At 65.3% G+C, this 54,094-nt stretch carries 60 protein-coding genes and 1 riboswitch (2 of these 61 cut by a window edge); of the genes, 24 read left to right on the top strand and 36 right to left on the bottom strand.

Annotated elements, in window-relative coordinates:
• Positions 1–84: the 3' end of a glutamate-1-semialdehyde 2,1-aminomutase gene (gene hemL / locus ACAW63_RS08625; protein ID WP_371233034.1), read on the top strand. It extends 1,203 nt beyond the left edge of the window; the window shows 84 of its 1,287 coding nt (coding positions 1,204–1,287); its start codon lies beyond the left edge, outside the window; the stop codon is at positions 82–84.
• A gap of 215 nt (positions 85–299) precedes the next feature.
• Positions 300–845 carry a tetratricopeptide repeat protein gene (locus ACAW63_RS08620; protein ID WP_371233033.1) on the top strand — a complete coding sequence of 182 codons (546 nt, stop codon included), beginning with the start codon at positions 300–302 and terminating at the stop codon, positions 843–845.
• Between the two features lie 61 nt (positions 846–906).
• Here ACAW63_RS08620 and ACAW63_RS08615 read toward each other — a convergent pair whose 3' ends face one another.
• Complete coding sequence (locus ACAW63_RS08615; protein WP_371233032.1) at positions 907–1,239, bottom strand: DUF1820 family protein; 333 nt, start codon at positions 1,237–1,239, stop codon at positions 907–909.
• Positions 1,240–1,375: 136 nt separating this feature from the next.
• Between ACAW63_RS08615 and miaB the strand changes: the two genes are divergently transcribed.
• The 5 genes from miaB to lnt all read left to right on the top strand — a co-directional run bounded on the left by miaB (position 1,376) and on the right by lnt (position 6,945).
• On the top strand, positions 1,376–2,713 hold the full coding sequence (gene miaB / locus ACAW63_RS08610) for a tRNA (N6-isopentenyl adenosine(37)-C2)-methylthiotransferase MiaB (RefSeq protein ID WP_371233030.1): 1,338 nt from the start codon (positions 1,376–1,378) through the stop codon (positions 2,711–2,713).
• Positions 2,714–2,819: 106 nt separating this feature from the next.
• Positions 2,820–3,821 carry a PhoH family protein gene (locus tag ACAW63_RS08605; protein ID WP_371233028.1) on the top strand — a complete coding sequence of 334 codons (1,002 nt, stop codon included), beginning with the start codon at positions 2,820–2,822 and terminating at the stop codon, positions 3,819–3,821.
• Positions 3,814–4,275: an rRNA maturation RNase YbeY gene (gene ybeY / locus ACAW63_RS08600; protein ID WP_371233026.1), complete on the top strand. Its 462-nt coding sequence runs from the start codon at positions 3,814–3,816 to the stop codon at positions 4,273–4,275. The genes ACAW63_RS08605 and ybeY overlap by 8 nt, the downstream gene beginning before the upstream one ends.
• Before the next feature lie 20 nt (positions 4,276–4,295).
• On the top strand, positions 4,296–5,135 hold the full coding sequence (locus ACAW63_RS08595; protein ID WP_275610071.1) for an HlyC/CorC family transporter: 840 nt from the start codon (positions 4,296–4,298) through the stop codon (positions 5,133–5,135).
• 277 nt (positions 5,136–5,412) lie between these two features.
• Entirely contained in the window at positions 5,413–6,945 is a 1,533-nt protein-coding gene (lnt, locus tag ACAW63_RS08590; RefSeq protein WP_371233024.1) for an apolipoprotein N-acyltransferase, read from the top strand.
• 168 nt (positions 6,946–7,113) lie between these two features.
• Here the strand turns inward: lnt and ACAW63_RS08585 are convergent, their stop codons facing one another.
• Positions 7,114–7,875 (bottom strand): YdcF family protein, encoded by a 762-nt coding sequence (locus ACAW63_RS08585; protein WP_371233023.1) that lies wholly within the window; start codon positions 7,873–7,875, stop codon positions 7,114–7,116.
• A gap of 45 nt (positions 7,876–7,920) precedes the next feature.
• Entirely contained in the window at positions 7,921–8,361 is a 441-nt protein-coding gene (locus tag ACAW63_RS08580) for a hypothetical protein (RefSeq protein WP_371233021.1), read from the bottom strand.
• Between the two features lie 236 nt (positions 8,362–8,597).
• Between ACAW63_RS08580 and leuS the strand changes: the two genes are divergently transcribed.
• The 3 genes from leuS (at position 8,598) to holA (ending at position 12,987) form a co-directional block, all read left to right on the top strand.
• Positions 8,598–11,219 carry a leucine--tRNA ligase gene (gene leuS / locus ACAW63_RS08575; RefSeq protein WP_371233019.1) on the top strand — a complete coding sequence of 874 codons (2,622 nt, stop codon included), beginning with the start codon at positions 8,598–8,600 and terminating at the stop codon, positions 11,217–11,219.
• Positions 11,220–11,299: 80 nt separating this feature from the next.
• Positions 11,300–11,914 carry an LPS assembly lipoprotein LptE gene (gene lptE, locus ACAW63_RS08570; RefSeq protein ID WP_371233017.1) on the top strand — a complete coding sequence of 205 codons (615 nt, stop codon included), beginning with the start codon at positions 11,300–11,302 and terminating at the stop codon, positions 11,912–11,914.
• Between the two features lie 35 nt (positions 11,915–11,949).
• Positions 11,950–12,987 (top strand): DNA polymerase III subunit delta, encoded by a 1,038-nt coding sequence (gene holA / locus ACAW63_RS08565; RefSeq protein WP_371233015.1) that lies wholly within the window; start codon positions 11,950–11,952, stop codon positions 12,985–12,987.
• 211 nt (positions 12,988–13,198) lie between these two features.
• On the opposite strand, the gene ACAW63_RS08560 is transcribed toward holA, so the two are convergent.
• A complete protein-coding gene (locus ACAW63_RS08560; RefSeq protein WP_371233014.1) occupies positions 13,199–13,549 on the bottom strand; it encodes a YciI family protein in 351 nt (116 codons plus the stop codon).
• A 189-nt stretch (positions 13,550–13,738) separates the two neighbouring features.
• Here ACAW63_RS08560 and arfA point away from each other — a divergent pair, with 189 nt between their 5' ends.
• The 3 genes from arfA to ACAW63_RS08545 all read left to right on the top strand — a co-directional run bounded on the left by arfA (position 13,739) and on the right by ACAW63_RS08545 (position 15,692).
• On the top strand, positions 13,739–13,891 hold the full coding sequence (arfA, locus tag ACAW63_RS08555) for an alternative ribosome rescue factor ArfA (protein WP_045215115.1): 153 nt from the start codon (positions 13,739–13,741) through the stop codon (positions 13,889–13,891).
• A gap of 73 nt (positions 13,892–13,964) precedes the next feature.
• Positions 13,965–14,264, top strand: coding sequence for a hypothetical protein (locus ACAW63_RS08550; protein WP_371233012.1), 300 nt, complete (start codon positions 13,965–13,967; stop codon positions 14,262–14,264).
• A 162-nt stretch (positions 14,265–14,426) separates the two neighbouring features.
• Positions 14,427–15,692, top strand: coding sequence for a lytic murein transglycosylase (locus ACAW63_RS08545; RefSeq protein WP_371233010.1), 1,266 nt, complete (start codon positions 14,427–14,429; stop codon positions 15,690–15,692).
• Between the two features lie 259 nt (positions 15,693–15,951).
• Here the strand turns inward: ACAW63_RS08545 and ACAW63_RS08540 are convergent, their stop codons facing one another.
• The 16 genes from ACAW63_RS08540 to ACAW63_RS08465 form a co-directional block, all read right to left on the bottom strand.
• The gene (locus ACAW63_RS08540; RefSeq protein WP_371233008.1) at positions 15,952–16,965 is read right to left on the bottom strand and encodes a fimbrial protein; all 1,014 of its coding nucleotides are present in this window, start codon (positions 16,963–16,965) and stop codon (positions 15,952–15,954) included.
• A 59-nt stretch (positions 16,966–17,024) separates the two neighbouring features.
• On the bottom strand, positions 17,025–19,697 hold the full coding sequence (locus ACAW63_RS08535; protein ID WP_371233006.1) for a fimbria/pilus outer membrane usher protein: 2,673 nt from the start codon (positions 19,695–19,697) through the stop codon (positions 17,025–17,027).
• Positions 19,698–19,827: 130 nt separating this feature from the next.
• Positions 19,828–20,577: a molecular chaperone gene (locus tag ACAW63_RS08530; protein WP_371233004.1), complete on the bottom strand. Its 750-nt coding sequence runs from the start codon at positions 20,575–20,577 to the stop codon at positions 19,828–19,830.
• Between the two features lie 88 nt (positions 20,578–20,665).
• Positions 20,666–21,172: a fimbrial protein gene (locus ACAW63_RS08525; protein WP_371233002.1), complete on the bottom strand. Its 507-nt coding sequence runs from the start codon at positions 21,170–21,172 to the stop codon at positions 20,666–20,668.
• A 385-nt stretch (positions 21,173–21,557) separates the two neighbouring features.
• Positions 21,558–22,553, bottom strand: a complete 996-nt coding sequence (gene lipA, locus ACAW63_RS08520; RefSeq protein ID WP_371233001.1) for a lipoyl synthase — start codon at positions 22,551–22,553, stop codon at positions 21,558–21,560.
• A gap of 5 nt (positions 22,554–22,558) precedes the next feature.
• A complete protein-coding gene (gene lipB / locus ACAW63_RS08515) occupies positions 22,559–23,212 on the bottom strand; it encodes a lipoyl(octanoyl) transferase LipB (protein WP_371234615.1) in 654 nt (217 codons plus the stop codon).
• Between the two features lie 11 nt (positions 23,213–23,223).
• Positions 23,224–23,523 (bottom strand): DUF493 domain-containing protein, encoded by a 300-nt coding sequence (locus ACAW63_RS08510; RefSeq protein ID WP_371232999.1) that lies wholly within the window; start codon positions 23,521–23,523, stop codon positions 23,224–23,226.
• A gap of 190 nt (positions 23,524–23,713) precedes the next feature.
• Positions 23,714–24,871 carry a D-alanyl-D-alanine carboxypeptidase family protein gene (locus ACAW63_RS08505; protein WP_275610051.1) on the bottom strand — a complete coding sequence of 386 codons (1,158 nt, stop codon included), beginning with the start codon at positions 24,869–24,871 and terminating at the stop codon, positions 23,714–23,716.
• Positions 24,872–24,971: 100 nt separating this feature from the next.
• A complete protein-coding gene (locus ACAW63_RS08500; protein WP_371232998.1) occupies positions 24,972–26,000 on the bottom strand; it encodes a septal ring lytic transglycosylase RlpA family protein in 1,029 nt (342 codons plus the stop codon).
• Positions 25,997–27,019 carry a lytic murein transglycosylase B gene (mltB, locus tag ACAW63_RS08495; protein ID WP_371234612.1) on the bottom strand — a complete coding sequence of 341 codons (1,023 nt, stop codon included), beginning with the start codon at positions 27,017–27,019 and terminating at the stop codon, positions 25,997–25,999. The genes ACAW63_RS08500 and mltB overlap by 4 nt, the downstream gene beginning before the upstream one ends.
• An 8-nt stretch (positions 27,020–27,027) precedes the next feature.
• Positions 27,028–28,131 carry a rod shape-determining protein RodA gene (gene rodA, locus ACAW63_RS08490; protein WP_371234610.1) on the bottom strand — a complete coding sequence of 368 codons (1,104 nt, stop codon included), beginning with the start codon at positions 28,129–28,131 and terminating at the stop codon, positions 27,028–27,030.
• 44 nt (positions 28,132–28,175) lie between these two features.
• Positions 28,176–30,065 carry a penicillin-binding protein 2 gene (mrdA, locus tag ACAW63_RS08485; RefSeq protein ID WP_331319811.1) on the bottom strand — a complete coding sequence of 630 codons (1,890 nt, stop codon included), beginning with the start codon at positions 30,063–30,065 and terminating at the stop codon, positions 28,176–28,178.
• A 15-nt stretch (positions 30,066–30,080) separates the two neighbouring features.
• A complete protein-coding gene (gene rlmH / locus ACAW63_RS08480) occupies positions 30,081–30,548 on the bottom strand; it encodes a 23S rRNA (pseudouridine(1915)-N(3))-methyltransferase RlmH (RefSeq protein ID WP_371232996.1) in 468 nt (155 codons plus the stop codon).
• A gap of 7 nt (positions 30,549–30,555) precedes the next feature.
• On the bottom strand, positions 30,556–30,909 hold the full coding sequence (gene rsfS / locus ACAW63_RS08475; protein WP_275610048.1) for a ribosome silencing factor: 354 nt from the start codon (positions 30,907–30,909) through the stop codon (positions 30,556–30,558).
• Between the two features lie 20 nt (positions 30,910–30,929).
• Positions 30,930–31,586 (bottom strand): nicotinate-nucleotide adenylyltransferase, encoded by a 657-nt coding sequence (nadD, locus tag ACAW63_RS08470; protein ID WP_371232993.1) that lies wholly within the window; start codon positions 31,584–31,586, stop codon positions 30,930–30,932.
• The gene (locus tag ACAW63_RS08465; RefSeq protein WP_371232992.1) at positions 31,586–32,851 is read right to left on the bottom strand and encodes a glutamate-5-semialdehyde dehydrogenase; all 1,266 of its coding nucleotides are present in this window, start codon (positions 32,849–32,851) and stop codon (positions 31,586–31,588) included. Before ACAW63_RS08465 ends, nadD begins: the two co-directional genes overlap by 1 nt.
• Before the next feature lie 360 nt (positions 32,852–33,211).
• Here ACAW63_RS08465 and ACAW63_RS08460 point away from each other — a divergent pair, with 360 nt between their 5' ends.
• Positions 33,212–34,438 (top strand): alpha/beta fold hydrolase, encoded by a 1,227-nt coding sequence (locus ACAW63_RS08460; protein ID WP_371232991.1) that lies wholly within the window; start codon positions 33,212–33,214, stop codon positions 34,436–34,438.
• A 208-nt stretch (positions 34,439–34,646) separates the two neighbouring features.
• Here the strand turns inward: ACAW63_RS08460 and ACAW63_RS08455 are convergent, their stop codons facing one another.
• Complete coding sequence (locus ACAW63_RS08455; RefSeq protein WP_371232990.1) at positions 34,647–35,501, bottom strand: class I SAM-dependent methyltransferase; 855 nt, start codon at positions 35,499–35,501, stop codon at positions 34,647–34,649.
• A 63-nt stretch (positions 35,502–35,564) separates the two neighbouring features.
• On the opposite strand from ACAW63_RS08455, the gene ACAW63_RS08450 reads away from it, so the two are divergent.
• Together ACAW63_RS08450 and ACAW63_RS08445 are read left to right on the top strand one after the other, a co-directional pair.
• Positions 35,565–36,284, top strand: coding sequence for a DNA-3-methyladenine glycosylase (locus ACAW63_RS08450; protein ID WP_371232988.1), 720 nt, complete (start codon positions 35,565–35,567; stop codon positions 36,282–36,284).
• Positions 36,281–37,597 carry a bifunctional DedA family/phosphatase PAP2 family protein gene (locus ACAW63_RS08445; protein WP_371232986.1) on the top strand — a complete coding sequence of 439 codons (1,317 nt, stop codon included), beginning with the start codon at positions 36,281–36,283 and terminating at the stop codon, positions 37,595–37,597. The genes ACAW63_RS08450 and ACAW63_RS08445 overlap by 4 nt, the downstream gene beginning before the upstream one ends.
• 3 nt (positions 37,598–37,600) lie before the next feature.
• Here the strand turns inward: ACAW63_RS08445 and ACAW63_RS08440 are convergent, their stop codons facing one another.
• Positions 37,601–38,515, bottom strand: a complete 915-nt coding sequence (locus ACAW63_RS08440) for a LysR family transcriptional regulator (protein ID WP_371232985.1) — start codon at positions 38,513–38,515, stop codon at positions 37,601–37,603.
• A 102-nt stretch (positions 38,516–38,617) separates the two neighbouring features.
• On the opposite strand from ACAW63_RS08440, the gene ACAW63_RS08435 reads away from it, so the two are divergent.
• Both ACAW63_RS08435 and ACAW63_RS08430 read left to right on the top strand, forming a co-directional pair.
• Positions 38,618–38,905 carry a putative quinol monooxygenase gene (locus tag ACAW63_RS08435; RefSeq protein ID WP_371232984.1) on the top strand — a complete coding sequence of 96 codons (288 nt, stop codon included), beginning with the start codon at positions 38,618–38,620 and terminating at the stop codon, positions 38,903–38,905.
• 11 nt (positions 38,906–38,916) lie between these two features.
• The gene (locus ACAW63_RS08430; protein ID WP_371232982.1) at positions 38,917–39,930 is read left to right on the top strand and encodes a zinc-binding alcohol dehydrogenase family protein; all 1,014 of its coding nucleotides are present in this window, start codon (positions 38,917–38,919) and stop codon (positions 39,928–39,930) included.
• Positions 39,931–40,039: 109 nt separating this feature from the next.
• On the opposite strand, the gene ACAW63_RS08425 is transcribed toward ACAW63_RS08430, so the two are convergent.
• From ACAW63_RS08425 to nrdR, 13 genes are all read right to left on the bottom strand, one after another.
• Entirely contained in the window at positions 40,040–40,846 is an 807-nt protein-coding gene (locus tag ACAW63_RS08425) for a cobalamin-binding protein (RefSeq protein WP_371232980.1), read from the bottom strand.
• Positions 40,846–41,262 (bottom strand): MFS transporter, encoded by a 417-nt coding sequence (locus ACAW63_RS08420; protein ID WP_371232979.1) that lies wholly within the window; start codon positions 41,260–41,262, stop codon positions 40,846–40,848. Before ACAW63_RS08420 ends, ACAW63_RS08425 begins: the two co-directional genes overlap by 1 nt.
• Positions 41,259–41,888, bottom strand: coding sequence for a GTP cyclohydrolase II (gene ribA / locus ACAW63_RS08415; RefSeq protein WP_275610036.1), 630 nt, complete (start codon positions 41,886–41,888; stop codon positions 41,259–41,261). Before ribA ends, ACAW63_RS08420 begins: the two co-directional genes overlap by 4 nt.
• Positions 41,889–42,029: 141 nt before the next feature.
• Positions 42,030–42,677: a TIGR02281 family clan AA aspartic protease gene (locus ACAW63_RS08410; protein ID WP_371232978.1), complete on the bottom strand. Its 648-nt coding sequence runs from the start codon at positions 42,675–42,677 to the stop codon at positions 42,030–42,032.
• Positions 42,678–42,682: 5 nt separating this feature from the next.
• Positions 42,683–43,426: a substrate-binding periplasmic protein gene (locus ACAW63_RS08405; RefSeq protein WP_370600635.1), complete on the bottom strand. Its 744-nt coding sequence runs from the start codon at positions 43,424–43,426 to the stop codon at positions 42,683–42,685.
• A 17-nt stretch (positions 43,427–43,443) separates the two neighbouring features.
• Positions 43,444–43,959, bottom strand: a complete 516-nt coding sequence (locus ACAW63_RS08400; RefSeq protein ID WP_371232977.1) for a phosphatidylglycerophosphatase A — start codon at positions 43,957–43,959, stop codon at positions 43,444–43,446.
• A 2-nt stretch (positions 43,960–43,961) separates the two neighbouring features.
• Positions 43,962–44,921 (bottom strand): thiamine-phosphate kinase, encoded by a 960-nt coding sequence (thiL, locus tag ACAW63_RS08395; protein WP_371232976.1) that lies wholly within the window; start codon positions 44,919–44,921, stop codon positions 43,962–43,964.
• Positions 44,922–44,924: 3 nt separating this feature from the next.
• Positions 44,925–45,347: a transcription antitermination factor NusB gene (gene nusB, locus ACAW63_RS08390; RefSeq protein WP_275611876.1), complete on the bottom strand. Its 423-nt coding sequence runs from the start codon at positions 45,345–45,347 to the stop codon at positions 44,925–44,927.
• Between the two features lie 50 nt (positions 45,348–45,397).
• Entirely contained in the window at positions 45,398–45,874 is a 477-nt protein-coding gene (ribE, locus tag ACAW63_RS08385) for a 6,7-dimethyl-8-ribityllumazine synthase (RefSeq protein ID WP_081517125.1), read from the bottom strand.
• Positions 45,875–45,971: 97 nt separating this feature from the next.
• On the bottom strand, positions 45,972–47,069 hold the full coding sequence (ribBA, locus tag ACAW63_RS08380) for a bifunctional 3,4-dihydroxy-2-butanone-4-phosphate synthase/GTP cyclohydrolase II (protein ID WP_275610031.1): 1,098 nt from the start codon (positions 47,067–47,069) through the stop codon (positions 45,972–45,974).
• Positions 47,070–47,085: 16 nt separating this feature from the next.
• Entirely contained in the window at positions 47,086–47,754 is a 669-nt protein-coding gene (locus tag ACAW63_RS08375) for a riboflavin synthase (RefSeq protein WP_371232973.1), read from the bottom strand.
• A gap of 156 nt (positions 47,755–47,910) precedes the next feature.
• Positions 47,911–48,073, bottom strand: a riboswitch (FMN riboswitch).
• Positions 48,074–48,185: 112 nt separating this feature from the next.
• Positions 48,186–49,286, bottom strand: coding sequence for a bifunctional diaminohydroxyphosphoribosylaminopyrimidine deaminase/5-amino-6-(5-phosphoribosylamino)uracil reductase RibD (gene ribD / locus ACAW63_RS08370; RefSeq protein ID WP_371234608.1), 1,101 nt, complete (start codon positions 49,284–49,286; stop codon positions 48,186–48,188).
• 14 nt (positions 49,287–49,300) lie between these two features.
• Entirely contained in the window at positions 49,301–49,765 is a 465-nt protein-coding gene (gene nrdR, locus ACAW63_RS08365) for a transcriptional regulator NrdR (protein WP_207884752.1), read from the bottom strand.
• Between the two features lie 139 nt (positions 49,766–49,904).
• On the opposite strand from nrdR, the gene ACAW63_RS08360 reads away from it, so the two are divergent.
• From ACAW63_RS08360 to trxA, 3 genes are all read left to right on the top strand, one after another.
• A complete protein-coding gene (locus tag ACAW63_RS08360; protein WP_371232971.1) occupies positions 49,905–50,360 on the top strand; it encodes a YbaY family lipoprotein in 456 nt (151 codons plus the stop codon).
• Positions 50,357–51,013: a methyltransferase gene (locus tag ACAW63_RS08355; RefSeq protein ID WP_371232969.1), complete on the top strand. Its 657-nt coding sequence runs from the start codon at positions 50,357–50,359 to the stop codon at positions 51,011–51,013. Before ACAW63_RS08360 ends, ACAW63_RS08355 begins: the two co-directional genes overlap by 4 nt.
• A gap of 205 nt (positions 51,014–51,218) precedes the next feature.
• A complete protein-coding gene (gene trxA, locus ACAW63_RS08350; protein WP_371232967.1) occupies positions 51,219–52,088 on the top strand; it encodes a thioredoxin in 870 nt (289 codons plus the stop codon).
• A gap of 113 nt (positions 52,089–52,201) precedes the next feature.
• Here the strand turns inward: trxA and ACAW63_RS08345 are convergent, their stop codons facing one another.
• Positions 52,202–52,546, bottom strand: coding sequence for a hypothetical protein (locus tag ACAW63_RS08345; protein WP_371232965.1), 345 nt, complete (start codon positions 52,544–52,546; stop codon positions 52,202–52,204).
• A gap of 128 nt (positions 52,547–52,674) precedes the next feature.
• On the opposite strand from ACAW63_RS08345, the gene ACAW63_RS08340 reads away from it, so the two are divergent.
• The 3 genes in view from ACAW63_RS08340 to ACAW63_RS08330 are tightly spaced (at most 9 nt apart) and all read left to right on the top strand, a layout consistent with a single transcriptional unit that may run on beyond the window.
• Positions 52,675–53,229, top strand: a complete 555-nt coding sequence (locus tag ACAW63_RS08340) for a DUF2796 domain-containing protein (RefSeq protein ID WP_371232963.1) — start codon at positions 52,675–52,677, stop codon at positions 53,227–53,229.
• Positions 53,230–53,238: 9 nt separating this feature from the next.
• Positions 53,239–53,946 (top strand): ABC transporter ATP-binding protein, encoded by a 708-nt coding sequence (locus ACAW63_RS08335; protein ID WP_371232961.1) that lies wholly within the window; start codon positions 53,239–53,241, stop codon positions 53,944–53,946.
• Between the two features lie 2 nt (positions 53,947–53,948).
• On the top strand, positions 53,949–54,094 hold the 5' portion of the coding sequence (locus ACAW63_RS08330) for an ABC transporter permease (RefSeq protein WP_371232959.1). It continues 1,120 nt past the right edge of the window; the window shows 146 of its 1,266 coding nt (coding positions 1–146); its start codon is at positions 53,949–53,951; its stop codon lies beyond the right edge, outside the window.

Raw genomic sequence — 54,094 nt, 5'->3', positions numbered from 1 at the left:
GGCTTCACCTCCATTGCCCACGGCGAAACCGAGCTGAAGCTGACTCTGGACGCCGCCGAGCGCGCCTTCGCCGCGCTCAAGTAAGTCCCTGCGAAGGCGCCCGAACGGGCGCCTTCCGCTCTACCCCGCCTTTATTCCCGCGTTACGCCTTCCTCCCGCGCCTTCACCGCTTCTGCAGAAAAAACAGAAAAGAAGGTAAAGACTTTGTAAGGAAGCGCCCGCTTATTTCATAATGTGAAAGCTGGCGCATTTCGCCGGCCGGGCTTTGCCCGCCCCGATTCTGGAGGCCGCTGTTCCCCATGTACCGCACCGGTCGTACCCTGCTGCTGGGTTGCCTGTTGCTTGCCTTCCCCCTGTTGACCCAGGCGGGCGGTAACTCGCTGCTGATTCCGGCGACCGGCCGCTGCGTCCTCAACACCGTCCCCGAGCAGTTGCAACAGGCCCTGGCCAGCTGCCAGCAGGCAGCCAATGGCGGCGATGCGCAGGCGCAGTACGAACTGGGCGAGTTCTACTACAGCGGCGACCTCGCCCCGCGCGACTTCCAGGCCGCGCTGCACTGGTTCGAGAAGGCCTCGCTGCAAGGCCACGCCAATGCCCAGCTGCGCCTGGGCACCATGTTCTTCCGCGGTGAAGGGGTGAAGGCCAACAACGTGCAGGCCTACATCGTGCTGAAGATGGCGGCGGTGAACGGCGCCGAAGACGCCATGGACAGCGCCGACCTGGTCGCCGAACAGATGAACAAGGACGAGCTGGACATCGCCACCAAGGTGCTCGGACAGATCTTCCGCAACTACCTGATCGAACTGCAGACCGCCGGCAACTCGCCGTTCTCGCCGCTGCCGTAGCGGCCGAAGGCCGCAGCCTCAAGCAAGCGTGCTCCTGCTTAGCGCTTGAGGCTTATAGCTTTCAGCTGTTCTTATCCGGCATCGGCATGGGGAACGGCATCACGTTGCCAGTGATCTTGGCGTCGCTGATCTTCGCGGTACCGAGGCGCTCCACTTCGTCGATGCGGATGATCGAATGCAGCGGCACGAAGCTGCGGATGACGCCGTCGAACTGCGCCTTCAGCTTTTCCTCGCTGGGGTCCACCACCACCTGGGTACGCTCGCCGAAAACGAATTCCTCGATCTCCAGGAAGCCCCACAGATCGCTCTGGTAGATCTGCTTGGCATACATCTCGTACACCTGGCCCTGGTTGAGGAAGACCACCTTGTAGATCGGGTTCTCGCGCTTGCTCATGAACGAAGGATGACAGCTTTGCAAAATGGGCACGCAGGATAGCACAGCCGCGCCCTTCCCACTCAGGAGCGGTGGCAGACACCCGCGTCGAGGCATATAATGCGCGGTCATTTTTTAACCAGCTCAGAAAGATTCCATGGCCAAGAAGCTTTTCATCCAGACCCACGGTTGCCAGATGAACGAGTACGACAGCTCGCGCATGGCTGATCTGCTGGGTGAACACCAGGCCCTGGAAATCACCGAGAAGGCCGAAGAAGCCGACGTCATCCTGCTCAACACCTGCTCGATCCGAGAGAAGGCCCAGGAGAAGGTATTCTCCGAGCTGGGCGCCTGGCGGGTGCTCAAGCAGCAGAACCCGAACCTGGTGATCGGCGTCGGCGGCTGCGTGGCCAGCCAGGAAGGCGCGGCGATCCGCGAGCGCGCGCCTTACGTCGACGTGGTGTTCGGCCCGCAGACCCTGCACCGCCTGCCGGAGATGATCGACGCCGCCCGCGCCACCCGCAAACCGCAGGTGGACGTGTCCTTCCCGGAGATCGAGAAGTTCGACCGCCTGCCCGAGCCCCGCGTCGACGGCCCCACCGCCTTCGTCTCGGTGATGGAAGGCTGCAGCAAGTACTGCACCTTCTGCGTGGTGCCCTACACCCGCGGCGAGGAAGTCAGCCGCCCGTTCGACGACGTGCTCGCCGAGGTGATCCACCTGGCCGAGAACGGCGTGAAGGAAGTCACCCTGCTGGGGCAGAACGTCAACGGCTACCGCGGCCAGACCCATGACGGCCGCATCGCCGATTTCGCCGAGCTGATCCGCGTGGTCGCCGAGGTCGATGGCATCGAGCGCATCCGCTACACCACCTCGCATCCGCTGGAATTCTCCGACGCACTGATCGCCGCCCACGCCGAAGTGCCGCAGCTGGTGAAGTTCGTCCACCTGCCGGTGCAGGCCGGCTCCGACCGTATCCTGGCGGCGATGAAGCGCAACCACACCGCGCTGGAATACAAGTCGCGCATCCGCAAGCTGAAGGCGGCGGTGCCGGACATCTGCATCAGCTCGGACTTCATCGTCGGCTTCCCCGGCGAGACCGAGAAGGATTTCGAGCAGACCATGAAGCTGGTGGAGGACGTCGGTTTCGACTTCTCCTTCTCCTTCATCTACAGCTCGCGCCCGGGCACTCCGGCCGCCGACCTGGTCGACGACACCCCGGAAGAGGTGAAGAAGCAGCGCCTGCTGATCCTCAACAGCCGCCTGCAACAGCAGGGTTTCGAGATCAGTCGACGGATGGTCGGCACCGTCCAGCGCATCCTCGTCACCGACTACTCCAAGCGCGACCCCGGCCAGCTCCAGGGCCGCACCGAGAACAACCGCGTGGTGAATTTCCGCAGCGACAACCCGCGCCTGATCGGCCAGTTCGTCGACGTGGAAATCTACGAGGCGCTGCCCAACTCCCTGCGCGCCACCCTCGTGGAAGCACGCCACTGATCATCGACCGCTGAATCCCCCCGATGGCGTCCGAACTTTCGTAGTCGGTCGCCCGGGGTTATTCTTCGACCATCCCCCTTTCGCAACATGGCGACTTAGAGAACCCTTGAACGCCCCTCTGGATATCCATCGTTTCATGCTCGAACCTTTCGAGGCCCGCAGCTTTGCCAACCTGTGCGGGCAGTTCGACGAGCATCTGCACCAGATCGAGAAGCGCCTCGACATCGAGATCCGCAACCGTGGCAACCAGTTCGAACTGGTCGGCGAGCCGGCGCGCACCCAGGCTGCCGAAAACCTTCTGCAACGCCTCTACCGCGAGGCGCAGAGCGGCACCGAACTGACGCCCGACATGGTTCACCTGTTCCTGCAGGAATCCGGCCTGGAAGACCTCGCCGGTCCGCACGACGCGCCGATGGTGACGCTCAAGACCCGCAAGGCACACATCCGCCCGCGCGGCGCCAACCAGCAGCGCTATGTGAAGGCCATCCTCGATCACGACATCAACTTCGGCATCGGCCCGGCCGGCACCGGCAAGACCTACCTCGCCGTGGCCTGCGCCGTGGACGCCCTGGAGCGTGAGCAGATCCGCCGCATCCTGCTGGTGCGCCCGGCGGTCGAGGCCGGCGAGAAGCTCGGCTTCCTGCCCGGCGACCTGTCGCAGAAGATCGACCCCTACCTGCGCCCGCTCTACGACGCGCTGTACGAGATGCTCGGCTTCGAGACCGTGGCCAAGCTGATCGAACGCCAGGTGATCGAGGTCGCACCGCTGGCCTACATGCGCGGCCGCACGCTGAACAACAGCTTCATCATCCTCGACGAAAGCCAGAACACCACGATGGAACAGATGAAGATGTTCCTCACCCGCATCGGCTTCGGCTCCACCGCGGTGATCACCGGCGACGTCACCCAGGTCGACCTGCCGCGCGGTACCCGTTCGGGCCTCAAGCACGTGATGGAAGTGCTGCGCGACGTGCCCGGCATCAGCTTCACCCACTTCAAGTCCAAGGACGTCGTGCGTCACCCGCTGGTGCAGCGCATCGTCGATGCCTATGACGCCTACGAGAACCGCCTGACCGGCGTCGAAAGCCAAGGCAGCAAGCATGCTTGAACTGGACCTGCAGGTCGCCTCGCAAGTATCCGGCCTGCCGAGCGAAGCCGACTTCCGCCGCTGGTGCGAACTGGCCCTGCGCCAGCGCCAGAACGACTCGGAGCTGACCATCCGCCTGGTGGATGAAAGCGAAGGCCGCGACCTGAACAAGACCTGGCGACACAAGGACTACGCCACCAACGTACTGTCCTTCCCCGCCGACGTTCCCGACGAGTTGCTGGACATCCCGCTGCTCGGCGACCTGGTGATCTGCGCCCCGGTGGTGCAGCGCGAAGCCGCCGAACAGGGCAAATCCCTCGAGGCCCACTGGGCCCATCTCGTCATCCATGGCTGCCTGCACCTGCTCGGCTACGATCACATCGAAGACGCCGAAGCCGAGGAAATGGAAGGCCTGGAACGGGAATTGCTGGCCGAACTGGGTCATCCCGACCCGTATGCGGCCGATGAAGAATAAACGCCACTGAGCAAGGAAAGATGAGCGAAGACCGATCGAGCAATGGGCACAAGTCGTGGTTGGACAAGATCACCCAGGCTTTTGCCCATGAGCCGAGAAACCGCCAGGAGCTGCTTGAGCTGCTGCGCGAAGCCCACGACAACAAGCTGCTGGACAGCGAAGCGTTGTCCATCGTCGAAGGCGCGATCCAGGTGGCGGACCTCCAGGTCCGCGACATCATGATCCCGCGTTCGCAGATGATCACCATCAAGTCGACGCAGAAGCCCGCCGACTTCCTCCCCGCCATCATCGAAGCGGCGCACTCGCGCTACCCGGTGATCGGCGAGAGCCTGGACGACATCATGGGCGTCCTGCTGGCCAAGGACCTGCTGCCGCTGATCCTTCATGACCAGAACCACGCCTTCAACATCAGGGACCTGCTGCGCCCGGCCACCTTCGTGCCCGAGTCCAAGCGCCTGAACGTGCTGCTGCGTGAGTTCCGCGCCAACCGTAACCACATGGCCATCGTCATCGACGAATACGGCGGCGTGGCGGGCCTGGTGACCATCGAGGACGTGCTGGAGCAGATCGTCGGCGACATCGAGGACGAGCACGACGTCGAGGAAGACAGCTACATCAAGCCGCTGCCCAGCGGCGACTTCATCGTCAAGGCGCTGACCCCGGTGGAAGCCTTCAACGACTTCTTCGGCGCGGAATTCTCCGACGAGGAATTCGACACCGTTGGCGGCGTGGTGATGAGCGCCTTCGGCCACCTGCCCAAGCGCAACGAGACCACCGAACTGGGTGGCTTCCGCTTCCGCGTGCTCAACGCGGACAGCCGCCGCCTGCACCTGCTGCGCCTGACCCCGCTGCAAGACTGAGCGTAGGGCGTACAACCCTTCGCGGTTGTACGCCGATGCTCGCGGATGCCAAGACCGAACCCGCTGCGCCGGGCAAACACCTGCAGGAGCGAGCTTGCTCGCGAACATGTCCCGCAGTGGGGTTGGTTCGCGAGCAAGCTCGCTCCTACAAATAACTCCGACGCTTCCTGCAACATCCCGCCGCAGCCGGCTCATGGCTTTTGGCCCTCATCCCCATAGCCTACCGTTCGTCTCTCCATTACTCTTGCGCATCGCTTAACCGCAACAAGGACTCCCGATGCGCTGGATCACCCGCCCCGGCCTGCCAGGCCATCTGCTCGCCCTGGCCGCCGGCGCGCTCACCCCGCTGGCCCTGGCTCCGTTCGGCTACTGGCCGCTGGCGCTGCTGTCCCTCGCCCTGTTCTACCTCGGCCTGCGCGGCACCACCGCCGGCTCCGCGCTGTGGCGCGGCTGGTGGTACGGCTTCGGCGCCTTCATCGCCGGCACCAGCTGGATCTACTTCAGCATCCACGACTTCGGTGGTGCCTCAGGGCCCTTGGCCGCCTTCCTGGTGATCGGCTTCAGCGCTGGCGTGGCCTTCTTCTTCGCCTTGCCCGCCTGGGCCTGGGCGCGCCTGTTCCGCCGCAACAACGCCCCGGTCAGCGACGCGCTGGCCTTTGCCGCGCTGTGGGTGGCGCTGGAGCTGTTCCGCAGCTGGTTCCTCACCGGTTTCCCCTGGCTCTACGCCGGCTACAGCCAGCTGCAAGGGCCGCTGGCGGGACTCGCGCCCATCGGCGGCGTGTGGCTGGTGTCGTTCAGCATCGCCCTCACCGGCGCGCTGATCATCAACATCCCGGCACTCACCCAGCGCCCCGCGCGCCTGGCCGCAGGGCTGATCCTGCTGATTGCGCCCTGGGCCGTCGGCATCGCCTACAAGGGCCACGCCTGGACCACCCCGGCCGGAGCCCCGCTGAAGGTCGCCGCCCTGCAGGGCAACATCGCCCAGGAAATGAAGTGGGACCCGAAGGCCGTTACCCATCAACTGGAGCTGTACCGCGACCTGACCGCCGAACAGAACGGCGCTGACCTGATCGTCTGGCCGGAAACCGCCGTCCCCGTGCTCAAGGACCAGGCCACCGGCTACCTGGCGATGATCAACGAGGTTGTCACCGCCAGGAAGGCCGCGCTCATCACCGGCGTGCCAGTGCGCCAGAAGACGGCCGAGGGCGTACGCTACTACAACGGCATCACCGTGGTTGGCGATGGCAGCGGCGACTACCTCAAGCAGAAGCTGGTGCCCTTCGGCGAATACGTGCCCCTGCAGGACCTGCTGCGCGGACTGATCGCCTTCTTCGACCTGCCGATGTCCGATTTCGCCCGCGGGCCGGCCGACCAGCCGCTGCTCAAGGCCAAGGGTTACAGCATCGCGCCGTACATCTGCTACGAAGTGGTCTACCCGGAGTTCGCCGCTGAACTGGCGGCACAGAGCCAACTGCTGCTGACCATCAGCAACGATGCCTGGTTCGGCACCTCCATCGGTCCGCTGCAACACCTGCAGATGGCGCAGATGCGCGCCCTGGAAGCCGGCCGCTGGATGGTACGCGGCACCAACAACGGCGTGACCGCGCTGATCGACCCGTTCGGCAAGCTGGCGGTGCAGATCCCGCAGTTCCAGCAAGGCGTGCTGCACGGCGAAGTGGTGCCGATGCAGGGCCTGACGCCCTATCTCAAGTGGCGCGTCTGGCCGCTGGTGATCCTGGGCGCAGTGCTGCTGGTATGGGCGCTGGTGCGGCGGAAGACGCACCCGGAAGAGCGCCGCCTGTTCCGCTGATCGCACAAAGAAAGGGCCTCATGAGAGGCCCTTTTCGTCAGTGAACTCAGGAGCTCAAGCCAACACAGGGCGCACAACCGTTCGCAGCTGTACGCCGATACACCGCGCCCTCGACCGGCTCCATGGTCAAGCCCGGAGCGATCTAAAACCAGGGCCAATCGGCGTGCCCTACCGATAAAACACCCGGTACCCCACCAACCCGATCGCCTCGTTGAGCAACTGCTCGCTCTGCCAGACGGCGCGCCCTTCCGGCAGCCAGCCACCCAGCGGCCGGGCATTGTCCACACCGATATAGCCAACCGGTGCCGGCACCACCTCGAAACCCGCCTTCTCGAAGCTCCACATTGCGCGCGGCATGTGCACCGCCTGGGTCACCAGGACCACGCGCCGGATTCCGGCCTCACGCAGGATAGGCGCGCTGAGCAGGGCATTCTCCCAGGTCGTGCGGCTCGCACCCTCCTGCCAGCGCACCTCGACGCCATAGTCGTCGCTCAGGCTGCGGGCCATGATGTAGGCCTCCGTGGGCGGCGTACCGTAGTGAAGACCGCCGGAAGTCAGCACCGGCAAGCCGCTGGCCTTGGCCAGGCGAGCGGCGTAGCGCAGCCGTTCGCGGGCCATCAGGCCGGGCTGGTCCTCGTCCCAGGCGCGGTCGCCGCGTACCCGGCCGGCCCCCAGCACCACAATGGCGTCGGCGCGCTGCGCCAGCCCAGCCCAGTCCGCCTGTTTCAGCGGCGCCTGCTGCTCCAGCTGGCGCGCGCCCCACTCCACCATCACCGGCAGGCTCATCGCCAGCAGACCGAGAAATCCGCTGAAAAAGCACAGGATCGAGAAACGGGGAAAACGTCGGCGCAGGACGAACGCCAGGAGCAGCAGCAGAAGCAGCAGTCCTGGCGGCATGAGAATCTGTTTGAGGATGTAGCGAAGCGGCATTGGCGACTCCTTGTCGAGCGCCAAGCCTAACGGATCACAGCGCGATCAGCGCGCCTTTGCGTTGCGGAACAACTGGGAACCGCAGGACGTGCAAGGCAGCACGCCCTGGCTGCGACTCCAAGCCACCGGCGTGCCGCACAAGGCGCATTGCAAATGCTGCGGATGCGGGCGCCCGATCAGCCGTGGACGGCTGCTGGGCGGCGTAACGTGGCGCGGCGGACGGGATGCCCGTGCCGGACCCTGCTCCAGCAACGCCAATTCCTCTGCGGCGGCATGCCAGCCGCGCAACCAGTTCACATCCTGATCGAGATAGGCGCGGATCAGCTGCATTTCCGCACTGCTCAGGCCGCGCAGTTCCAGCTCGACCGGACATTCGTCTCGTAGACGCTCAGCGGTATCGGCCTCATCCAGAGCCAGCGCCAGTCGTTGCAACAACCGTTCATACAGACCGGAACCCGAAGCACTTGCGCGATGCAACTCAGCCATCAGTCACCTCAAGACAGGCGGAAACCTCCCGCCCTCAGGCAAAGCTTAGCGGCCCACCCCGCGCCACACCGAGCGTGCGACAAACGGCGCGGGCTACCGGCTCGGGTGGGGGTCATGTATGCTACGAGGCTTTCTGTAGCCGCCCGCCCCATGTCTTCTCAGGGGTCGGTGAGCGGAGGGCCACTCGACCTCCCCCCGGCCGCACACTTCTTTTCCGTACAGGTTCAAATCGCGCCATGCACGAGCAATATCAGCCTCTCGAGATCGAATCCCAGGCACAGAAGTTCTGGAACGAACACAACTCCTTCCGCGTCGACGAAGTCGCCGGCAAGGAGAAGTTCTACTGCCTGTCGATGTTCCCGTATCCGAGCGGCAAGCTGCACATGGGGCACGTGCGCAACTACACCATCGGTGACGTGATCAGCCGCTACCACCGCATGCAGGGCAAGAACGTCCTGCAGCCGATGGGCTGGGACGCCTTCGGCATGCCGGCGGAAAACGCCGCAATGAAGAACAACGTCGCGCCGGCAGCCTGGACCTACGACAACATCGCCTACATGAAGTCCCAGCTCAACAGCCTGGGCCTGGCAATCGACTGGTCCCGCGAAGTCACTACCTGCAAGCCGGACTACTACCGCTGGGAACAGTGGCTGTTCACCCGCCTGTTCGAGAAGGGCGTGATCTACCGCAAGAACGGCACCGTGAACTGGGACCCGGTGGACCAGACCGTACTGGCCAACGAGCAGGTCATCGACGGCCGTGGCTGGCGTTCGGGCGCGCTGATCGAGAAGCGCGAAATCCCGATGTACTACTTCAAGATCACCGCCTACGCCGAAGAGCTGCTGGAAAGCCTCGACCACCTGCCGGGCTGGCCGGAACAGGTCAAGACCATGCAGCGCAACTGGATCGGCAAGTCCCGCGGCATGGAGATCGCCTTCCCCTATGACCAGGCTTCCATCGGCGAAGCCGGCCAGATGAAGGTCTTCACCACCCGTCCGGACACCCTGATGGGCGCCACCTACGTCGCCGTGGCCGCCGAGCACCACCTGGCCACCCTCGCCGCCCAGCGCGATCCGTCGCTGCGGGCGTTCATCGACGAGTGCAAGCGCGGCGGCGTCGCCGAAGCCGACATCGCCACCCAGGAGAAGAAAGGCGTCGCCACTTCCCTGTTCGTCGAGCATCCGCTGACCGGCGAGAAACTGCCGGTATGGATCGCCAACTACGTCCTGATGACCTACGGCGAAGGCGCCGTGATGGCTGTTCCGGGCCACGACGAGCGCGACTTCGAATTCGCCAACAAGTACGCCCTGCCAATCAAGCAGGTGATCGCCCAGGTCGGCGCCGACAATGATTTCGAGCCGACCGTCTGGAAAGAGTGGTACGGCCTGAAGGACGACAGCGTCATCACCGTCAACTCCGGCAAGTACGACGGCCTCGGCTACCAGGCCGCGTTCGACGCCATCGGCGCCGACCTCGCCGCCAAGGGCCTGGGCCAGGCGCGCACCCAGTTCCGCCTGCGCGACTGGGGCATCAGCCGCCAGCGCTACTGGGGCTGCCCGATCCCGATCATCCACTGCGACGCCTGCGGCGACGTGCCGGTCCCGGCCGACCAGTTGCCGGTCGTCCTGCCCGAAGACGTGGTGCCGGACGGCGCCGGTTCGCCCCTGGCCAAGATGCCCGAGTTCTACGCCTGCAGCTGCCCGAAATGCGGCCAGCCGGCCAAGCGCGAAACCGACACCATGGACACCTTCGTCGAGTCCTCCTGGTACTTCGCCCGCTACGCCTGCCCGCAGTTCGAAGACGGCATGCTGGACAAGAAGGCCGCCAACTACTGGCTGCCGGTCGACCAGTACATCGGCGGCATCGAGCACGCCATCCTCCACCTGCTCTACGCGCGCTTCTTCCACAAGCTGATGCGCGACGAAGGCCTGATCGACTCCGACGAGCCGTTCAAGAACCTGCTGACCCAGGGCATGGTGGTCGCCGAGACCTACTACCGCACCAATCCGAACGGCAGCAAGGACTGGTTCAACCCGGCCGACGTGGAAGTCGAGCGTGACGCCAAGGCCAAGGTCATCGGCGCGCGCCTGAAGACCGACGGCCAGCCGGTGGAAATCGGCGGCACCGAGAAGATGTCCAAGTCCAAGAACAACGGCGTGGACCCGCAGGCGATGATCGATGCCTACGGCGCCGATACCTGCCGCCTGTTCATGATGTTCGCCTCGCCGCCGGACATGAGCCTGGAGTGGTCCGACTCCGGCGTCGAAGGCGCGAGCCGCTTCCTGCGCCGCGTCTGGCGCCTGGCCCAGGCCCACGTCAACGCAGGCCCCGCCGGCGCCGTAGACAAATCCGTCCTGGACGACGCGCAGAAGGCTATCCATCGCGCCATCCACCTGGCCATCCGCCAGGCCAGCCAGGACGTGGGCCAGAACCACAAGTTCAACACCGCCATCGCCGCCGTGATGACCCTGATGAACGTGCTGGAAAAGGCCCCGACCGCTACCGACGCCGACCGCGCCCTGCTGCAGGAAGGCCTGGAAAGCGTCACCCTGCTGCTCGCCCCGATCACCCCGCACATCTGCCACGTGATCTGGCAGGAACTGGGCAAGGACGGCGCGGTGATCGACGCCAGCTGGCCGCAGGTCGACGAAGCCGCCCTGGTGCAGGACAGCCTGCAACTGGTGGTACAGGTCAACGGCAAGCTGCGCGGCCACATCGAAGTACCGGCCAGCGCCAGCCGCGAAGAGGTGGAAGCCTCGGCGCGTGCCAACGAGAACGTACTGCGCTTCACCGACGGCCTGACCATCCGCAAGGTGATCGTGGTTCCGGGTAAGCTGGTCAACATTGTGGCCAACTGACACCGACGCTGGAAAAGACCTATTCGCCCGTGGCACCTTGGCCACGGGCACCCCGGATCAACAGGAGTGAGGGAAGCTTGATGAAACGTATCCTGACCAGCCTCGCGCTGATCGGCCTGGCCAGCGTGCTGACCGCCTGCGGTTTCCACCTGCGCGGCATGGGCGATACGAACTTTGCGCTCAAGGAAGTCGACCTGACCGCCCGCAACGCCTATGGCGAAACGGTCAAGCAGCTCCAGCAGGTGCTCGAAGGCAGCGGCGTGAAAGTCGTCTCGCGCGCGCCTTACCACGTCATCCTCGCTCGCGAGGACGTGACCAACCGTACCGTCAGCTACACCAGCTCGGCACGTAGCGCGGAAAACCAGCTGACCAACACCCTGGACTACGAAATCCGTGGCACCAACGACCTACTGCTGATGAATGGCCAGGTGCAGGTGCGCAAGGTCTACGTACAGGACGAGAACAACCTGGTCGGTTCCGATCAGGAAGCCGCGCAGATCCGCGAAGAAATGCGCCGCGACCTGGTCCAGCAGATGGCCATGCGCCTGCAGATGATCACCCCGGCCCAGCTGGATGAGCTGCAACGCAAGGCCGATGCCAAGGCCAAGGCCGAAGCGGACGCGCAGAAAGCCGCGGAGGACGCCGCCAAGGCGCAGCCGCAGCAGTCGCCGATCGAATTCCCGAAAGCCGAGTGACAGACAGGGGCCGGACAACCGGCCCCTTTTTCATCATGAAGCTCAATCCCGGACAACTCGCCAAGCACCTGCAAGGCAACCTCGCCCCCGTCTACGTGGTCAGCGGCGACGAACCGCTGCTCTGCCAGGAAGCCTGCGACGCCATTCGCGCGGCCTGCCGCCAGCGCGATTTCGGCGAGCGCCAGGTATTCAACGCCGAAGCCAACTTCGACTGGGGCCAGCTGCTCGAAGCCGGCGCCAGCCTCTCGCTGTTCGCTGAAAAGCGCCTGATCGAGCTGCGCCTGCCCTCCGGCAAGCCCGGCGACAAGGGCGCGGCGATCCTGCTGGAATACCTGCAACGCCCGCCGGAGGACACCGTCCTGCTGGTCAGCCTGCCCAAGCTCGACGGCAGCACGCAGAAGACCAAGTGGGCCAAGGCACTGATCGATGGCGACGGCGCCCAGTTCATTCAGATCTGGCCGATCGACGTGCACCAGCTGCCGCAGTGGATTCGCCAGCGCCTGTCCCAGGCGGGACTGGCCGCCAGCCAGGAAGCGGTGGACCTGATCGCCGCCCGGGTGGAAGGCAACCTGCTGGCCGCCGCCCAGGAAATCGAAAAGCTCAAGCTGCTGGCCGATGGTCAGCAGATCGACGCCGCCACCGTCCAGGCGGCGGTAGCCGATAGCGCGCGCTTCGACGTCTTCGGCCTGATCGACGCAGCCCTCGGCGGCGAAGCGGCACATTGCCTGCGCATGCTCGAAGGCCTGCGCGGCGAGGGCGTGGAGCCTCCGGTGATTCTCTGGGCCCTGGCCCGGGAAATCCGCGTGCTGGCATCCCTGGCGCAACAATTCAGCCAGGGCGTGCCGCTGGACAAGGCCTTCAGCCAGGCCCGCCCCCCCATCTGGGACAAGCGCCGCCCACTGATGACCCGCGCCCTGCAGCGTCACACCGGCAGCCGCTGGAACCAGATGTTGCAGGATGCCCAACTGATCGATGCGCAGATCAAGGGGCAAGCGCCAGGCGATCCCTGGAGCGGCCTCGCCCGCCTCGCCCTGCTGGTCGCCGGACAGCGCATCAGCCTGCCATCGGCCTGACGCCAGGACTCTTGCGACGTCTGCCGACCCGAAAACCAAAAGCCGGCATGCCAACCTGTAGGAGCGAGCTTGCTCGCGAACAGTGCTTAACGCAGGGCGTTAAGCGCCCTGCAGTTACGCCCTCCATCAACAGGCGCCCCATGAGACATCGGCGCAGGATCATTCGCGAGCAAGCTCGCTCCTACGAAAAGCCGAGGGCCGAACATCGGCTCTACTCCCACTCGCGGACTTGCCGCACTTCCACGCAGCCGAGGCGTCCCGGCGGAATCTTCGCAGCGATGCGCTGGGCCTCCTCCATATCGGTAGCCTCGATCAGGTAGAAGCCGCCGAGCTGCTCCTTGGTCTCGGCGAAGGGGCCGTCAGTGATCGCCAGCCGCTCCCCATGACCGCGCAAGGTACGGCCGGTGGTCGTGGGCAACAGCGCATTGGCGGCGATGTAGTTGCCGCTGCGCCGCAATTGCTCGCTGTAGGTCATGCATTCGTCGACGATGCCGCGCAGCTCGGCCTCCGGCAGTTCAGCCGCCTTGCGCTCATCGAAGTAGATCATGCAGAGAAACTTCATCACCCTTTCCTCGTTGTTGCCCGTTGTGTCAGAAATATCCGCCGTCCCAGCGTAGCCCTTAACGGCGAGCGCCAGCCTTGGCCCGCCCGCCGGTTGACCAGCGGCATGGACAAGCGTGCCAGATAGGCGGAAGATGCGCGCGCCGGCGCAGAGCCGGCCCCATGAAGCAAGCCAGACGAGGAAATACAGATGGCGAAGAAATCCAAGCGGCCGAACAAGGCCAAATCCCTGGTCGCGCAACCGCTGTTCCGCAGCCGCCAGGAACAACCACTCAAAGGCAAAGGCAGCTACCGCCGCGAAGCCTCCCGAAATTGGGAGGCTTCTTCGCTTCTGGCGGCCTGAAAACGTCAGAAAACCTGAACCATCCCCGCTCCTTCGCTTTCAACCGGACAGCCAAAACCAAGGAGCTCCGCACATGAAAGCGCCTCTGATCGTCGCCATCCTCGCCCTCCCCTTCAGCCTCTCCGCCCATGCGTTCTGCTCCGACCAGGAAGCCGAAGCCAAGGGCAGGCAAGTCGCCGCCAAGGTCACCGAAATCACCCGCAGCGATCCCCTGCGCGCCCAGAAGCTCAACCAGAGGCTCGCGGAAATGAAGAAATCCCGCTCCAGCGAGCAACGCCCGGACGACTGCGCCGCCTATGACGACATGCTCAAGGAACTGAGCCAGAGCGCGCCCAGGATCGACCAGGAAAACGGGACTAAGCCCAAGCAGTAGCGTCTTGGCCCCCTTTGCCGCCCGGCGGGCGCTGCGATGCTTCGGGAATTTTCCTTTGCCGTTGCCATCGAACCCTGCACACCCATTGTTTCTGCCCAGCGCAGACGCGTCATAGTGGCCATGCTAAGGTGGTCGCTCCCCTGCCAGTCCCCGAGGAGAGCAATGCGCAAGCCTGTTTCATCTGTTGTCGGCCCACGTTGCCTGCTCGCCGTCGCGCTGTCCCTGGCCTCTTTAGGCGTGTTGACCTCCTGCACGGAGCCTCCATCCAAGGACTCCGTCACTGCCTCACAGGCACAGTCGACACAGAGCTTCGCCCAATGGCGCGAGGGTTTCCGGACCCAGGCGCTGACCGCCGGCATCCGTGCGGACACCTTTGACGCCGCCTTCGCCGGCATTGAGCCCGACGAATCGGTGGTCACAGCTGACCGCAGCCAACCCGAGTTCACCCGCCCGGTCTGGCAGTACCTGGAAAGCGCCGTCTCTCCGGCGCGGGTGCGTAATGGCCAGGACCGCCTGCTGCAGAACGCCCAGGCGTTACAACGCATCGACACCACCTACGGGGTCGAGCGCGAAGCCGTGGTGGCCATCTGGGGCATGGAGAGCAACTTCGGCCAGCAGATGGGTAGCAAGAACGTGATCCGTTCGCTGGCCACCCTGGCCTACGAAGGCCGCCGCCCGGACTTCGGCCGCGGTCAACTGATCGCCGCCCTGCAGATCCTCCAGCATGGCGACGTACCCGTGAGCAACATGATCGGCTCCTGGGCCGGTGCCATGGGCCAGACCCAGTTCATCCCCACCACCTACAACCGCTACGCAGTGGACTTCGACGGCGATGGCCGGCGCGACATCTGGGGCTCGCCCGACGACGCCCTGGCTTCCACGGCGAATTACCTGAGCAGCTCCGGTTGGCAGAGAGGCCTGAGCTGGGGCTTCGAAGTTCGGCTACCGCAGGGCTTCGACTATGCCCTGGCCGACATGGATATCCGCAAGCCCATGAGCGAATGGCAACACCTCGGCATCCAGGCAGTGGCAGGCGCTCTGTCGGATAACACCCAGACCCATGCATCACTGCTGCTGCCGGCTGGCTACCGCGGCCCCGCCTTCCTGGTAACGGACAACTTCCGCGCCATCCTCAAGTACAACAACTCGACGTCCTATGCTCTAGCCGTAGGTTTGCTCGCCGACAGTCTCAAGGGAGGCGGCCAACTCGCGGGGCAGTGGCCAGTGGGCGATGTGCCCCTGAGTCGTAACGAGCGCCTGGAGCTACAGAATTTATTGCTCTCTCGCGGCTACCAGCCCGGCACGGCGGACGGAATCATTGGCGGCAATACGCGCAGAGCCATCCGCACCTACCAGCAGTCCATCGGCCAACCGGCAGACGGTTATCCGACCCTGGATTTGCTCAAAGACCTGCGTGCCGCTCAATAACTCCAGACGAAAGCGGCTCCGAGAGGCGCCACCGGGTAAAGACCAAGACATGAAGGCAGGAATCTGGTCGTTCCATACTCACTTCGGATAAGCCGTACCGTGCGACGAACCGCATCGGACTTCTCCGTGATCGCAGCGTCATTTTTGCCACGCTCTTGAGTTCCCTCTTCAACGAAGACCTTTCGGCATCAATTAATAAAAACATGCCATCCGACCACACCAAACCAACTATAAAGTCCTTTACTCCCTCCAGCGGCCCCTATTGATAATCCATCGTAACCACCAGAGCACCCGAAACCTTGCCTGCCGAGATTGGCGAAGACACCCTTATATATCGAACAAAGAAGCCATAATTCGTTGTAGCATTGGCTACAACACTCCCCATACCGACTCGAGATTGAAATGGCATGACAGCCCCGTCGCCACGGAGAATTTGCAAACCGAACCCTCTTGCTTGCCCATTCAACTGCGAAGTGCTGATAACCCCACTCATCGCATCCAAGACGCCATAACCGGGCGCAGCATCCATCGTCATACCCACCAATGCATTATCATTGCATTGAAGCCCTATATTGAATTGAGTTTCGCCACCAAAGTCCCCGATGCTTGGGAAGGAGCCTATCCCCACTTTTCTCATCGACACCGTACCAGGCGCAGTTATTGTGCAAGTCAATGGACGAAATACAACGGATCCCGACAAAGAAATACTGCTGCTCCCCGAATAGATATTCCCATTATCGCTATTTAAAACTATGTTGGTATTATAGACACCAAACGCCCACTCAGTTGCAGACTTGACCAGGGTCGATCCGGGGACAATCGCGCCGGAGGTCCTTACCAACTCCAGGGTTCCGGAGAAATTATAAGAACCTCCCGAGCCGATGGTTGAAATCTGTGAAGCACATTCTTGAGATGTCGCATTGGTAATTGGATTACCTGCGCCGTCCCGAACTCTCATGCCTATCCCTGCAATCCCGGTGGAATAGATACCACTTGAAATCTCAGTCGACCCACCATTCATGGTACACATAACAATTCTACTGCCGACCTGAATAGTCGCCGGGGTCCCTTTTCCAATTGCACACACGCCTGAAATAAAGAACGTTCGCTGCGTGCCCGGTATCGTATCTCCATAATTCAGATTCGATGCGACAGCCACCGTACCTGGGTACATCAATACGCTCGGCAATCCAGAGCTTGCGACACAGAGACTAACGGCATGTGCCTGCACCGAAACAAGACAAACAAACAAAAGAACAAACAACCTTTTCATATCAACCTCGGCTCATAACGACCTGATGCGCCTCTGTATTCACCCGTGCTTAGCTCACATCATCTTTGAGCGATTTGAGATTTATCCAATATCGTTCGACAAATGCCATCCACCTTAGTGAAAGGTGCGTCCTTACTGGTATTAGCTGGCAGTTGATAAGCAATCCGGCAGCTTTTCCCAGATCCTTCCCCCCACTTGAGCAGCAACTCTCCCTTATCCTGCAAACCGCGCAGGAAAATGCGACCACCCTGCCCAACCATCGACAAGTTGTTACCCTCGCTATCCATCACCTCTGTGCCCAACGGGATAATCTCGCCATCCTCACGTTTCACGGTCATCAAAACGGGCGTGCCGGTCAGGGTGGGGTACTTGAGCATCACGACCGATCCATAGCGCGGCGCAACTTGCTGCGAGGTAACCTGCAGTTCGACGTTATTGGAGGTTCCTTTGGGGTCCAGTTCCACGTCGTTCCGGCGGTAAGGCATCAAGCCACCCACCACGGCGTAGCCGTTGCTGGAAACCTTGGCGCCGATATTGTTGGAAACAAGAGCCCCCTCTGCGCCCTTGGCCTCGACCACTGCCATGGTTTCGCCCTGGTTCTGCGAAAAGTTGATGCCGCCGGGGTGCGCAACGACCGATCCGCGTACGCCCAATCCCACCTGCTTGTAACCGTCGCCCGTACTGAAGTTGGCGTTGTAGATGGCTTCCGGTGCGCTGTAGGAGAGGTTCGCACCACTGTTGTAGGTACGGTCGTCGTCATACTTGTTGCCTGAACCATAGATGCCATAGGACAGCTGGTTATTGTCCCCGGCTGAGCCGCTCAGGCTGGTCTGGATGCTGTTGTTCTTGCCATCGGTGAAGTTGACGTTGCTGGTCAGCGACATCGGATGACGATTACCCAACCCAATGGGGACTGTCACGCTGAGCATGTAGGTGTTGTCGTACTGACCGTCCTGATCGCTGGTGCGCGAAGCGGAAAGCGCCATCGAGCCCCAGTTGAAGCCCGTGTTGACGCCCCCCTGGAAGCTGGTATCGCTGCTGTCCTTGTTCCAGTAGTTCTGTTTCGAACCGCTGAAAAATAGGGAGCTCCGATCGGTAAGAGGCTGGTTGATGCCCAACTGATAGCGGTTGCGCTGCCGATAGAGGGTGTAGTTGTTTTCCCGTTCGGTGCCCCAGGCCTGGGCGAAGTCCTGGAAGCTCAGGTAGTTTTCGCTGTTGAAGCGATAGGCGGCGATAGTGAAGTTGGTATTGGTCGGCTCCAGCAGCTTGCTGTAGGTCAGGCGGTAACTCTGACCGCTCATGTCCTTCTTCAGGCCGTATTGGCTGTCGTTTAGGTTCTTGGCCTTGGACTGCGTCACGTCCGCCGCCAGGGCGCCCAGCGAAGTACTCAAGGCCAAGCCGCCCTGGGCCGCCGCGTAGTCCTCGGCCACAATGCCTCCGGTATAGGCGGTCAAGTAGTTGCTGACACCGTACTGATAAGTGCCCTGGGCAAAGTTGGGCTCGCGGTCCAGATTGTCATCGCGATACTTGCCCGCCGTTACGCTATACCGGGATATCCCAGGGCGGACGAGCTGGTTGATCGAGGCGAATGGCACCAGGAACGACTTCACTCGACCATCGGCCTCGGTCACTTCCACCGTCAGGTCGCCGGAATAGCCGGTGTTGTACAGGTCGTTTATCTCGAACGGACCGGGAGCGACACTGGTTTCATAGATGATGTTGTCACCCTGCTTCACCCGCACCCGCGCGTTGGTATCCGCCACGCCACGGATGGTAGGGGCGAAGCCACGCTGCGAGTCGGGCAGCATCCGGTCATCACTGGCGAGCTGTACCCCGGTGTACGGCACGGAGTCGAAGACGGCACTATCGGTGTAGTACTGACCCGCGGTGAACTGCGACTTCAGCGGCGTAACGTCACGTTGGACGTAGGTGCTGATGGAGTTGTAGTTGCTTGTGGTCTTGCTGTTATCCGCTTCGTTGCGGCTGTAACTGCCGTTATAGCGTGCACGCCATTCGCCAAGGTTCACGCCGGCGTTGATGCCCGCGTAATAATTGGTCGAGTCGGAACCATGGCTATCGCTCTTGTAGACGTTGGTGTCGTACATGAGGAAACCGGCGGTTACGCCACTGTCCCACTCCGATGGATCGACGTAACCGTGGACTTGTCGGCCCAGGTAGAGTTGCGGGATGGAGACGCTGGCGGAGAGTTCGGAGAGATCGATGTCGAGCTTGCCCGCAGGAACCACCGCGTTGAAATCAACGCAGTCGCCAGTGATCAGCTTCTGCTTTTCTGGCGGAAGCTTGCTGACATCGATGCCCAGCTCGGCGAACTGGGAGCTCTTGATGCAATAGGTCGAGGTGGCGTCCCGGCCGCTGCCTTCGGACACCGCGCGGACCGGGATTCGCCCCACCCAGGACTGGTTGACGTAGACGTCCAGACGATAGACGCCGGGTTCGACGGGCGTTCCCTTCTCGAATCGGGAGACGTCCACGCTGGGCGCGCTCCCGCCATGGTCGAAGAAGCTCGGGTTGAACTCGACAACTTCCAGCGAGCTGGAGTTCCGTTTTACGGCAGGTGCGTCATCTGCCAAGACGGAGGTCGTGCCGAAAGCGAGCAAAGCCCCGTACAGCAGACAACATCCCATGGCAACAGGTAGCCGGGGCGAACCCATGGCGACTGCGGACGCCAACGGAGTGCGCTGCTGAGTGAAGGTGCCTTGCATGATGTCCATGATCGTTTTCTCTGTTGATCCGCCTTCTTGCGGACGAGCCAATCCACCCCAGACGAAGGCTGGGTGTGCATGCATTGGGTTCGCTAGGGGGCGGCAGCCGGCACTTGCCTCGGCTGGCGGAATCAGGTGCTCAGAGCTTGGCTTCAAGCTTCTGCGGGGAACCCCAGTCGTTCACCCACTGGTAGTCGACCTGGGTCCCAGCGCCGGGTGCGGTGTTCAACCCTTGAACCGGGAAAGTCTCGCTGGCGCCAGGGGCGACCATCTTCACGTCCTCTGGCTTGACCTGATACGACTTGCCGTTGGCCTGGACGGAGATGGAGGAGAGCGAAACGTGGAAGGCGCCGCCGTTCGTGGCGCGCACGGCATAGCCACTGCCAGTCTGGACCACCGACCATTTCAGACCCTGGGCCGATTCGGCCGGGGAGCCGGGCAAGCCGTCCGGGCGATAGAAAATCTTGAGGCGCGAACGAACTGCCACCTGAAGGAAGTTGGCTTCCTTGTCCTTGGGCATCGGTGGAACATCGAGCACGTTCAGCCAGAAAACGGACTCCTGCTTCCTGGAAACAGCATCATCGCCGGTGTAGACCAGGCGCAGGGCTTGCCCTTTCTTCGCCTCGACCCGAGTAATGGGCGGAGTGATCAGGAACGGACCATCGGCCTTGTCGGGGGTGAGCTTGGCATCGCCTTTGTCGACCCAGGCTTGAACGAGCGACGGCTCTTCCGCGCTATTGGTCATCTTGACCGTCACTTCTCTGTCCTTGGCGGGATAAACAACGCGGGAACCCGTGATGACGATGCCGGCATTGGCCATGCTGGACCACAGGAAGACTGCGCTCATGCAGCCGGCAAACCACAGAGACCTGGAAGAGAGCTTGAACATCACACACCAACCTATGAGAGGAACGTCGGGAGCGAAGCGCTCCCGACGGTATTGCAGCCACCCGATGCGGCACTATGGCCGCACACCCTTAGTAGGTCAGGGTGATGTAGCCGTAGGTGTTGACCAGACCGGAAGTGGCCGGCAGCACATTGGCGTAGTACTGGCCGTAGTAGCTCACGGTCGCGCTGTTGGAAGCGTCCAGTGTCACCGCGTAACCAGTGTCGTTGTTCAGGTCGATCACCTGCTGGTTCTGGTTCAGAACCTGGACCTGAACGTTGGAGCCGCCGGCGACCAGGTTCCTCAAGTTGCCGGTGGTCAGGTCGACGTTCGGCAGCGGCTCCCAGCGCAGGGTCGGGGCGGCGGTGCACTCGGTCAGAGTCAGGTCGAACTTCTTCGCACCGGATACTCGAGAGCTGGTGGTGAAGGAGGTTGCACCGACCTTCGGCAGGGTGACAGCAACGTCGACCATCGGGACGGAACCGTTGATCTTGCAGGTCTGGTCAACGACTTCACCGTCGAAGGTGACTTTGACGTCAGCAGCGTATGCGCTGATGGAGGCAGCGGAGATCAGGGCAGCTACGAGCAGCTTGTTCATTTGAATTTCTCAGCAGTGTTCTGGGAGGCCGGGGGTTCTCCTTCCAGGGAGTCGAGCCACATCGTTGTTCCCCCGTGGCACATCTCGCTGCCCGTTGGATGAGGGCTAGCGACCCTGACGATTTTCCAGACTGCCGGGACCGGGCGCTGTCGGTGATACCCTCACGACCTATCAGAATTTTCCTGTTCAACGCAGATCGAGCTGAAGTTCAAGGTTTTCAGCACTTTCGACGTGATTAAGGATCAGCGTTGGACTCGCTTCGAATAAGGGGACGGGAGAGAGGCGCAGCGGACATTTCAGCGATGCCGACGTTGGCGTTGCGGCGGCTGAAAAAACAAAAGGCCGCGTCCCTGGCGGGAGGCGGCCTCATGTGGAGCAGGCTCGATCAGCCGATCTTGTGCCCGTGCGCCTGCTGGTCGGCGTGGTACGAGGAACGCACCAGCGGGCCGGAAGCGACGTTCTTGAAGCCCATCTTCGCGCCTTCCTCGGCGAACCAGGCGAAGGTGTCCGGGTGGACGAAGCGCTGCACCGGCAGGTGGTTGCGCGAGGGCTGCAGGTACTGGCCGAGGGTGAGCATGTCGATGTCGTGCTCGCGCATGCGCTGCATGACTTCGATGACTTCCTCGTCGGTTTCGCCCAGGCCGAGCATCAGGCCGGACTTGGTCGGTACGTGCGGCACCCTCTGCTTGAACTTCTGCAGCAGGTCCAGCGACCACTCGAAGTCCGAACCCGGACGCGAGGACTTGTACAGGCGCGGAACGGTTTCCAGGTTGTGGTTGAACACATCCGGCGGCTCCTGGGCGGTGATTTCCAGGGCGATGTCCATGCGCCCGCGGTAGTCCGGGACCAGGGTTTCCAGCTGGATGCCGGGGGACAGCTGGCGGATCTCGCGCAGGCAGTCGGCGAAGTGCTGGGCGCCACCGTCACGCAGGTCGTCGCGGTCCACCGAGGTGATCACCACGTACTTCAGGCGCAGGTCGGCGATGGCGATGGCGAGGTTCTTCGGCTCGTCCACATCCAGCGGCTTCGGCCGGCCGTGGCCGACGTCGCAGAACGGGCAACGGCGGGTGCAGATGTCGCCCATGATCATGAAGGTCGCGGTGCCGCCGGAGAAGCATTCGCCCAGGTTCGGGCAGGAGGCTTCCTCGCAGACGCTGTGCAGCTTGTGCTTGCGCAGCAGTTGCTTGATGCGGTCGACCTCGGGCGAAACGGGGATGCGCACGCGAATCCAGTCGGGCTTCTTCGGCAGTTCCTCGGTGGGGATGATCTTCACCGGAATGCGCGCGACCTTCTCTGCGCCGCGCAGCTTGACGCCGACTTCCACCTTGCCGGGCTTGGCGGCCGGGGCGGCCTGACCGGAGTTCTCCACAACAGTGCTCATCTAGGTTAGATCCCGCCCGTTAGGGTCTTCTGTGCCGCGTAGCCAAGGCGCTGGACGAGTTCGCCACGCAGGCGCTCGCGCACATCGGCCAATGCGATGGGGCCGGCCAGCTCTCGCAGCTGGGTCATGGCCATGCCTGCGTAACCGCAGGGATTGATGCGTCGAAAGGGTTCCAGGTCCATGTCCACGTTCAGCGCCAGGCCATGGAAGGAGCGGCCGTTGCGGATGCGCAGGCCGAGGGATGCGATCTTCGCGCCGTCGACATAGACGCCCGGAGCATCGGGTTTGGACACAGCGTTGACGCCGTAGCTGTCCAGCAGGCCGATGAGGCTCTGTTCGATGCGTGAGACCAGATCGCGCACGCCAATGCCGGAACGGCGCACGTCGAGCAGCAGGTAAGCCACCAACTGGCCGGGGCCGTGGTAGGTGACCTGGCCACCGCGATCGACCTGGACGACCGGAATGTCGCCGGGGAACAGGACGTGCTCGGCCTTGCCGGCCTGACCCTGGGTGAAGACGCGCTCGTGCTCGAGCAGCCAGACTTCATCGGGCGTAGCGGGCTCGCGCTCGGCGGTGAAGCGCTGCATGGCGTGCCAGGTCGGCTCATATGGGCGAACGCCCAACTCTCGAAAGCGGAGGATTCCCAGCTCACCGCCCAGCGTTTCACCCATCAGAGCACCATGTGGACGCGACCGGTGGCGCGCAGGTCTTTATGGATGTTCTGCAGCTGATCGACACCCGTGGCGGTGATCAGCACCTGCACGGACAGGAAGCGGCCGTTGCGGCTGTCACGGGTGACCAGGGTGGTGACGTCGAGGTCGGGCGCGTGGCGCTGGATGATTTCGACGACCAGATCGGAGAAGCCTTCGCCGGCGTCGCCGATGACCTTGATCGGATAGCGTTCGCAGGGGAACTCGATCTTCGGCGCGGGCTGCTCGGTTGTATCGACGGTATTGGTGGTATCAGTCATGGCTGTCGCGGGCGGGTGGCCCGCCTCCGCATGAGCGCCCTGGATGAGGTCGCTCCGGGTGGATCGGACGACGGCTGCCGGGCCACGGGGGGACCGCGCAGTCGCAGGCGGGCATTTTACCCGAGTTTGCGACTGCGCGTGAGGATCAATCCCGGCTTTGTATACAAAAGTACAAGGCCGGGACGGGCGGTCAGTTGAACAGGCCGTAGAAGAACAGACGCAGGCTGTCCCAGATGCGGCGGAAGAAGCCACCTTCTTCGACGGCGTTCAGGGCAACCAGGTCGGAGGTACGGACGACCTTGTCACCCAGCTTGACCTCGACCTTGCCGATCACCTGGCCCTGCTGGATCGGGGCCATCAGGCTCGGCTCGACGACCATGTTGGCCTGCAGCTGCTTGAGCTGGCCGCGCGGCACGGTCATGGTCAGGTCCTCGGCCAGGCCGGCTTTGACTTCGTGCTCGGAGCCCTTCCAGACCATGGCCTTGGTCAGCTCGGCGCCCTTCTTGTAGAAGGTCTGCGATTCGAAGAAGCGGAAGCCGTAGGTCAGCAGCTTCTGGGTCTCGGCGGCGCGAGCCTGTTCGCTGTTGGTGCCGAACACCACGGCGATCATGCGCTGGCCGTCACGCACGGCGGAGGCCACCAGGCAGTAGCCGGCTTCGTCGGTGTGGCCGGTCTTCAGGCCGTCGACGGTCTTGTCGCGCCACAACAGCAGGTTGCGGTTGGGCTGCTTGATGTTGTTCCAGAAGAACTCTTTCTGCGCGTAGATGGCGTAATGGGTCGGCTCGCCGTAGATGATGGCGCGGGCCAGGACGGCCATGTCCTTGGCGGACGAGTAGTGATCCGGGTTGGGCAGGCCGGTGGCGTCCATGAAGTGGGAGTTGGTCATGCCCAGCTTCTGCGCGGTGGTGTTCATCATGTCGGCGAAGGCGTCTTCGCTGCCGGCGATGTGCTCGGCCAGGGCGACGGAGGCGTCGTTGCCCGACTGGATGATGATGCCGTGCAGCAGGTCGCTCACCGAAACCTGGGAGCCGACCTTGATGAACATGCGCGAACCGCCGGTGCGCCAGGCGTGCTCGCTGACGGTAACCATGTCGGATTCGGCGATGCGGCCGCCTTCGATTTCCTTGGTGGCGATGTAGGCGGTCATCAGCTTGGTCAGGCTGGCCGGGGGCAGGCGCTCGTCGCCGGCGTTCTCGACGAGAATCTGGCCGCTGGCGCCGTCCATCAGGACCCAGGCCTTGGCAGCCAGTTGCGGTGCGGCAGGAACGACTTCAGCGGCCCAGCTGGCCACGGGGGCGCTGAGCAGCACAAGCAATGACAGGCGTTTGGCGATGTTGAAGATGTTCATCCGTTTCTCTGGGGTTCACTAATGGTCAAACAAACAATCCCCTCGAGGGGGAACTCATGCCGCGGCCTCTGCGGACCACTGCGGCTCGTGCCGTGGAGACTCAGTCCAGGTGCACGAGCTTGGGTTGGCCAAGATTGGCCACGCGGATGCTGTCCTGCATCCGGCTTGCTTCATCCTGCGTGTTGATCGGCCCCAGGCGCACTCGGTACAAGGTCTGCTGGTTGACCACGACCGAGCTGATAAAGGATTTCGCCCCCGTCAGGCTGCCGACCTTCTCCTTGAGAAGCTCCGCAGCGTCCGGGTTGGCGAAGGCACCCACCTGGAGATACAGGCCATCGGCTGGTAATGAAGCGTTTTTTTTTGAGTCGATCTGAACCGGCGCCACGGGCGCTGCGTGCTGCGTGGGCGGCGGGGTGTAGGTTTCGATCGGTTGCGCCATGGCCACGGCCTGGGGCTGCGCGGCGGCCGGCTGCTGCGGGGCCATCTTCGGCAGCGCCATGATCATCGGCTGCGATTTGCCCTGGGAGGCCCACCAGCGATCCGGGTCGATACCCTCGACCTTGACTCGCGCGGTGCCGGTTTCGGCGTAACCGAGCTTCTTCGCCGCGGCGAAGGACAGGTCGATCACCCGGTCGGAATAGAACGGACCACGGTCGTTGACCCGGACGATCACGCTCTTGCCGTTGTCCAGGTTGGTGACGCGCACGTAGCTGGGCAGCGGCAGGGTCTTGTGCGCGGCGGTCATGCCGTACAGGTCGTACTGCTCGCCATTGGCGGTGGCCTGGCCGTGGAACTTGGTGCCGTACCAGGACGCGGTACCCACGACGTTGTAGGTACGCGCGTCGTTCATCGGGTAGTAGGTCTTGCCCAGCACGGTGTAGGGGTTGTTCTTCACCGGCCCGTTATGGCGCATCGGCACGGCGTCGGGGATGCGCGAAACGTCGACGTCCCACCAGGGCGCGCCGTCGCGGTGCGGGCGGTTGTAGTCGTAGGGGCCGGAAATGCCGCCGCTGGCGACTGGCTGCTGCTGCGGCGCGCGGTTGCCCGTACAGCTGGCGAGGAACACGGTGCTCAGGCCAACGCAGGCGGCCAGCGACCAGAGGCCGGGACTTGCGATTCGCTTGCTCAATGGACACCTCGCGCCTTGGCGATCTCGCCGGCCAGCTGATGCACCGCCATGGCGTACATGGCGCTGCGGTTGTAACGGGTGATCACATAGAAGTTCGGCAGGCCAACCCAGTATTCGGGGCCCTGGTCGCCTTCCAGGCGCATGGCGGTGACCATCAGGTCGTCGCGCAGCACGTCATGGGTGCGCCAGCCCTGAGAGCGTAGCTGACCGAGGTTCAGTTGCGGCTCCAGGCCCTGGGTGATGGCGTCCTCGGCGGTGGAGGTGCCCAGCTCGGCCTGCGACACCACCGGCTCACCGGTGTGCCAGCCATGCTGCTTGAAGTAGTTGGCGACGCTGCCGATGGCATCGGTCGGGTCGCTCCAGATATTGATGTGGCCGTCGCCGTCGAAGTCCACGGCGTAGGCGCGGAAGCTGCTCGGCATGAACTGCGGCAGGCCCATGGCGCCCGCGTAGGAGCCGGTCAGGCTGAGCGGGTCGACCTGCTGTTCGCGGGCCAGGAGCAGGAACTGCTTGAGTTCCTTGCGGAAGAAGTCGGCGCGCGGCGGGTAGTCGAAGCCCAGGGTGGACAGCGCGTCCATCACCTTGAAGTTGCCGGTGTTGCGACCGAAGAAGGTCTCGACGCCGATGATGGCGACGATGTACTGGGCCGGTACGCCGTATTCCTGTTCGGCGCGGGCCAGGGCCTCGGCGTTCTGGTTCCAGAAGTCCACGCCGCGGTTGATGCGCGCGTCGGTGACGAAGATCGGGCGGTATTCCTTCCAGGTCTTCACCCGTTCGGCGGGGCGGGAGATGGCGTCGAGGATCGATTGCTTGCGCTCCACGTCATGGAACAACGCCATGAGCTGTTCGCCGGCGAAGCCGTACTCACGGGTCATTTCGCTGACGAACTCGGCCACTTGCGGCGAGCCATCGTAGTCGCCCGCGGCAGCAGCACCGGACATGCCGATCGCCCCCGCGATTCCGACCCAATGCACTCCCCTGGCAGCCCAGGCGCGCAATACTTGCATCCCTTTCTTCACTCTTGTCATCAAACCTGGGCGATCCACTTGCGATGGGTATGGATCGACATCAAAACCCCGAACCCTGACATCAGGGTCACCAGTGAAGTTCCGCCATAACTAATGAAGGGCAGCGGAACCCCCACCACTGGCAACAACCCGCTGACCATACCAATGTTGACGAACACATACACGAAGAAGGTCATGGTGATACTGCCGGCGAGCAGCTTGCCGAACAGCGTCTGCGCCTGGGCGGTGATCCAAAGTCCCCGGTAGATCACCAGCAGGTACAGCACCAGCAGGAGGCACACCCCGACCAGACCGAACTCTTCGCCGAGCACGGCAATGATAAAGTCCGTGTGGCTTTCGGGCAAAAAATCCAGATGGGACTGCGTACCCAGCAACCAGCCCTTGCCGAAGACGCCGCCCGAACCGATGGCGGCCTTGGACTGGATGATGTTCCAGCCGGTGCCCAGCGGGTCGCTTTCCGGGTCGAGGAAGGTCAGCACGCGCTGCTTCTGGTAGTCGTGCATGACGAAGTACCACATGGCCACCGCCACCGGAACCGCCGCCGACACGGCCATGACGATCCAGCGCCAGCGCAGGCCGCCGACGAACAGCACGAAGGCGCCGGAGGCCAGCACCAGCATGGCGGTGCCCAGGTCCGGCTGCTTGAGGATCAGCACGAAGGGCACCACGATCAGCGCCAGGCCCACCACGCTGTGCTTGAAGCCCGGCGGCAGCGAGCGCTTGGACAGGTACCAGGCGATGGTCATGGGCATCAGCAGCTTCATGAACTCCGCCGGCTGGAAGCGGATCACCCCGGGGATGTTGATCCAGCGGGTCGCGCCCATGGCGTTGTGGCCCATCACGTCCACCACCACCAGCAGCGCCACGCCGATCAGGTAGCCCAGCGGCACCCAGCGGGCGAGGAAGCGCGGCTCGATCTGCGCCAGGACGAACATCGCCCCCAGGCCGAGGCCGAAGGAGGACGCCTGCTTGATCAGCAGGTCCCAGCTCTTGCCGCTGGCCGAATAGAGGACGAACAGGCCGACGGAGACCAGGGTCACCAGCAGCAGGAGCAGCAGGCCGTCGATGTGCAGGCGCTGCAACAGGCTGGAGCGCCGCTTCATCACGTCTTCGTTGGACAGGGTGCGGTCGAAATTGCCGTTCTTGGTCATGGCTTGGCTGCCTCCGCCGTGGCCTGGGGCGCGTATTCAGGCTTGAGCTTGCCGTTTTCGTCGAGCAGCCAGGCGTCCATCACCTGCTTGAGCACGGGTGCGGCGACGCCGGAACCGGACTCGCCGTTCTCCACCATCACCGCCACGGCGATCTGCGGGTTGTCCGCCGGGGCGAAGCCGACGAACAGGGCGTGGTCGCGGTGCCGTTCGAGGAGCTTGGAGCGGTCGTACTTCTCGCCCTGCTTGATCGCCACCACCTGCGCCGTACCGGACTTGCCGGCGATGCGGTAGACGGCGGTGGCGCCGACCTTGTGCGCGGTGCCACGGGCACCGTGGACCACCTGCTGCATGCCGTTGTCGACCAGGCTCCAGTTGTTCGGGTCCTTGAGCAGGATGTCAGGCATCGGTTCGGGGTCCACCGGCGGCTGGCCGTCGATGGTCTTGGCCAGGTGCGGACGGATCCACTTGCCCTTGTTGGCGATCAGCGAGGTCATCTGCGCCAGTTGCAGCGGCGTGGCCTGCATGTAGCCCTGGCCGATACCGAGGATCAGCGTCTCGCCGGGGAACCAGGCCTGGCGGCGCAGCGCGCGCTTCCACTGGCGCGAGGGCATCAGGCCCTCGGCCTCGCCGAACATGTCCAGGGCCACGCGCTGGCCGAAGCCGAACTCGCTCATGTAGTCGTGCAGGCGGTCGATCCCCAGCTTGTGGGCCAGGTCGTAGAAGTAGGTGTCGTTGGACCGCATGATCGCGGTTTCCAGGTTCACCCAGCCGTCGCCCGAGCGGTTCCAGTTGCGGTACTTGTGGTCGTAGTTCGGCAGCTGGTAGTAGCCGGGGTCGAACACACGGGTGGCCGGTGTCACCACGCCGGCATCGAGACCGGCGATGGCCACCGCCGGTTTCACCGTCGAGCCCGGCGGATAGAGGCCGCGCAGCACGCGGTTGTACAGCGGACGGTCTTCGGAATCGCGCAGGGCGGAATAGTCCTTGAAGCTGATGCCGGTGACGAACAGGTTGGGGTCATAGCTCGGCTGACTGACCATCGCCAGCACGTCGCCGGTGGACGGCTGGATCGCCACGATGGCGCCACGGCGGCCGGCCAGGGCCTCCTCGGCCTTGGCCTGCAGCTTGCTGTCGATGCTCAGCACGATATCGCGGCCGGACACCGGCTCGGTGCGCTTGAGCACGCGCAGCACGCGACCACGGGCGTTGGTCTCGACTTCCTCGTAGCCCACGGTGCCGTGCAGTTCGTTCTCGTAGAACTTTTCCACGCCGGTCTTGCCGATGTGGTGGGTGCCGGAATAGGCCACCGGGTCGAGCTTCTTGAGCTCCGCCTCGTTGATCCGCCCGACGTAGCCGACCGAGTGGGCGAAGTGCTCGCCCAGCGGGTAATGGCGGACGAACTGCGCGGCCACGTCGACGCCGGGCAGGCGGTACTGGTTCACCGCGATGCGGGCGATCTGCTCTTCGGACAGCTCGAACATGATCGGCACCGGCTCGAACGGCCGACGGCCCTGCTTCATGCGCTTCTCGAAGATGGCCTGGTCTTCCTCGGTGAGGCCGAGGATGTCCACCAGGGTCTTGAGCGTGTCCTTGAGGTTCTCGGTGCGCTCGCGGGTGATGGTCAGGCTGAAGCTGGGACGGTTGTCGGCGATGATCACGCCGTTGCGGTCGAAGATCAGCCCGCGGTTGGGCGGAATCGGCTGGACGTGGACGCGGTTGTTTTCCGACAGCGTCGAGTGGTAGTCGTACTGCGTCACCTGCAGGTGATACATGCGCGCCACCAGCACCAGCGCCAGCAGGAAGATCGCCACCCCGCCGACGATGACGCGGGCGCGGACCAGGCGGGCGTCCTTCTCGTGGTCCTTGAGCTGTATCGGCTGCGGCATCGAAAACGGCTACGACTACTTGTGGTAGGGGTGCCCGGACAGAACCGTCCAGGCGCGGTAGATCTGTTCGCCAACCAGGATGCGCACCAGCGGATGCGGCAGGGTCAGCGGCGACAGCGACCAGCGCTGCTCGCTGCGCGCGCAGACCTCCGGCGCCAGGCCTTCCGGCCCGCCGACCATGAGGTTGACGGTGCGCGCGTCCAGGCGCCAGCGGTCGAGCTCCTGCGCGAGCTGATGGGTGCTCCAGGGCTTGCCTTCGACTTCCAGGGTGACGATGCGTTCCCCGGGCTGGACCTTGCTCAGCATGGCCTCGCCTTCCTGGCGGATCAGCCGCGCCACGTCGGCATTCTTGCCGCGCGTGTTGAGCGGGATTTCCACCAGCTCCAGGGACAGCTCAGAGGGCAGGCGCTTGACGTACTCGGCCCAGCCCTCCTCCACCCAGCGCGGCATGCGCGAGCCGACCGCGATCAGACGCAGACGCACGGCGGACTTACTCGGCGCTGTGGTGTGCGCGGCTCTGCTCGGCGCCCTGCCACAGGCGCTCCAGGTCGTAGAACTGGCGGGTGGCCGGCTGCATGACGTGGACCACGACGTTGGCGAGGTCGATCAGGACCCACTCGCCGCCTTCCTGGCCTTCGCTGCCGATGGGCTTGACGCCCTGTTCCTTGACCTTTTCCAGCACGTTGTCGGCCAGCGACTTGACCTGGCGGCCGGAGCTGCCGGTGGCGATGACCATGACGTCGGTGATGCTGGTTTTCTCGCGCACGTCGATGACGGTGATGTCCTGCGCCTTGAGATCTTCCAGGGCGGCGATGGCCAGTTCGACCAGTTGTTCGGTTTGCATTGAATGACTCTCTAACTTGATCAGTGAGGCGCCTGGTACAGGCCGTGTGCCTCGATATAGTTCAACACCGCGTCCGGCACCAGGAAGCGCGCCGAGCGCCCCTGCGACAGGAGTTGGCGAATCTGGGTGGCGGAAACTGCCAGCGGCGTCTGCCAGACGAAGGTGATCTGCCCGGCCGGGCCGGTCATCGCCTTCGGGTCGGCAACACTGCGCGCCGCCAGCAGGTCGCGCAGGTCTTCCGGCGGCTCGCTGTCGGCATCCGGGCGCTGCAGCACGACGACATGGCAGTGCTCCAGCAACTCTTCCCAGCGATGCCAGGTCGGCAGACCGCAGAATGCGTCCCAGCCGACCAGCAGGAACAACTGGTCCTGCTCATCCAGCTCCCCACGCAGCGACTCCAGGGTGTCGATGGTGTAGGAGGGTTTGTCACGTTTGAGCTCGCGGTCGTCGACCACCAGCGGGGCCACGCCGGCCACTGCCAGCTCGACCATCGCCAGCCGCTGCGCCGGCTTCACCTGCGGGGTGACGCGGTGCGGCGGACGCGCGTTGGGCATCAGGCGCAGTTCGTCGAACTCGAACTGTTCGGCCATCTCCACCGCGCTGCGCAGGTGGCCGATGTGCACCGGATCGAAGGTGCCGCCGAACAGGCCGATCCGCCGGGGACGCGCCTTCTTCATCAGGTGCGCACGTGCCCGTCGCCGAACACCACGTACTTCTCGCTGGTCAGGCCTTCCAGGCCGACCGGGCCGCGGGCGTGCAGCTTGTCGGTGGAAATGCCGATCTCCGCGCCCAGGCCGTACTCGAAACCATCGGCGAAGCGGGTCGAGGCGTTGACCATGACCGAGGCCGAATCCACTTCGGTGAGGAAGCGGCGGGCGTCGGTGAAGTTCTCGGTGATGATCGCGTCGGTGTGCTGCGAGCCGTAGGTGTTGATGTGCTCGATGGCCTGGTCCAGGCCATCGACTATGCGGATCGACAGGATCGGCGCGTTGTACTCGGTGCGCCAGTCTTCCTCGGTGGCTTCCAGCACGTCTTGGCCCAGCAGCGCGCGGGTGGCGGCGTCGCCGCGCAGCTCCACGCCCTTGTCGCGGTAGATGGCGGCCAGCGGCGGCAGCACGCGGTCGGCGATGCCGGCGTGGACCAGCAGCGTCTCCATGGTGTTGCACGGCGCGTAGCGCTGGGTCTTGGCGTTGTCGGCGACGCGGATGGCCTTGTCCAGGTCGGCGGCGACGTCGATGTAGACGTGGCAGATGCCGTCCAGGTGCTTGATCACCGGGACCTTGGCGTCGCGACTGATCCGCTCGATCAGGCTCTTGCCGCCGCGCGGAACGATCACGTCGACGAACTCGGGCATGGTGATGAGCGCGCCGACGGCAGCGCGGTCGGTGGTTTCCACCACCTGCACGGCGCTCGCCGGCAGACCGGCGGCGGCCAGGCCCTGCTGGATGCAGGCGGCGATGGCCTGGTTGGAATGGATCGCCTCGGAGCCTCCGCGCAGGATGGTCGCGTTGCCCGACTTCAGGCACAGGCTGGCGGCGTCGATGGTCACGTTCGGACGGGATTCGTAGATGATCCCCACCACGCCCAGCGGCACGCGCATCTTGCCGATCTGGATGCCGGACGGCACGTAGCGCATGTCGCGGATCTCACCGATGGGGTCCGGCAGCGACGCGACCTGGCGCAGGCCCTCGATCATGTCGTCGATGCGCGCCGGGGTCAGGGCCAGGCGGTCCAGCATGGCTGGTTCCAGGCCATTGGCGCGGCCGTTGGCCAGGTCCTTTTCGTTGGCTTCGGTCAGCTGGGCGCGGGCGGCGTCCAGGGCATCGGCAGCGGCCAGCAGGGCTTGGTTCTTCTGCGCGGTCGTGGCGCGCGCGACAACGCGCGACGCTTCACGGGCGGCGCGGCCCAGGCGGCTCATATAGTCGAGAACGGACTCGGTCATGATCTAACGCGTCTGCGTGAGGGAAATGCGCGATTATAGCGGGACCGCGCCCTTACCGGCCAGCCACAGCAGCCGGCCGGTAGACAGGCCGTTTCACGCCCGTCCGGGTAACGCCATCCCTGCGCACGCCCAGGCGCCCGGCGGCGAAACGGTGACACCCAGGCAGTTCCCCTCGCGCATCGCCCCCCGAAGGTTGGGTAAACAAATTCGTATCCACTGTTTACTTTGCTCAGGGCCTGCAGTCGTTTCGCATCGGCCTCGCCTGAACGGCTGCAGGCCCTGGTGCGAAATGTACCCGTGCCTCCATCACACGGCGCCAGGGAAGAACAACAAGAGGCGGCCCACCGCCGGAGAACTGCCATGCGCTATCGCACCGATTACAGCGCCCAGACGCTGAGCGCCGCTCCCGCGGTGCTCGATCTGGACGGTTGGCAACTGCATTACCAGGCCTTCTCCTCGCGGGAAGACGATCCCAGGCCGCCGGTCCTGCTGCTGGGGGGCGCGTTCCAGAGCTTCCGCTCCTTCGCCAGCGAGGTCTCGGAGCTGCTCGCCGGGCATCCGGTGATCCTGCTCGACCTGCCCAGCCAGGGCGGCAACCTGCAACTGGCGCCAGAACTGAGCCTGGAGGACCTGGCCGACCTGATCGCCGCCTTCGCCGAAACCCTGCAGTTGCCGCCGCTGATGCCCATCGGCCTGTCCTACGGCTCGGCTCTGGCGGCGCTGTTCGCCGCCCGCCATCCCCGGCGTTGCGCGCGCCTGCTGCTGGCCGGCATCACCGCCTTCGGCCGTCCCGGCGCCCGCGCCCTGCTGGAAGAGGCCCTGGCCCGCCTGGAGCAGGGCGAGCAGGAACCCTTCGCCCACGGTGTGCTGACCGGCCTGATCAACCCGCTGCGCCTGGCCGATACCGGCGTCTCCCCGGTATTCCGCAAGGCGCTGCTACGGCAGTTGCAACGCCTGACCCCGGCGGAAATCGAGCGCTACCGGCAGAACAGCCAGCGTCTGCTGGCCTTCGGCGGCTTCGACCGCCATCCGCAATGCCCGACCCTGGTGCTGGCCGGCGAATACGATCACTTCACCCAGCCATGGGAACACGCCGAGTTCGCCCACGCCTGTGCGGACGCGCAATTCGCCCTGATCCACAACGCCGACCATCTGGCCCAGTTCGAACGCCGCGACGCCTGCGCCCGGTTGTACAACCCCTTCCTGCTGGGTGAAGCCCTGCCCCGCAGCGCCGCCGGCAGCACGCGCTTCCAGCGCCAGCAACTGCTGCACCTGGAGCGCCGCTTCGAAGCGCGCCTGGCGCCGGCCGACACGCGGGCCGTGCTGCGCAATGGTGAAGGTGGCGAATGGCGCTGCGAGCTGGCGGAGCTGGGGTATTTCGGCGGGCTGATCCGGGTTGGTCTGCCGGCGGAGCGCCCCGCGCGGGGCTGGAAGCTGACGGCTACCGGGCTGCCGGAGCTGGACATCCTGCCGCTGCGCTACACGGCGGACGGGCTGGCGTTCATCTTCGCCCACGGCGACCCGCAGGCCAGCGCGGCGCTGGCGGCGATGATCGTGCCGATGCAACAGGGGGCCTTCGCAGCCTGATAAATAATCCCCGTAGGGAGCATGACGCCTCGGGAGTTATCCGCCATCAGCCGGGTCAATCGAAGAGAGATGGCGGATAAAGCGTTCCGCTTTATCCGCCCTACGACCTGGCACCGTTCGCGAGCAAGCTCGCTCCTACAAAAAGCGGCTCCAGTGCATCCGGGACCCTGTAGGAGCGAGCTTGCTCGCGAACCGCCCGGCCCAGAATCTAAACCCGCGCCTCGATCACCCGCACCAGGCTCGGCATCCGCCCCTTCGGCAAGCCCAACCCCGCGCCATCCACCTGCGGATCGAGCACGCCCACCCAGCCAAAACCACAACCGATGAACGCCTGCTCGATCTCGTCAGCACTGCGGTAATGCAACGGATAGCCACCCCGCGTCAGCCGTCCGATCAGCCCCACACCCCAGCGAATCTGCCGGTAGCGCGGATGCTCGCGCAGGTCAGGATAGAGCTCGGTCAGGTAGGTCGCCTCCGGGAATACCCGCAGCGCCTCCGCCAGCCGTCGCCAGAAGCCCTCGATCACCGGCCGCTGGAAGTAGTTCACCAGCCCTTCGGTGATCACCACCACCGGACGGCTCGGGTCGAGCCCGGCCAGCAGGGCGCCGAGGCTCTGCTCGCCGTGCTCGGCGAGGATATCCACGGGCCGCACGCGGTGCTTGCCGTCGAGCCAGCCCTGCGCCTGCAGCAGCTCCGACTTGCGCGCAGCCATGGGCGGCAGGTCGGCCTCGAGGTAAGTGAGCTGCGGATAGCGCTGGCGGAAGCGCCGACCACGGGGCGACAGCCCGCAGGCGATCTCCACAACCTGGGTGACCCCGCACTGCTCGATGGCCTGGGTGAGCCGGGCGTCGATCAGCAAATGACGCTGCAGCAGGAAGTCTTCGATATTCAGGCCGAAGCCGATGCGCGCGCCCCAGTTGATCGGCGCCACGCAGCCATGCACCCAGCGGCCGAAGGTCGTGGCGAAGGCCGGCTCGGCCAGTTGATGGCGGAACCACACGTAACCGGTGTAGTGCGCGCTGGGGGTGATGTGGGCGCTGTCGGCCCGGACGCGTTCAGCCATGGTTAAGATTCTTGTTGTTATGATTCGCCAGCCTAAGACCGGCTCTCCTGGCCCGACAATCCGATGCCCGACGAACCCAACCTAAGTTTGCCCTGGCCCGACGCCAATCCCCTGCCGGATACCTTCTTCAACCGCGATGCGCTCACCGTCGCCCGGGAACTGCTGGGCAAGGTGATCCGCCACCGGGTCGGCGACCTCTGGCTGTCGGCGCGGATCATCGAGACCGAAGCCTACTACCTGGCCGAGAAAGGCAGCCACGCGTCCCTCGGCTACACCGAGAAGCGCAAGGCGCTGTTCCTCGACGGCGGGCACATCTATATGTACTACGCGCGCGGCGGCGATTCGCTCAACTTCAGCGCCGGCGGCGCCGGCAACGCGGTGCTGATCAAGTCAGGGCACCCCTGGATGGACCGCGTCTCCGGCGACGCCGCCCTGGCCCGCATGCGCCAGCTCAACCCGGCCGCCGACGGCAGCGAGCGCCCCATCGGCAAGCTCTGCGCCGGCCAGACCCTGCTCTGCCGCGCCTTGGGCCTGAAGGTGCCGGACTGGGATGCCCAGCGCTTCGATCCGCAGCGATTGTTCGTCGACGACATTGGCGAGCGCCCGGCACAAGTCATCCAGGCCGCGCGCCTGGGGATTCCCCATGGCCGCGACGAACACCTGCAATACCGCTTCGTCGATGCCGCCTTCGCCCCCTTCTGCACGCGCAACCCGCTGCGTCGCGGACAGGTCGAAGGACACGACTATCACCTGCTCGGAACTCAGGACGCCCCTCAGCGATGATCGACCTCGCCGCCTTCAACACCTGGATGGCCACCCACCCGCAATGGCTGGCCGGGGTCCTGTTCCTGGTCGCCTTCCTCGAATGCGCCGCCATCATCGGCATCCTCCTGCCCGGCGTGGTGATGCTCTTCGCCATCGCCGTGCTGGCCGGCAGCGGCATCCTGGGCCTGGGCGAAACCCTGGCGCTGGCGTTCTTCGGCGGCCTGCTGGGCGATATCTCGTCCTACTGGATCGGCCGCCACTTCCACCAGGACATCCGCCGCCTGCCGGTGCTGCGCCATCGTCCGGAATGGCTGGCCGGCGCCGAAGGCTTCTTCGCCCGCTACGGCGTCGCCAGTCTGCTGGTCGGTCGTTTCATCGGCGCGCTGCGGCCGTTCCTGCCGATGATCGCCGGCATGCTGGACATGCCCTTCGGCCGCTTTCTCGCGGTCTCGATCGTCGCTGCCGCCGGCTGGTCCATCGCCTACCTGGTGCCCGGCTGGGCAACCGGCGCCGCCATGCGCCTGCCGCTGCCGGAAGGTTTCTGGGCGGAGGCCGGGGTGGTTGCCGCGTGCATCGCGGCGGTGCTGGCGCTGATCATCCACGCCGAACTGCGCAAGGAACGCAACGCAGCGCTGATCGGCGCCATTGGCTGCTTCGCCCTGCTGATCGCCATGCTGGTCGGCTGGCCGCACCTGGACGCCCTTGACCACGGTCTGATGGCGCTGGTGCAAGAGCATCGCCAGGGCTGGCTGGATGAGGTGATGGTTGCCGTCACCCGGGTCGGCGACTTCCGCACCCAGTTCATCGCCGGCTCCCTCCTCGCCCTGCTCCTCGCCGTGCTGCGCCTGTGGCGCCACGCCATCTTCGCCGCCGGCACCCTGGTGGGTACGGCGCTGCTCAACACCACGCTCAAGCACTTCTTCGGGCGCGCCCGCCCCGAGGTGATCGCCGACCCGCTGTCCGCCTTCAGCATGCCCAGCGGCCATGCCTCGGCGTCCTTCGCCTTCTTCCTGGTGCTCGGCGTGCTGGCCAGCCGCGAGAAAAGCCCGCGCGTGCGCCTGACCTGGATGCTGCTGGCCGTCATCCCGGCGGCCTTCATCTCCATTTCGCGGGTCTACCTGGGCGCCCATTGGCCCAGCGACATCACCGCCGGCGCCCTGCTCGGCGCCTCGGTGTGCGCCGCCAGCCTGTGGATAAGCCAGCGCCGCGTGGAGCTGTCAGCCCTGGCGCCGCGCCTCTGGTGGAGCCTGCTGCCGACCGTCCTGATGTTGCTGGCCTTCGCCAGCATCTGGGGCCTGGGCAGCGCCATTCACCGCTACCAGCCCCTCTAAGGCCTACGCCCAGGGCCGATCCCGCATCAGCTCGGCGCAGCGCAACTGGATGAACTCGCGCAGCTGAGTCACCGCCCGGCTGAGCTGTGCGCGGTGGGTGCAGAACAGGTTCATCGGCGTGGCTTCGCCCAGGTAGCCCGCCAACGCCACTTCCAGGTGGCCGGCGCGCACGTCGGCCGCCACGTCCAGCCAGGACTTGTACACCAGCCCCTGCCCCGAGACCGCCCAGCGACGCACCACGTCGGCGTCGTCGCAGAGGCGGTCGCCATGCACCGTCACCTCGTGCTGCTTGCGGCTGTCGCTGAAGCGCCAGCGCTCATGGGCGCGGCCGCCGAGCATGTAGAGCAGGCAGTTGTGCTTCTGCAGCTCGTCCGGATGCCTGGGCTTGCCGTGGCGGGCGAAGTAGTCCGGCGCGGCGCAGAGTACCCGGCGATTGTCCGGGGCCAGTGGCAAGGCCACCAGGTTCGAATCCCCCGGCAGGCCCAGGCGGAAGGCCACATCCACCGGCTGGCGGTAGAGATCGGCCTGGCGGTCGCTGATCAGCAGGCGCAGGTTCATCCGCGGGTGCAACGCCTGGAACTCGTCGAGCCACGGCAGCAGCACGTTGCGGCCGAAATCCGAGGGCGCCGAGACCTGGAAGTTGCCGGCGATCTCGCTCTTGCCGCCGGCCAGCAACTGGCGGCCATCGTCCAGGCTCTGCAAGGCGGCGCGGGCATGGGCCAGGTACAGCTCGCCCTCGGCGGTCAGGCGCAGGCTGCGGGTGGAGCGGGCGAACAGGCGTACATCCAGTTCGCTTTCCAGGCGCTTGAGCGCCGCGCTGGCCACCGCCGGCGACAGTTCCAGCTCGCGGGCCGCGGCCGAGAGACTGCCGCGCTCGGCGGTGCGGACGAAGATCTGCAAGTCGTCGAAACGCAGCATTTTCAAAAATCCTTTGAAAGAGACTCTCTACTTACGCGGTTTTTCTTGATGGTGAAAGAGAGCAGCATGCCTACACCTTCAACGCACCTGGAGACCTTACGGATGAGCCTGACCCTGATCGCCATCATTCGCGCCAAGCCCGGCCGTGCCGACAGCCTGCAGCAGCACCTGCACGACATGCTCGCGCCGTCCCGCGCCGAGGCTGGTTGCCTGCAGTACGACCTGCACCGCGACATCAAGGACGCCGATCTGATCTACATGATCGAGCAGTGGCGTGATGAAGACGCCCTCGCCGAACACGAGGCGAGTCCGCACTTCCAGGCCCTGCTGAAGGCCTCCGAACCTGACCTGGCGGAACTCGACATCCGCCTGATGAAGCGCATCGACTGAAAGGAACGCCCATGAAAGCCATCGGCTACACCCGGAGCCTGCCCAGCAGCGACCCGAATGCCCTGCTCGACATCCAGTTGCCGGAGCCCGAGCCCGGCCCGCGCGACCTGCTGGTGGAGGTCCGCGCCATTTCCGTCAACCCGGTGGACACCAAGGTGCGCCTGCGCGCCCAGCCCGCCGAGGGCCAGTACAAGGTGCTCGGCTGGGACGCCAGCGGCGTGGTCCGCGCGGTGGGCAGCGAAGTCAGCCTGTTCAAGCCGGGCGACAAGGTCTGGTACGCCGGCGACCTGACCCGCCCCGGCAGCAACGCCGAGCTGCAGCTGGTGGATGAACGCATCGTCGGCCACATGCCGCAGAACCTCGACTTCGCCCATGCGGCCGCCCTGCCGCTGACCACCATCACCGCGTGGGAACTGCTGTTCGACCGCCTGCAGGTGGCCGAGGGCAGCGCCAGCAAGGGCCAGAGCCTGCTGATCGTCGGCGCCGCCGGCGGCGTTGGCTCAATCCTCACCCAACTGGCGCGCCAGCTCACCGGCATGACGGTGATCGGCACGGCTTCGCGCCCGGAAACCCAGGAATGGGTGCGCAACCTCGGCGCGCACCACGTGATCGATCACCGCAAACCGCTGAGCGAGGAACTCAAACGCATCGGCATCGGCGAAGTGACCCACGTGGCCAGCCTGAACCAGACCGAGCAGCACCTGGCCGAGATCGTCGCCAGCCTGCGCCCGCAAGGCCGCCTGGCGCTGATCGACGACCCGGAGAACCTCGACGTGCGCCTGCTCAAGCAGAAGAGCCTGTCGCTGCACTGGGAGTTCATGTACACCCGCTCGATGTTCCACACCGACGACATGATCGAGCAGCACAAGCTGCTGGAGCGCGTGGCCGGGCTGATCGACAGCGGCGTGCTGAAGACCACCCTGGGCGAGCACTTCGGCCGAATCGACGCGGCCAACCTGCGCCGCGCCCACGCGCTGCTGGAGAGCAATACGGCCAAGGGCAAGATCGTGCTGGAGGGGTTCTGATACAGGCGCTCTGATCCGCATGGTTCGCGAGCAAGCTCGCTCCTACAGGCTCCCGGATACACCGGAGTCGCTCTTCGTAGGAGCGAGCTTGCTCGCGAACCCACCCCACTCAGTCCGTGACCTTGGCCCCCGCCAACAACCGGCAGAGCTTCTCGGTGGCATCGAGCATCGCGTAGCTCGGCCGCTCCAGGTTCTTGTCGGGGATGGGCCAGAGCTGGCCCAGGCGCGTGGCGGTGAGCTGCGGCATCCGTATCCAGGATTGCAGCTCGGCATGGCTGCCCCCCAGGATCACCTCCGGATCGCGCGCCAGCACGGCCTCCTGGCTGACCTGCGGCGCCGGCAGGCGGAGGTCGGCGAACAGGTTGCGGCCGCCGCAGACGCCCAGCGCATCGCTGATGATCTGGTTGCCGCCCAGCGTGTAGAGCGGGCGATTCCAGACCTGATAGAACACCTTCAGCGGCCGCTCCCGGTGGAACTGGCTACGCAGCGTCTGCAAACGCTCTTCGAATTGCTTCGCCAGCGCCTGTCCCTGTTCCTGCCGGCCCAGGCGCTCGCCCAGCTCGCGCAGTTGCCGCGCGACGTCCTCCAGGCGATGGGGATCGGCGATGTAGAGGGGAATACCGAAGGATTCCAGCCGCGCCAACTGCGCTTCCGGCACCGCTCCTGGCCACACCAGCAGCAGATCGGGGCGCAGGTTGAGCACCTGCTCCAGATTCACCTGCCCATAACGCCCCACCGAGGCCAGGCCATCCAGCCCCGGCGGACGCGGCCCGCCATCGAGCACGCCGACCAGCCGGTCGGCCGCGCCGAGTTCGAGCACCATGTCGGTGAGGGACGGCGCCAGGCTGACCACCCGCTCCGCCGCCGCCAACGGCAAGGCCAGCAGCAGCGCGAGCAGGCAGAGAATGAGGCGCATCAGACAAGCTGGCGGGGAATGCGGTAAAGCCAGAGGATGACCAGACTGGCCAGCCCCAGCAGCAGGACGGCGACGCCACTCAGGTCGACCAGCACCGCCAGGGCGCCGATCCAGGCCGGCAGGCTGCCGACCAGCACGCCACGGCGCTGCGCGGCGCCGAGCGCCTGCCAGGCAGCCGGCTCGCCGGCGCTGTCACGGGCATTCTGCGCAGCGACCAGCGCGCGCTTGTAGCCACGGAACAGCGGCAGGGTGAGGAACATCGAGATCAGCCCGGCGACGAAAAACGGTGTGGCCAGCTGTTCGGACCAGCCCGTCTCGCCTACCAGCGCCAGCAGCAGGTGCTGCGGCGCCAACGCGAGGGCCAGCAGCAGCCACCAGATCAGATTCAGCCGGCGCCGCGCGACGGCGCGGTTCACGAAGCCTCGACCTCGGCCTCGGCTTCGCCCTGATGCATGTTGCCCAGCATGTGGCCGAGCTTGCCGGCCTTGGTCGCCAGGTAGCGCTTGTTGTGCGGGTTCAGGCCCTTCTGCAGCGGCACCCGCTCGGCAACGGTCAGGCCGTAGCCTTCCAGCGCCTTCACCTTGCGCGGGTTGTTGGTCATCAGCTTCAGCGAGCAGACGCCCAGGTGCTTGAGCATCGGCAGGCACATGGCGTAGTCGCGCTGGTCGGCGCCAAAACCCAGGGCCAGGTTGGCTTCCACGGTGTCCGCACCCTCGTCCTGCAGGGCGTAGGCGCGAATCTTGTTGAGCAGGCCGATGCCACGGCCTTCCTGACGCAGGTACAGCAGCACGCCGCGCCCTTCTTTGGCGATGGCCGAGAGTGCGCCTTCGAGCTGGAAACCGCAGTCGCAGCGCAGGCTGAACAGCGCATCGCCGGTCAGGCACTCGGAATGCAGACGTCCCAGCACCGGCAGGCCGTCGTCGAGCTGGCCCATGGTCAGGGCGACATGTTCCTTGCCGGTTTCCTCATCGAGGAAGCCATGCATGGTGAACTCGCCGAAGGGAGTGGGCAGCTTGGAGGCGGCGACGAAAACGACAGACACCGGAAACTCCTGAAAGATTTATCTAAGGAAGGAGGACCGGCATTGTAGCAGCAGCGCCGGCCGCACCGTCATTGCGAATTCTGCAAGATAAGCATCGACGCCATCGATGGAAGCGGCGCGCAGCGGATTCTGGGCAAGCTCTCAATGCTTGGCCTGGATGTACATCATGCCCTGATCCTCACGCCAACCCACGCGGTTGAGGTAGCTCATGCCGAGCAGGATTTCGGTGGGGAATTCACCCTCCAGTACCACCGCTTCCACCCCCAGCACCTCGACGCCACCGAGCTTCACGCTGTTGAGCGTCACTTTCCAGCCCCTGGCGGTACCGCTCGCGGTGGAGGCCATCATCGGTGTGCCAACGGCGCGGTAGTCGATACCCAGGCGGCGTGCCTGGCCTTCGTTCATCGCCACCGAGGTGGCGCCGGTGTCCACCAGGAACTGCGCGCTCTGGTTGTTGATGGTCCCGGAGACCCAGTAGTGGCCGCCGTTGCCGCGGGCGATGCTCATCTCGGTGCGCGCCGCCGGCGCCGAATAGCCCCCGCCGTTGTACTCGCGCTCCAGCTCGTAGCTCTGCTCCACGCCACCGACGCGCAGCACGGCCTTGTGGGCGTCGGCGCTGATCAGCTGGATGCCTTCCGGGCCGGTCTGGCCGACCTTGAGCAGTTTGCGCTGGCCGTCGATGTTGAGCACCGCAGCTCCAGGGAACAGCCCCACCACGCGCACCTGGGGCGCAGCCAGCGCCAGCGCGGAGCAGAAGGACAGGCAGAACAGCAGGAACAGGCGCGGCATCACGATCACTCCTTGGGTGGCAGCAGCGGCTTCAACGGGGCATAGGGCCAATGCCAGCGCTTGAACAGGCGCTCCAGTTCGCCACTGCGATAGAGCACCTGCATACGCGCATCGAACAGCTGCGCCAGCGCGCGGCCGCGTTCGTTGTTGGCAAAGCCAAGATACAGCGGAATCGAGGCGATATCGGTGATCCGGTAGCCACTGGCATCGACGCCCTTGCCCTGGAGCATTTCCTCCAGTTCGGGGCGGGCATCGATGAAATAGTCGATCCGCCGGCTGTCGAGCATCGGCAATGCCGAACTGCGGCGCTGCAGTTCGTTGCGCTGCGCCAGGTGATCCAGGTAGCGGTCGAAGGCGTAGCCGCGCATCCAGGCCAGGCGGAAGCGGGCCAGGTCGGCCAGCGTCGGCGCCGGGGAATCCCTGCGCCCCAGCGCGCCGATGGGGTCGACGTCGTAGGGCCAGCGCGGATAGATGGCGTTGCTGATTTCGTCGCGATAGGAGCCAACCCAGGCGTCCGCCTCGCCGCGCTGCACCAGGCCGACCGAGCGCATATAAGGCTCGCTGCGCGGGATCAGGCGCACGCCCTCCGGCTCGTACAAGGCACGCAGGAGGTCCCAGGCCAACCCGCGGCCATCGGCCTGGGTGTAGTTGACCCAGGCTTCGCTGGCAACACGGATTTCAGTAGGCGGGCCATCCGCCCATGCCGGCAGCCACCACAGTACGCAAAGCAGGTACAGCAGTCGGCGCATCGATCGTCCTCAGGCGCTCAGATCAGCCAGCGGGCCCAACCCCAGGTCAGCCCCTGCATCACCAGCCAGGCGAACACGCCGGCCAGCACGTCATCGAGCATGATGCCCACGCCGCCATGGACGTTGCGGTCGACCCAACTGATCGGCCAGGGCTTGGAAATATCGACGATGCGGAACACCACGAAGCCGACCAGCAGCCACCACCAGCCTTCCGGCACCAGCCAGAGGGTGATCCACATGCCGACCATCTCGTCCCAGACGATCCCTTCGTGGTCATGCACCCGCAGGTCGTCCGCCACCTTGCCGCACAGCCAGAAGCCGAACAGCATGGTCACGCCCAGCATCAGCCAATACCCCCAGTCCGGGAGCATCTGCCACAGTGGTATGAAGGGTAGCGCAACCAGCGAGCCCCAGGTGCCAGGCGCCTTGGGCAGGGTGCCGGAACCGAAACCGAAGGCCAGGAAATGCCAGGGATTGCTCCATACCGAATGGGGCACGGGCTGTGCGGGAGCCTGGTCGGGGTGTTCTGTCACGGTCACTCCATGAAATGCAGGTAGCCGCCCTGGCGCGGCGTGATATCGGTGCCTTGCGCGTCCAGCACGCGGACGCCGGAGCCGGCCTCCACCCTACCGACCACGCAGAGTTGCGGCCAGTTCGCGGAAAGCTCGGGCAAGTGCTCGGGCGGCAGCGTGAAGGCCAGTACGTAATCATCCCCCGCGCCGAGCTTCAGTTGTCGTGCGCGCTCGGCACCCAGCAGCGCCTCCAGCGGCGCGCTCGCGGGCAAACGCTCGGCCTCGATGACCAGCGCCACGCTGGAGGCCCGGGCGATATGCCCACAGTCGGCCAGCAGCCCGTCGGAAATATCCAGCGCCGCACTGGCCTTGCCCCGCAGCGCCTGGCCGAACGCGAGCTGCGGCCGGGGCGACCAGTAGCGCGCCAGCAGCGGCTCGGCGATGGCCGGCTCGGCCGTGAGCTCGCCCAGCACCAGCGGCAACGCGCCGCCCGCCTCGCCCAAGGCACCGCCGACACAGAGCAGGTCACCCGGCCGGGCGCCGGCACGGGTAATTGCCTGCCCGGCGGGCACAGCGCCGAACACGGTGATCGTCATGGACAGCGGGCCACGGGTGGTATCGCCGCCGATCAGCGCCAGCGCGCATTCCTGCGCCTTCTGGTTCAAACCACGGGCGAAGCCCTCCAGCCAGGCCGGATCGGCCTCGGGCAGGGTCAGGGCAAGGGTAAAGCCGATGGGTGAGGCGCCCATCGCGGCCAGGTCGCTGGCGGAGACCGCCAGGGCGCGCTGGCCGAGCAGGAAGGCATCGCAGACGGCGGGAAAATGCACGCCCACGACCAGGGTATCGGTGGAAATCGCCAGCTGTTCGCCGGCTTGGGGCGCAAGAAGCGCACAGTCATCGCCGATCCCCAATGCCACCGCCTCGCCGCCGGCCGCACAGGCGGCCGAGGCGAAGTAGCGACGGATCAGCTCGAACTCACCCATGCCTCAGCGCTTGGCGCCGCGCAGTTCCGCCGCGCGCAGACGCGGGGCCAGCTTGTCCAGCACGCCGTTGACGAACTTGTGTCCGTCGGTGGCGCCGAAGGTCTTGGCCAGCTCGATGCCTTCGTTGATGACGACCTTGTAGGGTACGTCCAGGCGGTTGCGCAGCTCGTAGGTGGAGAGCCGCAGGATCGCCAGCTCGACCGGGTCGATCTCTTCCAGCGCGCGGTCCAGGCAAGGGGTGAACTCCTTGTCCAGCTCGCCCTTAAGGCGCGGCACGCCGTGGAGGATTTCGTGGAAATAGGCGCCGTCGACATCGCTGAAGTCGTTATCGACGCGGAAGGCCGCCTCGATCTCGTTGAGCGGCTGGCCCGCCATCTGCCAGGAATACAGGGCCTGCACCGCGAGGCTGCGGGCCTTGCGACGCATGGCAATCTTGTTGGGCTTGGCGGGTTTGGCCGGAGTACCGCTGTCCTGGCTCACTTGGCCTCCAGCTGCGACAGCAGGCTCACCATTTCCAGGGCGGACAGGGCAGCTTCGGCGCCCTTGTTGCCGGCCTTGGTGCCGGAGCGCTCGATAGCTTGTTCGATGGAGTCGACGGTCAGCACGCCGAAGGCGACCGGCACGCCGAACTGCAGGGAAACCTGCGCCAGGCCCTTGGTGCACTCACCGGCTACGTATTCGAAGTGCGGGGTGCCGCCACGGATCACCGCGCCGAGGGCGATGATGGCGTCGAACTCACCGCGCTGGGCGACTTTCTGCGCTACCAGCGGGATTTCGAAGGCGCCCGGAGCGCGGATCACGGTGATTTCGCTCTGGGCGACGCCATGGCGCACCAGCGCGTCGATGGCGCCTTCCACCAGGCTTTCCACCACGAAGCTGTTGAAGCGGCCAACCACCAGGGCGAAGCGGCCTTTGGGGGCGATGAAGGTACCTTCGATGGTCTTCAGGGTCATGGGCAGGTCTCGTCTGTTAAAGAGCCGAAGCGTCTCGTGACGCTCCGCAAATAGGGTAGAAGAACGGCACCGCCGTGCCAGGGCACGGCGGTAGGGTTCATTCAGCGGGCAGGTATTCTACAACTTCCAGATCGAAACCGGATATCGCGTTGAAGCGCATCGGTGCCGACATCAGGCGCATCTTGCGAACGCCCAGGTCGCGCAGGATCTGCGAACCGGCACCCACGGTGCTGTAGGTGGTGGTCGGCTTCTGCACCGGAGCATGGGCGTTGGTGATCTCGCGGACGTGCGCCAGCAGGTCCTCGCCGCCGACCTGGTGGCCCAGCAGCAGGACCACGCCGGTACCGGCCTCGGCCACCTTGGCCATGGCCGCGCGCAGGCTCCAGCGGCCCGCCTGGTTGACCATCAGCAGGTCGCGCAGCGGGTCGGGGTTGTGCACGCGCACCAGGGTCGGCTCTTCCGCGCAGACGTTGCCCAGGGTCAGCGCCAGGTGCACGTCGCCTTCCACGGAGTCGCGGTAGGTGATCAGCTTGAACTGGCCCAGCTCGGTGTCCAGCGGCTGTTCCGCGAGGCGCTCGACGGTGCGCTCGTGGATCAGGCGGTAGTGGATCAGGTCGGCGATGGTGCCGATCTTGATGCCGTGCTGCTGGGCGAACTCTTCCAGTTCCGGGCGGCGGGCCATGGTGCCGTCGTCGTTCATGATCTCGCAGATCACGCCGGAGGGCTCGAAACCGGCCATGCGCGCCAGGTCGCAGGCCGCCTCGGTGTGACCGGCGCGCGCCAGCACGCCGCCAGGCTGGGCCATCAGCGGGAAGATGTGGCCGGGGCTGACGATGTCGGCGGCGACAGCGTTCTTCGCCGCGGCGGCCTGCACGGTGCGGGCGCGGTCAGCGGCGGAGATGCCGGTGGTGACGCCCTCGGCGGCCTCGATGGAGACGGTGAACTTGGTGCCGAAGCCGGAACCGTTGCGCTGCACCATCAGCGGCAGGCCGAGGCGTTCGCAGCGTTCGCGGGTCATCGGCATGCAGATCAGCCCACGGGCGAAGCGCGCCATGAAGTTGATGTCTTCGGTGCGGACGCACTCGGAGGCGATGATCAGGTCGCCTTCGTTCTCGCGGTCCTCGTCATCCATGAGGATGACCATCTTGCCCTGACGCATGTCGTCGAGCAGTTCTTCAATGCTGTTGAGTGCCATACGGGGACAAGCCTTATCAGTGTTTCAGAAAGCCGTTTTCGGCCAGGAATGCTTCGGTGATGCCGGTCGAGCCGGCAGCGGGCTCGGCGGCCTTGTCGCCCAGCAGCAGGCGCTCCAGGTAGCGCGCCAGCAGGTCGACCTCCAGGTTGACCAGGCGCCCGGGGCGGTAGTCGGCCATGATGGTTTCCTGCACGGTGTGCGGAACGATGGTCAGCTCGAACTCGGCGCCATTGACCGCGTTCACCGTCAGGCTGGTGCCGTCCACGGTGATCGAGCCCTTGAGCGCGATGTACTTGGCCAGCTCGCGCGGCGCGCGCACGGTGAACTGGATGGCGCGGGCGTTTTCCTCGCGCTTGACGATCTCGCCGACGCCGTCGACGTGACCGCTGACCAGGTGGCCGCCCAGGCGGGTGGTCGGGGTCAGGGCCTTTTCCAGGTTCACCCGGCTGCCGACCTTGAGCTGCGCGAAAGCGGTGCGCGCCAGGGTCTCGCGGCTGACGTCGGCCCAGAAGCCGTCGCCGGGCAGCTCCACCGCGGTGAGGCAGATGCCGTTGACCGCGATGCTGTCGCCGAGCTTGACGTCGGCGAGGTCGAGCTTGCCGGTCTTCACGTACAGCCGGACGTCACCGCCCTTGGGGGTGATGGAGGCGATGCTGCCGATGGATTCGATTATGCCGGTGAACATGTTGCCTCCCGCACGACGAAGGCGGCTGGCCGGCAGGCCCGCGAAGCCAACAGGGAAAGATGTTGCATAGTGGCGAACTCCTGTTTTGGTTAGAAAACAGGGCGTATCGGATCGAAGGGATTTCGCGGACGTGCACAGGCACGCCCCGTTGGCTCATCCCGTTCTCTCTTCATCCGGACTGTTACCGTCGGCCCCGGAATCACACCGGGTCTGCTGACCTTGCACATCCGGCGAACCGGTCGTGACAAGCGCTCGCGGGCTAGACGTATTGCACGCCATTACCGCCGGTGGGGACTTGCACCCCGCCCTGAGAACGTCAATCGCGGTCGTTTACTACGTCAACCGCGTGTGGCGTTTTACCACAGGCCGGCACAAGTCGGAAGGTTCTGTTTATTCAGTCACCCGCATTCGCCGGGCGACGAATGCGGCCGTCAGTGCGGGCGAGCGGTGACCAGCCAGTCGTCGCCCACCGCGCGGATGTCGCTGATCTTCAGCTCGCGGGATTCGGCCATGCGCTCCAGCGGCAGCTCCAGCAGCGGGCGCGCGGAGGAACCGAGCAGCTTGGGCGCCATGAAGATGCAGTATTCGTCGACCAGACCCAGGCGGGCGAATGCGCCGGCCAGGCGCGGGCCGGCTTCCACCAGCACTTCGTTGACGCCACGGCGGCCCAGCTCGGCCATCAGGGCAGGCAGGTCGACCCGGCCGTCATCACCGGCCAGCACCAGCTGGTCGTGACCGGCTTGGGCATAGTCGGGGGCCTCCCGCGTGCTGACCACCAGTGCCGGCCCCGCCTGGAAGAACGCGGCGCTCAGCGGCACGCGCAGGCGCCCGTCGATCAGCACCCGCAGCGGCGGACGGCGCATCGCCAGTTCGCTCTGCTCGGCATCCAGCCCGAGTTCGTCCGGGCGCACGGTCAGTCGCGCATCGTCCATCAGCACGGTATCGGCGCCGGACAGCACCACGCTCGATTGCGCGCGCAGCCGCTGCACGGCCCGGCGCGCCGCCGGGCCGGTGATCCACTGGCTCTCGCCGCTGGCCATCGCGGTGCGGCCGTCCAGGCTCATCGCCAGTTTCACCCGCACAAAGGGCAGGCCGGTTTCCATGCGCTTGAGGAAGCCGGGGTTCAGCGCACGGGCTTCGCTCTCCAGCACGCCGGCGCGCACCGCGATACCCGCGTCGGCGATGCGCCGCATGCCGTTGCCGGCCACCTGCGGATTGGGGTCCTGCATGGCCGCCACCACCCGCGCCACGCCGGCCTTCACCAGCGCATCCGCGCAGGGCGGCGTGCGGCCGAAGTGGCTGCACGGCTCCAGGGTGACGTAGGCGGTGGCGCCACGGGCCTTGTCGCCGGCCTGGCGCAGTGCGTGGACCTCGGCATGCGGCTCGCCCGCGCGCACGTGCCAGCCCTCGCCGACCACTTCGCCGTCACGCACGATGACGCAGCCGACCCGGGGGTTGGGATGGGTGGAATACCAGCCCTTGCGCGCCAACTCAATGGCGCGGGCCATCCAGGCCTCGTCCAGGGTGTTCATCGGGTCAAGATCGCTCATTCTTTCGAGGGCTCGCGGGCCAGGCGTTCGATCTCCTCGCGGAACTCGTTGAGGTCCTGGAAGCGGCGATAGACCGAGGCGAAACGGATGTAGGCGACTTCGTCGAGCTTCTGCAGCTCGGCCATCACCAGTTCCCCCAGCACCCGCGACTTCACTTCGCGCTCGCCGGTGGCGCGCAGCTTGTGCTTGATGTGCGCCAGCGCCTCCTCGAGCCGCTCGATGCTCACCGGGCGCTTCTCCAGCGCGCGCTGCATGCCGGCGCGCAGCTTGTCCTCGTCAAATGGCTGGCGGCTGCCGTCCTGCTTGATCAGGCGTGGCATGACCAGTTCGGCGGTCTCGAAGGTGGTGAAGCGCTCGCCGCAGTTCAGGCACTCACGGCGCCGGCGGACCTGATCGCCTTCGGCGACCAGGCGCGAATCGATGACTTTGGTGTCGTGGGCGCCGCAGAAGGGACAATGCATGGCGGGTCTTGTACGAATGAGGGAAAGGCTCATGGTAGCGCATCGCTCCGCCGATGAAACCCTGGCCTCCCCGAGACAAGCCGGACGCTTTAGGCTATACAGGCGCCCGCCTGGAAATGTGCCGCGATGGAGTCCGCCCATGTCCGCCCGTCTTCTCTGCCTGTCCCTCATTGCCCTGCTCGCTGCCTGTTCCAGCGACAAGCCGGCACCCGCCACGCAGGCCCCGCAATCCGCGCCCGCCCGCGCCGCCGCGGCCCAAGCCCCGGTGCCGGCCAACATGCGCGCGCTGACCGGCCAGCTCAGCAGCCGCCAGGGCTACCTGCCCGCCGGAGGCGAAGTGGAACTGGCCCTGCTGGTGATCGATGAGCGCGACCGTCCGCAACAATTGCTCTCCAGCGAGAAGCTGATAGCCACCGGCCAGGCCCTGCCCTTCCGCCTGATATTCAACCCGCAATCCTTCCCGACCGGCGCCCGTGTCGAACTGCACGCCCGCGTCTCGCAGTCCGGCCAGCTCGCCTGGCGCCTGCCGCCGGTGCGCATCACCCAGCCGGAAACCCAGGCCCTCGGTGAGCTGCGCCTGGAGCGCGCGCCATGACCGCGCCGCTGCCATTGCAGCAAGCGCTGAGCGAACTGCTGGGCGACGCCCGCCTGGCGGCCGAGCGCCTGCCCGGCACCGACATCGAGCTCTGGCTGATCGACGCGCAGAACATGGATCGCGCCTTCAGCCCGGACGAGACCCGACGCATTCTCGAAGAACCGCCCTACTGGTGCTTCTGCTGGGCCAGCGGCCTGGTGCTGGCGCACTGGCTGGCGGAACAGCCGGAATGGGTGCGCGGCAAGCGCGTGCTCGACTTCGGCGCCGGCTCCGGCATCGCCGCCATCGCCGCCGCCAAGGCCGGCGCCGCCGAAGTGGTGGCCTGCGACCTCGACCCGCTGGCGCTGCAAGCCTGCCGCGCCAATGCCGAGCTGAACGGCGTTGAGCTGAGCTATTCGGACGACTTCTTCAAGGAAGCCGACCGCTTCGACCTGATCATCGTTGCCGATGTGCTCTACGACCGCGCCAACCTGCCGCTACTGGACGAATTCCTCAGCCGTGGCCGCGAAGCCCTGGTGGCCGACTCTCGGGTGCGCGACTTCAGCCATCCGCTGTACCAGCGCCTGGGGATCCTCGAAGGCTGCACCTGGCCGGACCTGGCGGAACCGGCGGAGTTCAGGCACGTCAGCCTGTATCACGCGCGGCGCGGCTGAACCGGGAACGCTTCTGTAGGATGGCGTGGAGCGAAGCGATACCCATCAATTAGCGCTCCGACAGCATGGGTATCGCCTAGGCTCCACCCATCCTACGTTGGTGCGTTGATTCATGCCGGGCGCTAACCGGGAGCTTGTTTCCGTTCCCCACCGCCCCCACTTATAGTGGCAACCTCTTCATCGCCCCACTCGCCCGAGATCCCCCATGAGCGATACGCCCTACATCTTCGACGCCAGCATCGCCAACTTCGATCAGGTCGTCATCGAGAACTCCTTCGTCAAGCCGGTCCTGGTGGACTTCTGGGCCGACTGGTGCGCGCCGTGCAAGGCGCTGATGCCGCTGCTGGCGCAGATCACCGAGTCCTACCAGGGCGAGCTGCTGCTGGCCAAGGTCAACTGCGACGTCGAGCAGGACATCGTGATGCGCTTCGGCATCCGCAGCCTGCCCACCGTGGTGCTGTTCAAGGACGGCCAGCCGGTGGACGGCTTCGCCGGCGCGCAGCCGGAATCGGCGATCCGCCAGATGCTCGAACAGCACGTGCAGCCCCCGGCGCCGGCCGCCGCCGATCCGCTGGAGGCCGCACAGACCGCCTTCAACGAAGGCCGTTTCGCCGAGTCCGAGGCGCAGCTCAAAGCCCTGCTGGGCGAAGACAACACCAACGCCGCCGCACTGATCCTGTACGCCCGCTGCCTTGCCGAGCGCGGCGAGCTGGGTGAGGCCGAAACCGTGCTCAACGCGGTGAAGAGCGACGACCACAAGCAGGCGCTGGCCGCGGCCAGGGCCCAGCTGACCTTCCTGCGCCAGGCCGCCGACCTGCCCGACGCCGCCGCGCTGAAGACCCGCCTGGCCGCCGACGCCAACGACGACGAGGCCACCTACCAGTTGGCCGTCCAGCAACTGGCCCGCCAGCAGTACGAGGCAGCCATGGACGCCCTGCTCAGGCTGTTCGTGCGCAACCGCGGCTACGGCGAAGACCTGCCGCGCAAGACGCTGGTCCAGGTGTTCGACCTGCTGGGCAACGACCACCCGCTGGTGATCGCCTACCGCCGCAAGCTGGCGAACGTGTTGTATTGATCGATCCGCCGCCGCGTTCGCGGCGGGAAATCGACCTTGTAGGAGCGAGCTTGCTCGCGAACCAAACCCGCATCGGGGCTGTTCGCGAGCAAGCTCGCTCCTACGAAAAGCTTCTACTCCTCCGCCCAGTTGAAGACCTGCACGCCCTCGCGCACCTCGATCTTCACCTTCGGGCTATGCCGCAGGCGCACCAGCAAGCCCTTCGCCGCCCCCGCGCTGCCGGCCAGCGCCTCCAGCTCATTCATCAATTGCGGACCTTCAATGCTGCCACTGCGACGCAGCAGGTCCTGCGCGGCCAGCCACAGCTGATCAGCCGGACCGCTCGACACCGCTGCCGGTGCGGCGCGCGCAACGGCCGCTGTCGGCAAGTTCTGCGCCAGACGCGCCCAGTCGGCATCGTCCATCTCCACGGTCAGGTCCACCGGCCAATCGCCGATGGTGCCTTTGATTCTCAGCATCGCCCTTCTCCTCGCGGCCTTTCGCGCATGCTCCCACGGCATCGGCGCCACGCCAAACCCACGCTAAGCTGGCGTTAATAATTCATCTGTTATAACGTAACAAAATCATTCATCTGTGGAGTTCTCCCATGCGCCCCCTGCTCCTCGCTGTCGCCCTGCTGCCTTTTGCCGCACAAGCCCACGACGAACATGAACACGGCAGCCTCGGCAAGCACGAGCATGGCGTCGCCCAGCTCAACGCCGCCCTCGACGGCAAGACCCTGGAGCTGGAACTCGACAGCCCGGCGATGAACCTCGTCGGCTTCGAGCACGCCGCCACCAGCGATGCCGACAAGGCCACCGTCGCTACGACACAAGCCCAGCTCAAGCAACCGCTGCAACTGTTCAAGCTCCCCGCTTCGGCCCAATGCAGCGTGCAGTCGGTGGAGCTATCGAGCCCGCTGTTCGGCGATGCACCGGAGGCCGATGATCACGACCACGACGAGCACGAAGGGCATCAGCACGCCGATATCCACGCCCACTACCAACTGACCTGCGCCCAACCGCAGGAGCTCGCCACCCTCGACTTCGCCCCGCTGTTCAAGCGCTTCCCGACGACCCAGAAAATTCAGGTACAACTGATCGGCCCGAGCGGCCAGCAAGGTGCAGAATTGACCGCCGCCGCCCCGACCCTGAATTTCTGAATCGCTGAAATGACCGCATTGCTCGAACTCGACAACCTCGGCTTCGCCTGGCCCGGCCAGGTGGAGCTGCTGGATATCCCCGCCTTCCAGTTGGCCCCTGGCGAAACCCTGTTTCTCAAGGGCCCGTCCGGCAGCGGCAAGACCACCCTGCTCGGCCTGCTCGGCGGCGTGCAGCGCCCCCAGCGCGGCAGCGTGACGCTGCTGGGCGAGGACATCGCGCAGATGAAGTCCGCGCGCCGCGATCATTTTCGCGTCGACCACACCGGCTACATCTTCCAGCAGTTCAACCTGCTGCCGTTCCTCTCGGTGCGGGAGAACGTCGAGCTACCCTGCCACTTCTCGCGCAGTCGCGCCGAGCGAGCGACGTTGCGCCACGGCAGCGTGGCCAAGGCGGCGCAAACGCTGCTCAAGCACCTGGGCCTGGGCGACTCGGCGTTGATCGAGCGCCGCGCCGACAGCCTCTCCATCGGCCAGCAGCAACGCGTCGCCGCTGCCCGCGCGCTGATCGGTCAGCCGGAACTGGTAATCGCCGACGAGCCGACTTCCGCCCTGGATGCCGACGCCCGCGAAGCCTTCCTCCAGCTGCTGTTCGCCGAATGCCGCGAGGCCGGCGCCAGCCTGCTGTTCGTCAGCCATGACCAGAGCCTGGCGCCGCTGTTCGACCGCAGCGTCTCCCTCGCCGACCTCAACCGCGCCGCCCGCGCCCCGGGAATCTGAGCATGTACCTGTTGCGCCTGGCCCTCGCCAGCCTTTCCAACCGCCGCTTCACCGCGCTGCTGACCATCTTCGCCATCGCCCTCTCCGCCTGCCTGCTGCTGGCGGTGGAGCGCGTGCGCACCGAGGCCAAGGCCAGCTTCGCCAGCAC

It is taken from the genome of Pseudomonas sp. QE6 (genome assembly GCF_041379005.1).
In the GTDB taxonomy this organism is placed as follows: domain Bacteria; phylum Pseudomonadota; class Gammaproteobacteria; order Pseudomonadales; family Pseudomonadaceae; genus Pseudomonas.
This window is presented reverse-complemented; position numbering and strand designations above follow the sequence as displayed.

What these genes read in the sequence shown, in the direction of transcription:
- ACAW63_RS08620 (WP_371233033.1), top strand. Translation starts at nt 300, where the DNA reads ATGTACCGCACCGGTCGTACCCTGCTGCTGGGTTGCCTGTTGCTTGCC.
- ACAW63_RS08615 (WP_371233032.1), bottom strand. Translation starts at nt 1,239, where the DNA reads ATGAGCAAGCGCGAGAACCCGATCTACAAGGTGGTCTTCCTCAACCAG.
- miaB (WP_371233030.1), top strand. Translation starts at nt 1,376, where the DNA reads ATGGCCAAGAAGCTTTTCATCCAGACCCACGGTTGCCAGATGAACGAG.
- ybeY (WP_371233026.1), top strand. Translation starts at nt 3,814, where the DNA reads ATGCTTGAACTGGACCTGCAGGTCGCCTCGCAAGTATCCGGCCTGCCG.
- ACAW63_RS08595 (WP_275610071.1), top strand. Translation starts at nt 4,296, where the DNA reads ATGAGCGAAGACCGATCGAGCAATGGGCACAAGTCGTGGTTGGACAAG.
- lnt (WP_371233024.1), top strand. Translation starts at nt 5,413, where the DNA reads ATGCGCTGGATCACCCGCCCCGGCCTGCCAGGCCATCTGCTCGCCCTG.
- ACAW63_RS08585 (WP_371233023.1), bottom strand. Translation starts at nt 7,875, where the DNA reads ATGCCGCTTCGCTACATCCTCAAACAGATTCTCATGCCGCCAGGACTG.
- ACAW63_RS08580 (WP_371233021.1), bottom strand. Translation starts at nt 8,361, where the DNA reads ATGGCTGAGTTGCATCGCGCAAGTGCTTCGGGTTCCGGTCTGTATGAA.
- leuS (WP_371233019.1), top strand. Translation starts at nt 8,598, where the DNA reads ATGCACGAGCAATATCAGCCTCTCGAGATCGAATCCCAGGCACAGAAG.
- lptE (WP_371233017.1), top strand. Translation starts at nt 11,300, where the DNA reads ATGAAACGTATCCTGACCAGCCTCGCGCTGATCGGCCTGGCCAGCGTG.
- holA (WP_371233015.1), top strand. Translation starts at nt 11,950, where the DNA reads ATGAAGCTCAATCCCGGACAACTCGCCAAGCACCTGCAAGGCAACCTC.
- ACAW63_RS08560 (WP_371233014.1), bottom strand. Translation starts at nt 13,549, where the DNA reads ATGAAGTTTCTCTGCATGATCTACTTCGATGAGCGCAAGGCGGCTGAA.
- arfA (WP_045215115.1), top strand. Translation starts at nt 13,739, where the DNA reads ATGGCGAAGAAATCCAAGCGGCCGAACAAGGCCAAATCCCTGGTCGCG.
- ACAW63_RS08550 (WP_371233012.1), top strand. Translation starts at nt 13,965, where the DNA reads ATGAAAGCGCCTCTGATCGTCGCCATCCTCGCCCTCCCCTTCAGCCTC.
- ACAW63_RS08545 (WP_371233010.1), top strand. Translation starts at nt 14,427, where the DNA reads ATGCGCAAGCCTGTTTCATCTGTTGTCGGCCCACGTTGCCTGCTCGCC.
- ACAW63_RS08540 (WP_371233008.1), bottom strand. Translation starts at nt 16,965, where the DNA reads ATGAAAAGGTTGTTTGTTCTTTTGTTTGTTTGTCTTGTTTCGGTGCAG.
- ACAW63_RS08535 (WP_371233006.1), bottom strand. Translation starts at nt 19,697, where the DNA reads ATGGACATCATGCAAGGCACCTTCACTCAGCAGCGCACTCCGTTGGCG.
- ACAW63_RS08530 (WP_371233004.1), bottom strand. Translation starts at nt 20,577, where the DNA reads ATGTTCAAGCTCTCTTCCAGGTCTCTGTGGTTTGCCGGCTGCATGAGC.
- ACAW63_RS08525 (WP_371233002.1), bottom strand. Translation starts at nt 21,172, where the DNA reads ATGAACAAGCTGCTCGTAGCTGCCCTGATCTCCGCTGCCTCCATCAGC.
- lipA (WP_371233001.1), bottom strand. Translation starts at nt 22,553, where the DNA reads ATGAGCACTGTTGTGGAGAACTCCGGTCAGGCCGCCCCGGCCGCCAAG.
- ACAW63_RS08510 (WP_371232999.1), bottom strand. Translation starts at nt 23,523, where the DNA reads ATGACTGATACCACCAATACCGTCGATACAACCGAGCAGCCCGCGCCG.
- ACAW63_RS08505 (WP_275610051.1), bottom strand. Translation starts at nt 24,871, where the DNA reads ATGAACATCTTCAACATCGCCAAACGCCTGTCATTGCTTGTGCTGCTC.
- rodA (WP_371234610.1), bottom strand. Translation starts at nt 28,131, where the DNA reads ATGAAGCGGCGCTCCAGCCTGTTGCAGCGCCTGCACATCGACGGCCTG.
- mrdA (WP_331319811.1), bottom strand. Translation starts at nt 30,065, where the DNA reads ATGCCGCAGCCGATACAGCTCAAGGACCACGAGAAGGACGCCCGCCTG.
- rsfS (WP_275610048.1), bottom strand. Translation starts at nt 30,909, where the DNA reads ATGCAAACCGAACAACTGGTCGAACTGGCCATCGCCGCCCTGGAAGAT.
- nadD (WP_371232993.1), bottom strand. Translation starts at nt 31,586, where the DNA reads ATGAAGAAGGCGCGTCCCCGGCGGATCGGCCTGTTCGGCGGCACCTTC.
- ACAW63_RS08465 (WP_371232992.1), bottom strand. Translation starts at nt 32,851, where the DNA reads ATGACCGAGTCCGTTCTCGACTATATGAGCCGCCTGGGCCGCGCCGCC.
- ACAW63_RS08460 (WP_371232991.1), top strand. Translation starts at nt 33,212, where the DNA reads ATGCGCTATCGCACCGATTACAGCGCCCAGACGCTGAGCGCCGCTCCC.
- ACAW63_RS08455 (WP_371232990.1), bottom strand. Translation starts at nt 35,501, where the DNA reads ATGGCTGAACGCGTCCGGGCCGACAGCGCCCACATCACCCCCAGCGCG.
- ACAW63_RS08450 (WP_371232988.1), top strand. Translation starts at nt 35,565, where the DNA reads ATGCCCGACGAACCCAACCTAAGTTTGCCCTGGCCCGACGCCAATCCC.
- ACAW63_RS08445 (WP_371232986.1), top strand. Translation starts at nt 36,281, where the DNA reads ATGATCGACCTCGCCGCCTTCAACACCTGGATGGCCACCCACCCGCAA.
- ACAW63_RS08440 (WP_371232985.1), bottom strand. Translation starts at nt 38,515, where the DNA reads ATGCTGCGTTTCGACGACTTGCAGATCTTCGTCCGCACCGCCGAGCGC.
- ACAW63_RS08435 (WP_371232984.1), top strand. Translation starts at nt 38,618, where the DNA reads ATGAGCCTGACCCTGATCGCCATCATTCGCGCCAAGCCCGGCCGTGCC.
- ACAW63_RS08430 (WP_371232982.1), top strand. Translation starts at nt 38,917, where the DNA reads ATGAAAGCCATCGGCTACACCCGGAGCCTGCCCAGCAGCGACCCGAAT.
- ACAW63_RS08425 (WP_371232980.1), bottom strand. Translation starts at nt 40,846, where the DNA reads ATGCGCCTCATTCTCTGCCTGCTCGCGCTGCTGCTGGCCTTGCCGTTG.
- ACAW63_RS08410 (WP_371232978.1), bottom strand. Translation starts at nt 42,677, where the DNA reads ATGCCGCGCCTGTTCCTGCTGTTCTGCCTGTCCTTCTGCTCCGCGCTG.
- ACAW63_RS08405 (WP_370600635.1), bottom strand. Translation starts at nt 43,426, where the DNA reads ATGCGCCGACTGCTGTACCTGCTTTGCGTACTGTGGTGGCTGCCGGCA.
- thiL (WP_371232976.1), bottom strand. Translation starts at nt 44,921, where the DNA reads ATGGGTGAGTTCGAGCTGATCCGTCGCTACTTCGCCTCGGCCGCCTGT.
- nusB (WP_275611876.1), bottom strand. Translation starts at nt 45,347, where the DNA reads ATGCGTCGCAAGGCCCGCAGCCTCGCGGTGCAGGCCCTGTATTCCTGG.
- ribE (WP_081517125.1), bottom strand. Translation starts at nt 45,874, where the DNA reads ATGACCCTGAAGACCATCGAAGGTACCTTCATCGCCCCCAAAGGCCGC.
- ribBA (WP_275610031.1), bottom strand. Translation starts at nt 47,069, where the DNA reads ATGGCACTCAACAGCATTGAAGAACTGCTCGACGACATGCGTCAGGGC.
- ACAW63_RS08375 (WP_371232973.1), bottom strand. Translation starts at nt 47,754, where the DNA reads ATGTTCACCGGCATAATCGAATCCATCGGCAGCATCGCCTCCATCACC.
- ribD (WP_371234608.1), bottom strand. Translation starts at nt 49,286, where the DNA reads ATGAACACCCTGGACGAGGCCTGGATGGCCCGCGCCATTGAGTTGGCG.
- nrdR (WP_207884752.1), bottom strand. Translation starts at nt 49,765, where the DNA reads ATGCATTGTCCCTTCTGCGGCGCCCACGACACCAAAGTCATCGATTCG.
- ACAW63_RS08360 (WP_371232971.1), top strand. Translation starts at nt 49,905, where the DNA reads ATGTCCGCCCGTCTTCTCTGCCTGTCCCTCATTGCCCTGCTCGCTGCC.
- ACAW63_RS08355 (WP_371232969.1), top strand. Translation starts at nt 50,357, where the DNA reads ATGACCGCGCCGCTGCCATTGCAGCAAGCGCTGAGCGAACTGCTGGGC.
- trxA (WP_371232967.1), top strand. Translation starts at nt 51,219, where the DNA reads ATGAGCGATACGCCCTACATCTTCGACGCCAGCATCGCCAACTTCGAT.
- ACAW63_RS08345 (WP_371232965.1), bottom strand. Translation starts at nt 52,546, where the DNA reads ATGCTGAGAATCAAAGGCACCATCGGCGATTGGCCGGTGGACCTGACC.
- ACAW63_RS08340 (WP_371232963.1), top strand. Translation starts at nt 52,675, where the DNA reads ATGCGCCCCCTGCTCCTCGCTGTCGCCCTGCTGCCTTTTGCCGCACAA.
- ACAW63_RS08335 (WP_371232961.1), top strand. Translation starts at nt 53,239, where the DNA reads ATGACCGCATTGCTCGAACTCGACAACCTCGGCTTCGCCTGGCCCGGC.